At 42.8% G+C, this 57,671-nt stretch carries 50 protein-coding genes (1 of these 50 running past the window's edge); 13 read left to right on the top strand and 37 right to left on the bottom strand.

Annotation, left to right across the window (positions count from 1 at the left end; genetic code table 11):
• Together F7Y48_RS18470 and F7Y48_RS18465 are read left to right on the top strand one after the other, a co-directional pair.
• A protein-coding gene (locus F7Y48_RS18470) for an ABC transporter transmembrane domain-containing protein (RefSeq protein ID WP_258507287.1) crosses the window boundary here: on the top strand, positions 1 to 1,060 show its 3' portion. Its footprint begins 716 nt before the window's first position; only the last 1,060 of its 1,776 coding nucleotides appear in the window; its start codon lies beyond the left edge, outside the window; the stop codon is at positions 1,058 to 1,060.
• A 252-nt stretch (positions 1,061 to 1,312) separates the two neighbouring features.
• Positions 1,313 to 1,861, top strand: a complete 549-nt coding sequence (locus tag F7Y48_RS18465) for a hypothetical protein (protein ID WP_054867095.1) — start codon at positions 1,313 to 1,315, stop codon at positions 1,859 to 1,861.
• Positions 1,862 to 1,902: 41 nt separating this feature from the next.
• Here the strand turns inward: F7Y48_RS18465 and F7Y48_RS18460 are convergent, their stop codons facing one another.
• The 8 genes from F7Y48_RS18460 to F7Y48_RS18425 all read right to left on the bottom strand — a co-directional run bounded on the left by F7Y48_RS18460 (position 1,903) and on the right by F7Y48_RS18425 (position 12,555).
• The gene (locus tag F7Y48_RS18460) at positions 1,903 to 4,125 is read right to left on the bottom strand and encodes a TonB-dependent siderophore receptor (protein ID WP_316685228.1); all 2,223 of its coding nucleotides are present in this window, start codon (positions 4,123 to 4,125) and stop codon (positions 1,903 to 1,905) included.
• Positions 4,126 to 4,329: 204 nt separating this feature from the next.
• Positions 4,330 to 6,306 (bottom strand): Fe(3+)-hydroxamate ABC transporter permease FhuB, encoded by a 1,977-nt coding sequence (gene fhuB, locus F7Y48_RS18455; RefSeq protein ID WP_104974141.1) that lies wholly within the window; start codon positions 6,304 to 6,306, stop codon positions 4,330 to 4,332.
• Positions 6,303 to 7,187, bottom strand: coding sequence for an ABC transporter substrate-binding protein (locus F7Y48_RS18450; RefSeq protein WP_104974142.1), 885 nt, complete (start codon positions 7,185 to 7,187; stop codon positions 6,303 to 6,305). Before F7Y48_RS18450 ends, fhuB begins: the two co-directional genes overlap by 4 nt.
• Positions 7,188 to 7,198: 11 nt before the next feature.
• The gene (locus F7Y48_RS18445) at positions 7,199 to 7,963 is read right to left on the bottom strand and encodes an ABC transporter ATP-binding protein (protein ID WP_005394180.1); all 765 of its coding nucleotides are present in this window, start codon (positions 7,961 to 7,963) and stop codon (positions 7,199 to 7,201) included.
• A 325-nt stretch (positions 7,964 to 8,288) separates the two neighbouring features.
• Entirely contained in the window at positions 8,289 to 8,507 is a 219-nt protein-coding gene (locus F7Y48_RS18440; RefSeq protein WP_005377723.1) for a hypothetical protein, read from the bottom strand.
• Positions 8,508 to 8,594: 87 nt separating this feature from the next.
• Positions 8,595 to 9,719: an HD-GYP domain-containing protein gene (locus F7Y48_RS18435; RefSeq protein WP_104974143.1), complete on the bottom strand. Its 1,125-nt coding sequence runs from the start codon at positions 9,717 to 9,719 to the stop codon at positions 8,595 to 8,597.
• 275 nt (positions 9,720 to 9,994) lie between these two features.
• The gene (locus tag F7Y48_RS18430) at positions 9,995 to 11,200 is read right to left on the bottom strand and encodes an aromatic amino acid transport family protein (protein WP_065646762.1); all 1,206 of its coding nucleotides are present in this window, start codon (positions 11,198 to 11,200) and stop codon (positions 9,995 to 9,997) included.
• 161 nt (positions 11,201 to 11,361) lie between these two features.
• Positions 11,362 to 12,555: an iron-containing alcohol dehydrogenase gene (locus F7Y48_RS18425; RefSeq protein ID WP_316685226.1), complete on the bottom strand. Its 1,194-nt coding sequence runs from the start codon at positions 12,553 to 12,555 to the stop codon at positions 11,362 to 11,364.
• A gap of 625 nt (positions 12,556 to 13,180) precedes the next feature.
• Between F7Y48_RS18425 and F7Y48_RS18420 the strand changes: the two genes are divergently transcribed.
• Positions 13,181 to 14,446 (top strand): HD domain-containing phosphohydrolase, encoded by a 1,266-nt coding sequence (locus tag F7Y48_RS18420; RefSeq protein ID WP_085343870.1) that lies wholly within the window; start codon positions 13,181 to 13,183, stop codon positions 14,444 to 14,446.
• 61 nt (positions 14,447 to 14,507) lie between these two features.
• Here F7Y48_RS18420 and F7Y48_RS18415 read toward each other — a convergent pair whose 3' ends face one another.
• Positions 14,508 to 15,110, bottom strand: coding sequence for a 2OG-Fe(II) oxygenase (locus F7Y48_RS18415; RefSeq protein WP_316685225.1), 603 nt, complete (start codon positions 15,108 to 15,110; stop codon positions 14,508 to 14,510).
• 160 nt (positions 15,111 to 15,270) lie between these two features.
• Positions 15,271 to 16,041 carry a TerC family protein gene (locus F7Y48_RS18410; protein ID WP_316685224.1) on the bottom strand — a complete coding sequence of 257 codons (771 nt, stop codon included), beginning with the start codon at positions 16,039 to 16,041 and terminating at the stop codon, positions 15,271 to 15,273.
• 415 nt (positions 16,042 to 16,456) lie between these two features.
• On the opposite strand from F7Y48_RS18410, the gene F7Y48_RS18405 reads away from it, so the two are divergent.
• Positions 16,457 to 17,395 carry a LysR family transcriptional regulator gene (locus F7Y48_RS18405; RefSeq protein WP_253652148.1) on the top strand — a complete coding sequence of 313 codons (939 nt, stop codon included), beginning with the start codon at positions 16,457 to 16,459 and terminating at the stop codon, positions 17,393 to 17,395.
• A 24-nt stretch (positions 17,396 to 17,419) separates the two neighbouring features.
• Here the strand turns inward: F7Y48_RS18405 and F7Y48_RS18400 are convergent, their stop codons facing one another.
• From F7Y48_RS18400 to F7Y48_RS18385, 4 genes are all read right to left on the bottom strand, one after another.
• Positions 17,420 to 18,301, bottom strand: coding sequence for a YjjW family glycine radical enzyme activase (locus F7Y48_RS18400; RefSeq protein WP_316685223.1), 882 nt, complete (start codon positions 18,299 to 18,301; stop codon positions 17,420 to 17,422).
• A 23-nt stretch (positions 18,302 to 18,324) separates the two neighbouring features.
• Positions 18,325 to 19,869 (bottom strand): YjjI family glycine radical enzyme, encoded by a 1,545-nt coding sequence (locus F7Y48_RS18395; protein WP_316685222.1) that lies wholly within the window; start codon positions 19,867 to 19,869, stop codon positions 18,325 to 18,327.
• A 214-nt stretch (positions 19,870 to 20,083) separates the two neighbouring features.
• On the bottom strand, positions 20,084 to 20,707 hold the full coding sequence (locus tag F7Y48_RS18390; protein WP_053807364.1) for a LysE family translocator: 624 nt from the start codon (positions 20,705 to 20,707) through the stop codon (positions 20,084 to 20,086).
• A 192-nt stretch (positions 20,708 to 20,899) separates the two neighbouring features.
• Positions 20,900 to 22,117, bottom strand: coding sequence for an HD-GYP domain-containing protein (locus F7Y48_RS18385; protein WP_301657852.1), 1,218 nt, complete (start codon positions 22,115 to 22,117; stop codon positions 20,900 to 20,902).
• A 486-nt stretch (positions 22,118 to 22,603) separates the two neighbouring features.
• Between F7Y48_RS18385 and F7Y48_RS18380 the strand changes: the two genes are divergently transcribed.
• Complete coding sequence (locus F7Y48_RS18380) at positions 22,604 to 24,307, top strand: putative bifunctional diguanylate cyclase/phosphodiesterase (RefSeq protein ID WP_006741581.1); 1,704 nt, start codon at positions 22,604 to 22,606, stop codon at positions 24,305 to 24,307.
• A gap of 125 nt (positions 24,308 to 24,432) precedes the next feature.
• Here F7Y48_RS18380 and F7Y48_RS18375 read toward each other — a convergent pair whose 3' ends face one another.
• From F7Y48_RS18375 to F7Y48_RS18355, 5 genes are all read right to left on the bottom strand, one after another.
• Positions 24,433 to 24,906: a response regulator gene (locus F7Y48_RS18375; RefSeq protein WP_047008729.1), complete on the bottom strand. Its 474-nt coding sequence runs from the start codon at positions 24,904 to 24,906 to the stop codon at positions 24,433 to 24,435.
• On the bottom strand, positions 24,893 to 26,230 hold the full coding sequence (locus tag F7Y48_RS18370; RefSeq protein ID WP_316685220.1) for a sensor histidine kinase: 1,338 nt from the start codon (positions 26,228 to 26,230) through the stop codon (positions 24,893 to 24,895). Before F7Y48_RS18370 ends, F7Y48_RS18375 begins: the two co-directional genes overlap by 14 nt.
• A gap of 3 nt (positions 26,231 to 26,233) precedes the next feature.
• Positions 26,234 to 27,652 carry an SLC13 family permease gene (locus F7Y48_RS18365; protein WP_005394158.1) on the bottom strand — a complete coding sequence of 473 codons (1,419 nt, stop codon included), beginning with the start codon at positions 27,650 to 27,652 and terminating at the stop codon, positions 26,234 to 26,236.
• 240 nt (positions 27,653 to 27,892) lie between these two features.
• Positions 27,893 to 28,369 (bottom strand): GNAT family N-acetyltransferase, encoded by a 477-nt coding sequence (locus tag F7Y48_RS18360; protein WP_316685252.1) that lies wholly within the window; start codon positions 28,367 to 28,369, stop codon positions 27,893 to 27,895.
• 35 nt (positions 28,370 to 28,404) lie between these two features.
• Entirely contained in the window at positions 28,405 to 28,767 is a 363-nt protein-coding gene (locus tag F7Y48_RS18355; RefSeq protein ID WP_031780380.1) for a hypothetical protein, read from the bottom strand.
• A gap of 479 nt (positions 28,768 to 29,246) precedes the next feature.
• On the opposite strand from F7Y48_RS18355, the gene F7Y48_RS18350 reads away from it, so the two are divergent.
• Positions 29,247 to 29,804, top strand: coding sequence for a DUF3750 domain-containing protein (locus tag F7Y48_RS18350; RefSeq protein WP_012841873.1), 558 nt, complete (start codon positions 29,247 to 29,249; stop codon positions 29,802 to 29,804).
• Positions 29,805 to 29,855: 51 nt separating this feature from the next.
• On the opposite strand, the gene F7Y48_RS18345 is transcribed toward F7Y48_RS18350, so the two are convergent.
• The 7 genes from F7Y48_RS18345 to F7Y48_RS18315 form a co-directional block, all read right to left on the bottom strand.
• Positions 29,856 to 31,433, bottom strand: coding sequence for a sensor domain-containing diguanylate cyclase (locus F7Y48_RS18345; RefSeq protein WP_316685219.1), 1,578 nt, complete (start codon positions 31,431 to 31,433; stop codon positions 29,856 to 29,858).
• 189 nt (positions 31,434 to 31,622) lie between these two features.
• Positions 31,623 to 32,099 carry a heme-degrading domain-containing protein gene (locus F7Y48_RS18340; protein ID WP_316685218.1) on the bottom strand — a complete coding sequence of 159 codons (477 nt, stop codon included), beginning with the start codon at positions 32,097 to 32,099 and terminating at the stop codon, positions 31,623 to 31,625.
• Entirely contained in the window at positions 32,096 to 33,136 is a 1,041-nt protein-coding gene (locus F7Y48_RS18335; RefSeq protein ID WP_225461637.1) for an oxidoreductase, read from the bottom strand. Before F7Y48_RS18335 ends, F7Y48_RS18340 begins: the two co-directional genes overlap by 4 nt.
• Before the next feature lie 11 nt (positions 33,137 to 33,147).
• Positions 33,148 to 33,921 carry a DeoR/GlpR family DNA-binding transcription regulator gene (locus tag F7Y48_RS18330; RefSeq protein WP_170902067.1) on the bottom strand — a complete coding sequence of 258 codons (774 nt, stop codon included), beginning with the start codon at positions 33,919 to 33,921 and terminating at the stop codon, positions 33,148 to 33,150.
• 187 nt (positions 33,922 to 34,108) lie between these two features.
• On the bottom strand, positions 34,109 to 35,110 hold the full coding sequence (locus F7Y48_RS18325; protein ID WP_316685217.1) for an HAD family hydrolase: 1,002 nt from the start codon (positions 35,108 to 35,110) through the stop codon (positions 34,109 to 34,111).
• Between the two features lie 159 nt (positions 35,111 to 35,269).
• A complete protein-coding gene (locus F7Y48_RS18320) occupies positions 35,270 to 36,352 on the bottom strand; it encodes a hypothetical protein (RefSeq protein WP_316685216.1) in 1,083 nt (360 codons plus the stop codon).
• Between the two features lie 40 nt (positions 36,353 to 36,392).
• Positions 36,393 to 37,715, bottom strand: coding sequence for an anaerobic sulfatase maturase (locus F7Y48_RS18315; protein ID WP_316685215.1), 1,323 nt, complete (start codon positions 37,713 to 37,715; stop codon positions 36,393 to 36,395).
• A 177-nt stretch (positions 37,716 to 37,892) separates the two neighbouring features.
• Here F7Y48_RS18315 and F7Y48_RS18310 point away from each other — a divergent pair, with 177 nt between their 5' ends.
• Complete coding sequence (locus F7Y48_RS18310) at positions 37,893 to 38,681, top strand: formylglycine-generating enzyme family protein (RefSeq protein ID WP_258507260.1); 789 nt, start codon at positions 37,893 to 37,895, stop codon at positions 38,679 to 38,681.
• A gap of 58 nt (positions 38,682 to 38,739) precedes the next feature.
• On the opposite strand, the gene F7Y48_RS18305 is transcribed toward F7Y48_RS18310, so the two are convergent.
• Positions 38,740 to 41,061, bottom strand: a complete 2,322-nt coding sequence (locus F7Y48_RS18305; RefSeq protein ID WP_258507259.1) for a multiheme c-type cytochrome — start codon at positions 41,059 to 41,061, stop codon at positions 38,740 to 38,742.
• Positions 41,062 to 41,454: 393 nt separating this feature from the next.
• Here F7Y48_RS18305 and F7Y48_RS18300 point away from each other — a divergent pair, with 393 nt between their 5' ends.
• The 3 genes from F7Y48_RS18300 to F7Y48_RS18290 all read left to right on the top strand — a co-directional run bounded on the left by F7Y48_RS18300 (position 41,455) and on the right by F7Y48_RS18290 (position 45,434).
• Positions 41,455 to 43,020, top strand: a complete 1,566-nt coding sequence (locus F7Y48_RS18300; RefSeq protein ID WP_316685214.1) for an arylsulfatase — start codon at positions 41,455 to 41,457, stop codon at positions 43,018 to 43,020.
• A gap of 367 nt (positions 43,021 to 43,387) precedes the next feature.
• Positions 43,388 to 44,452 (top strand): HlyD family secretion protein, encoded by a 1,065-nt coding sequence (locus F7Y48_RS18295; RefSeq protein ID WP_046875202.1) that lies wholly within the window; start codon positions 43,388 to 43,390, stop codon positions 44,450 to 44,452.
• Entirely contained in the window at positions 44,442 to 45,434 is a 993-nt protein-coding gene (locus F7Y48_RS18290) for a DUF2955 domain-containing protein (protein ID WP_316685213.1), read from the top strand. The genes F7Y48_RS18295 and F7Y48_RS18290 overlap by 11 nt, the downstream gene beginning before the upstream one ends.
• Positions 45,435 to 45,652: 218 nt before the next feature.
• On the opposite strand, the gene F7Y48_RS18285 is transcribed toward F7Y48_RS18290, so the two are convergent.
• Entirely contained in the window at positions 45,653 to 46,570 is a 918-nt protein-coding gene (locus tag F7Y48_RS18285; RefSeq protein ID WP_104974041.1) for a LysR family transcriptional regulator, read from the bottom strand.
• Positions 46,571 to 46,871: 301 nt separating this feature from the next.
• On the opposite strand from F7Y48_RS18285, the gene F7Y48_RS18280 reads away from it, so the two are divergent.
• Genes F7Y48_RS18280 through F7Y48_RS18270 form a run of 3 tightly spaced genes read left to right on the top strand, consistent with a single transcriptional unit; the run spans position 46,872 to position 49,328 of the window.
• Positions 46,872 to 47,084, top strand: a complete 213-nt coding sequence (locus F7Y48_RS18280; protein WP_048626481.1) for a DUF1656 domain-containing protein — start codon at positions 46,872 to 46,874, stop codon at positions 47,082 to 47,084.
• Positions 47,085 to 47,094: 10 nt separating this feature from the next.
• On the top strand, positions 47,095 to 47,958 hold the full coding sequence (locus F7Y48_RS18275; protein ID WP_031780619.1) for an HlyD family secretion protein: 864 nt from the start codon (positions 47,095 to 47,097) through the stop codon (positions 47,956 to 47,958).
• A 14-nt stretch (positions 47,959 to 47,972) separates the two neighbouring features.
• A complete protein-coding gene (locus F7Y48_RS18270; RefSeq protein WP_316685212.1) occupies positions 47,973 to 49,328 on the top strand; it encodes an FUSC family protein in 1,356 nt (451 codons plus the stop codon).
• Positions 49,329 to 49,374: 46 nt separating this feature from the next.
• Here the strand turns inward: F7Y48_RS18270 and F7Y48_RS18265 are convergent, their stop codons facing one another.
• The 9 genes from F7Y48_RS18265 to F7Y48_RS18225 form a co-directional block, all read right to left on the bottom strand.
• On the bottom strand, positions 49,375 to 49,716 hold the full coding sequence (locus tag F7Y48_RS18265; protein ID WP_041852946.1) for a hypothetical protein: 342 nt from the start codon (positions 49,714 to 49,716) through the stop codon (positions 49,375 to 49,377).
• Positions 49,717 to 49,874: 158 nt separating this feature from the next.
• Positions 49,875 to 50,339 carry a DUF2846 domain-containing protein gene (locus F7Y48_RS18260; protein WP_005397344.1) on the bottom strand — a complete coding sequence of 155 codons (465 nt, stop codon included), beginning with the start codon at positions 50,337 to 50,339 and terminating at the stop codon, positions 49,875 to 49,877.
• Between the two features lie 169 nt (positions 50,340 to 50,508).
• Positions 50,509 to 51,135: a LysE family translocator gene (locus F7Y48_RS18255; RefSeq protein WP_301576108.1), complete on the bottom strand. Its 627-nt coding sequence runs from the start codon at positions 51,133 to 51,135 to the stop codon at positions 50,509 to 50,511.
• A 308-nt stretch (positions 51,136 to 51,443) separates the two neighbouring features.
• On the bottom strand, positions 51,444 to 51,797 hold the full coding sequence (locus F7Y48_RS18250) for a DUF1428 domain-containing protein (protein WP_012841750.1): 354 nt from the start codon (positions 51,795 to 51,797) through the stop codon (positions 51,444 to 51,446).
• A 97-nt stretch (positions 51,798 to 51,894) separates the two neighbouring features.
• Complete coding sequence (locus tag F7Y48_RS18245) at positions 51,895 to 52,500, bottom strand: SDR family oxidoreductase (RefSeq protein WP_170903380.1); 606 nt, start codon at positions 52,498 to 52,500, stop codon at positions 51,895 to 51,897.
• A 2,363-nt stretch (positions 52,501 to 54,863) separates the two neighbouring features.
• Complete coding sequence (locus tag F7Y48_RS18240; RefSeq protein ID WP_258507250.1) at positions 54,864 to 55,145, bottom strand: hypothetical protein; 282 nt, start codon at positions 55,143 to 55,145, stop codon at positions 54,864 to 54,866.
• 261 nt (positions 55,146 to 55,406) lie between these two features.
• The gene (locus tag F7Y48_RS18235) at positions 55,407 to 55,727 is read right to left on the bottom strand and encodes a DUF5675 family protein (protein ID WP_253652135.1); all 321 of its coding nucleotides are present in this window, start codon (positions 55,725 to 55,727) and stop codon (positions 55,407 to 55,409) included.
• Positions 55,728 to 56,507: 780 nt separating this feature from the next.
• Complete coding sequence (locus F7Y48_RS18230) at positions 56,508 to 56,873, bottom strand: T6SS amidase immunity protein Tai4 family protein (RefSeq protein ID WP_316685211.1); 366 nt, start codon at positions 56,871 to 56,873, stop codon at positions 56,508 to 56,510.
• Complete coding sequence (locus F7Y48_RS18225; protein ID WP_316685210.1) at positions 56,855 to 57,334, bottom strand: type VI secretion system amidase effector protein Tae4; 480 nt, start codon at positions 57,332 to 57,334, stop codon at positions 56,855 to 56,857. Before F7Y48_RS18225 ends, F7Y48_RS18230 begins: the two co-directional genes overlap by 19 nt.
• Between the last annotated feature and the right edge of the window lie 337 nt (positions 57,335 to 57,671).

Here is a 57,671-nt window from a genome sequence, read left to right as displayed (position 1 = left end):
AGTGATTCGGCTAAACGGCTATCTGCTAAGACCATTGATGGACTTGCTCGCTGGCCTCGCGTTACTTTGCTTGGTTGCGATCTTTGGCTTTAACGGTATTGAGTTGATTGGTGTGGGGGTACTGTATGCGTTTATCAGTTATCTTGCGCGCGTTACTGAGCCATTAATTGAAATGACTCAGCAGCTTGCTCTACTTCAGCAAGCGTTAGTATCAAGCGAACGTGTGTTTGAATTGATTGATGCGAAAGAACAAACTTATGGGGACGACCATCAGCCATTAAGGTCAGGTGCTATCGAACTTAAAGACCTCACATTTAGCTACGATGGTAAACAGGACGTCCTAAAAGACATTTCGTTGAAGGCCAACCACCAAGACTTTATCGCGCTTGTCGGGCATACAGGAAGCGGTAAAAGCACATTAGCGTCACTGTTAATGGGCTTTTATCCAACGCAATGTGGTGAACTGCTCATCGATAATCGTCCACTTAAAACACTAGGGAAAGACGTCCTTCGTAAAGATGTGGCAATGGTTCAGCAAGATCCGCACATTCTCCCTGCTTCAGTCAGAGAAAACATCTCTCTTAGTCGAGCGGTTGACGATACTCAAATATGGGATGCGTTAGACAAGGTAGGTTTGGCAGAGCAAATTCACCGTTATCCTAATGGGCTAGACACGCAGTTAGGTCAAGGTGAAACCAATCTATCTGCTGGACAAAAACAGCTCTTAGCGTTAGCACGTGTGCTTGTGGTAAAACCTAAAATATTGATATTAGATGAAGCAACGGCCAATATTGACTCAGGAACAGAAGCTTTAATACAAAAGAGCTTGGCAGTACTCAGACAAGACATGACACTAGTCGTTATCGCTCATCGACTTTCAACTATTTTGGATGCGGACCAAATAATTGTTCTTCATCATGGGGAGTTAGTAGAGAAAGGCACACACAAAGCACTGTTGAAACAAAATGGTCGTTATGCCCAAATGTATCAGTTACAGCAAGCAAACCGACATTTACAGCAGATTGAAGAAGAAACCAAGCAACTCGAAGAAGCGGTGTGATTTTTATACCCATGCCTTCATTTTATTTGGTAGGCATGGGCATAATCAGCCCAACTTCAAAAGTTAGCCTGATTAGCTTCCAATTTCTTCATAATGTGAACTAATTTTCTATTTCTTACCTATTATTGACATAACCCCTCGCTATATCACGCAAGGTCGTTGTAAAATCGTACGGTACTTCAGTCTGGCGCCCTTTGCACTAGACTGTTTTTCACTTTCTAATAATGCATATTAATCTCATGACACAAGTCCATGGACAAAGATAAGTTTACTAACATCTATCGCTTGCCTGGTTCGATTCAAATTCGTATCGGTAAATGGCAAAAAACGTTCCGCGGCACCTCTGATTTAGTTTTACATCAGGCGCTAATGGAGCGTAATAAGCAATTTAAGAAGCCAGACTTTTTACCTAAAGGCTGGTGCGTCACTCCTGTTGACGAAAAAGATATTACTGTCACGCACCACGGTAAATATATCCAAACCGTCATGCGCACAATGTTGGACAGAAAGGTCTCGTACAAGCGATTATTCCTATCTCGAATGAGTGCGGAAGAAGGTGAAAAAGTGCTCCACAATTACAAACTGGAGTGGGTAAGAAAACATAACCAGATCGCCAAAAAGTACAATCAAATTAAGAAGAAACAGTACATGAACTTTGCAAGAGAAGAAGAGGAAACCCTCTACCCTTCGATTCCAAAGGGTGAGTTTGACAAAACGTTATGGAACAAGCTCGTAGTATCATCGTTTGGTCCGCAGAAAAAGTACAAAAACCCACATTTTGTCCGCAAAGCCGATTTCTAAATAAACACCCCTACACTAGGGGTGTTTATTTATCCGTTAAATCACCAATCGTAAGTTAAACTGGCAATAATATTTTGTCGGTCGCCATACCAACAAAAACCATCACATGTCGCTATGTACTCTTTATCAGTGATATTTTTGGCTGCGACTTGTAGCTTGTAATCTCCAATGCGATAGCTGACCGTCGCATCCATTAAAAAGTAACTTGGTACTTTTAGTCTCTCTTCATTATCTCCGTATGACTCACCTGTATAGCGCGCACCTAAGCCAACAGCAAAGCCATCAAGAGGTCCATCAAAGAAACGATAATGTGCCCAAGCTGATGATACGGTATTCGCCACTTGGGAAGGTGTTTTGCCAACCCATACCTTATTGATGTCTTCTTTTATATCTGCATCAACGTACGCAATGTTCCCGATCAATGTTAAGGATGGTGTCACATTAGCTACAGCTTCAAACTCAACGCCGTTATTTTCTATTTTTCCTATTTGCGTTAATTCACTCAGGTAGATACGAGCCAAGTTTTCTTTTGTTGCCCGATACGTTGCAATATTGAAATAGCTATCAAATGAATCCGGTTGGAATTTCATACCGATTTCAAATTGATCACCGCTTTCAGGCTTCGCTGGCTTACCATTGCTGTCTTCTTGAATAATTGGATCAAAGTACTGAGAGTAACTAAAATATGGCGTGAAGCCAGAATCAGAAATATAAGCCGTTCCCACGCTAAACGTCCACTCTCCATTATCGACTTTCGTGCGAGCACCCGTGGTAACATTATGTACTTCATTACTTGTATCGTCGTAACGTGCCCCCAATAACATCGCCCATTTATCGTTGATCAGCATATGATCTTGAAAGTAGACGCCGAGTTGCTGATTATCGATTTTCGTTCTTTGCTTATCGGTTTCGCTCAATGGTTGTAGCGTATTCGGATCGAGTAACATTATGTTATCCGAATAAGTAGGATTAAATACATTAAACCTAGGATCGGGCAAAGCTCCCATTGGTGTGTTTAAGAGTGCATTACCATCAGCAACGATAGGATCATTAGCAAAGTCCTTACCATCGATACTGAACATTTGAAAATCTAAGCCCAACATCAAGTTATGCTCAACGCTTCCCCAATTTACTTGGTGCATCAAACGATTATCAATATTAAAAGCATCGGATGACCCATCTTCTGTTGAAGCGCCCCGAAGTATGGTCTTGCGTTCATTTGATGGATCTAAAATCGGCCCCAACCCAGGTACATCAGCCGAGTAAACGTACGAATACATTTGTCTCAACTTAACATCCATTTCACTGTAACGAGCAGCTTGAACAAATGAAGTGGTATCATTAAACGCATGATAAAACTCATAGCCTAAAGACACCTGCTCACGCTCAAACGTCTCCCAGTTGGGATTGCCTATCGCTAAACTATCACTGATCTTTCCATTTTTGTTTGGCGTTAACGTTCCTTCAACTGGCAAAAATTGCAGATAAGGATCTGAGTCGTCTTTTTGATAGCTCGTTAGAAAGGTAATTTCAGACGTCTCATTAAATTTGTACGTCATTGATGGAGAGAGAAGAATGCGCTCTGCTTCTACCCCACTAATTCTCGTCCCATTTTTTCTCGCTAACCCTTGAAAGCGGAAAGCTAACTGCTCACTCACCTCAGAGTTTACGTCAAGAGAAAGTTGTTTACGGTCTTCAGAACCGTACTCCAAAGATACAAGCCCTGAGCCTCCATCAAATTGAGGTCGCTTACTGACGACATTGATAACCCCACCAGGAGGGTTTTGCCCATAAAGAACAGACGCTGCACCACGTAACACTTCAACCCTTTCTAACGCAAACGGATCTATTTGCCAACTATAGAAACCAGAAGAATATAAACGGGTACCATCTTGATACAGCCCGCTGTTCGCCTGTTTAAAACCACGAATAATAAACCAATCTTGCTTGTTATCTTCGCCGAAATAATTAGTTTGAATACTTGGTGTGTACTGTAGCGCGTCAGAAATGCTAATAGAGGCACGATCATCCATTTGTTCTCGCGTAACAACAGATACCGCTCTTGGGGTTTCATTGATGGCAATATCAGTTTTCGTCGCTGCCCGACTCTTCACTCCAAGATAACTAAAATCAGGGCCAACTGCACTGTCTTGCTTCTGTCCAATCACAACTATATTTTCATTTTCCTGAGCTAAGACATTTGGCGTTGATAACGCTAATACAACCGCCATTGACGTTGGTGTCAGCATAAACTGCCGAGTCATATTATTCTCCTTTTTTGTCGGCAGCCAAACTAACCCTTCATAACTTCAGCGATCGCTGAAAGAAAAGCGAGTTACAGTATCGCCAATTGTTTCCATAAAAGACAAACCAGAGGTTTTGCATAAAGCACTCGCATAGGTTACGAATGCCACTGCGAGTGCTTGTTTGTTGTATAAGTACTTTCTTCGTTGAGGCTTAGCTGGTATCTATAAACGGCGTAATCCCCACATCAGATACAAACCGCCAATGAGAGATGCCATCAGCCCTGTTGGTATTTCTTGTGGGTAAAGAACTTGTCGTCCCAACCAATCGGCCAACAACATCACGCCGGAACCCAATATCGCGGCGCATAACATGTGTTGTGACGCTTTGTTAAAGCCAAATAAGCGAGCTAAATGCGGAGCCAGTAACCCAACAAAGCTAATAGGACCAACAACCAATGTCGCACTGACCGTGAGACAAGCAACTAAAAGCAGCAGTATCGCGCGCGAACGATCAACGCGAATCCCAAGTGCTTTAGAGGAAGCGGCGCCAACAGGAAGAATATCTAGCCATCTTACGCAGAGAAAACTCAACCCTATAAAGACAAGCGCAGATAAAGACAATGGGAGTAACGTTTCAACCGAAACATAGTAGGTAGACCCAGACAACCAAGCCAATGCTTGATAACTTCTTGGGTCACCAGTGGCTAGAATAAAGCTCTGTATTGCATTCATCAGTGCGGTAATAGCAATACCAGTCAACAAAATGCGCTCCGGCTGAAAACCTGATTTACGGTTTAGCAGCACAATGACCAATACCGTCGCTAATGCGCCTACGAGCCCGCCTAAAGAAAGAGTGAAAATTGACGAACCAAACCCAGTAAACATCGCGATGATAAATCCCATCGCTGTCCCTGAACTGATACCGATCACTTCAGGACTGGCCATTGGGTTTCCACTTAGGCGTTGAATCATGGTGCCAGCAATCGCTAACATTGCCCCCGCAATTGCTGCTGCAAATAATCTAGGTGCGCGCCATTCCAAAAAAATCCAATTTTGGCTAGCAAACAAGTTTGTCCACCCTTCATTTTGCACAGCAACCGTGGCAAAAAGAACAACGGAAATTAATGTGCCGATCAACGCCAATGAGATCGCTTTAGGGTTTAGCTTGTAAACATGTTGACGGTGTCGAGTTAACACCGTTTGAGTATGACCCTGCGTCTTTTGTGATAAGCGAGGTAGCAGCCATAACAGTAGCGGAGCGCCCAGTGCAGCGGTTGCTGCTCCCGTTGGTATAAAACTCGCCATTAGCCCTGGCAGTTGCTGAATAACCAAATCGGTTAAAGTCAATAACATGGCACCAATCAGCATTGATACCCAAAGCTTATGCTGGATTTTATTGATACCTATCAATCGAGTAATCGCTGGCGCTGCTAACCCGATGAAACCGATGATTCCTACTGCAGAAACGACCCAAGAAGTGATTAGTACCGCAAGCCCAAGACAGACAAAGCGCAGTTTGGCTAGCGAGACACCTAAACTCTTGGCACCTTGCTCGGAGAGTTCTAACAGACTTAACGGCTTTGCAAACACAAATGCGATAACCGTAGCAAGTGCGATTCGAGGTGCAAGATACGAGAAATCACCCCATCCGCTCTGAACAAGCGAGCCCGCTCCCCATATCATTAATCCATTCAGCTTTTCGGTATTCATCATCAGAATAACCGTACTTAATGATGCAAAGTACAGGTTTATCACTAACCCAGAAACGACGACGACCGTTGGAGATAACGCTCGTCGCCATGACAACAGCATCACCAACCCCATCGATGTCACACCGCCGATGAGAGCAACCAAATTAGGTGCTATATCCAACATCCAAGGGGCAAATAGCGTAGCTAACATCAAAGCAAAACTTGAACCGCTCGCCACACCTAATGTTGTTGGCGAAGCAAGAGGATTGCGCAGAACTTGTTGCATTAATACCCCAGCAACCGCTAATCCGGCACCAGAAATAATCGTGGTGAAGACTCGAGGCCACCAGCTAAAGTGAAGTAAGACGGAATCGATAGATTGAAAGTTAGGTTTCCATAAACTGCTAAGAGCCAGTGAGAATGAACTTGCTTGATACAATTGGAAAGCACCAATAGAAAAGGTAAATGCCGAAAGTAACACCACAAGGCTTAAAGGCATGGTTTTCATTGTTCTAACTCCTCGACCTTACTCGCCGTAACTAACTCCGCGAACCGAAGCGCTGAAGGCATAGAACCAAAACTCCAAACAGGCGCGACTTGCATGACCTTCTCACCAGACTGTTGAACAACGTATTGCCAAAACGGATCTTGAGAGAGCCGCTTTTCGCCACCGTGAGGCAATGGCTCAACGATAACAATTTGGGCCCTTATACCTGCTAACTTATCGATGCCGACTAAGCTGAAGCCCCAGCTATTTGTCTCTTCGTTCCACGCATTACTCAGCCCAATCTTTTCGATAGCCTGAGAGTAAAGGCTATTCTGACCAAAAACACGAACGTGCTTCGTATCCATAAACTGAATCATTAAAAGCGGCGGCTGGCCTTTGTTTATGCGCTGTTTTAGTAAATAGAAACGTTCTTCATATTGTTGGATAAGTGCCTCAGCCTCCGCTTCTCTTCCTAGCTCTTCACCAAACCTCCGAGTGAAACGAGTAAGTACCGACCAATCTGTAATCCCGCTTTCATATAAGTCAATCGTGGTAACGGGGGCAATATCGACTAAGCGATGCTTCATTGAAGAGAAGTACGGGGCAATAAAAATACGGTCAGGTCTGAGCTCGTAAATACGCTCTATATTGGGTTGAGTTCTTAACCCTACATCCTTAGTTTGAGGTGGTAACGGTGGCGATTTTACCCAAGCATCGTAATCTTGCCCTTGAGCGACGCCTACGGGCACAACCCCTAACGCCAACATCGTTTCAGTTTGTGTCCAATCAACCGACATCACCCGAGGTGACGCCTCAGCTACTGCTTGAAAGGAACTGACCAAAAGCGCACTAAGTGAGAGAGCGAAAGAGAAATGTTTAAGTCGAGTGTTTGTACTGCTCATTATTCCAACCTCTAGCTTGGCATCGCCACCGGATAACCCGCAGGGTGGTCAGAGATCTTCATCTCTATCCCGTATATGTCCCTTAGCTTAGGTTCAGTAAACACCTGTTCAACATTGCCTTGTGCAATCAAATCACCTTGATGCAATGCAACGATATGATCGCAAAAGCGCGCCGCTAAGTTGATATCGTGCAGTACGATAATAACGCCCAAGCCCAACTCTTTACTGAGTTTAGAGATGAGCTTCAACATATCGACTTGATGGCTAATATCTAACGCAGACAAAGGCTCATCAAGAAGCAAATACTCGGTTTTTTGCGCTAATAGCATGGCTAGCCACACTCGTTGGCGCTCCCCTCCAGATAGCGTATCAACTAAGCGATCTGCGTATTTTAGTGTTCCTGTCATCGCCATTGATTCTTCAACAATGTCATGATCTTTCTTGCTCAAACGACCAAGTAAACCATGCCATGGGTAACGACCAAAACCGACTAAATCTCGACCTAAAATACTGTCGGTCACCGGAAGATGCTGAGGCAAGTAGGCAATGTGTTGGGCGAATTTTTTCGCTGAGAGATCGTTAATGCTCGTTCCATGTAGAACCACGTCACCAGCGGTGTATGGCTGTTGCTGTGCCAGCAACTTTAACAATGTAGATTTTCCTGAACCATTGTGCCCAACAAGAGCGTATGTTTTTCCGGGTTCAAATGTCACATCAAACGCTTTTAGCAATGACTTGCCTTCAATCTCAAACTGGAGTGCTTTAGCTTCCAACATCCCTACTTCACCTAATAGCCATTCACAAATGAAAGCTAATCAACCGCTTTCATTCGTTCATCACGTTTGCCGTTCTTATTCAACAGAACGATTAATAAGGGAGGTTTTATATAACAACAAAGATACAAATGCAAACCGTTGTCATTATCATTACATCAACAAGATCATTGAGAGAATTACTAAGCGTTAATGATTATTCGTTGCGGAAGACTTCATTAGCGGATTGTCGGCAGGTCAACGAGAGCAGCGATCTACCACTGCCCTCGCATAAATTTGAATGAATACTGCGGCGCATGAAGAAATGAGAAATGCCGCAGTGAATAAATTAATGACGAGCGTCAGCGCCAAACTCTACTTCTTTATAGATATCGGCCAGCGACTTTTTACCTTGTTTGTCTTTGGCTGAACGCTTTTTCTTCGTTTGATAATGGTATTCTTGCTCCTGAAGTGCTTGTTCGTGCTCTTTTGCTGACTCAACAAACTCAGGATTTGCAAGTGCTTGTTGGCGTAAGCGGTTTACTCTTTCAAGGGTTTCCCACAACATACTTCACCTCCAAACTTATCACTGTATATAAAAACAGTATTGTTTAAATATTCCTCCTCGTCAACATTTCAACTTTGTTACTGCTCTTCACATTAACCCCAAGCCTGTATAGTGCTCCGGATATTTGTGGATGATTTTCTTTATATAACCTTGATGCTCTCGCAGAGCATTAACACATTCTCGAGATAACCATCCCTGATATACCCATTTTTCAAGTTCTAACAATGCGTATGGGATGGACCACGCTTGTCTGTACGGATGGTGCGTCGTCATAAAATCAAAGGCATTCGCGACAGCCGTAATTTGCGCGGCGATTGGTATATCGTCACTGGTTAAACCATACGGATAACCAGTACCATTTAAGTTTTCGTATTGATACGTAACCATCTGCAAAAACAAAGTCACACTCGGGTGAACCGGATTTCCGATACGAGCCACTATGTCATCGGCCGAGTCGATGCAACGCTCAATATGTTGCATCAATATCGCCTCTTGTTCTTGAGTATAATTTGTTCGGCGACTAGCAATTTCAACTGGCAACTGAATATCACTGAGCGCATGGAATTGAGCAAAAATACCAATATCTTCGACCATTTCATCATTCAGGTGATAACGATCCGCTAACTGCGTTGCGATGACTTGGCTGTAGTACTTCATTCGTTTGGTATGCGCGTAAAACTCAGGGGAGTAGCCTGGCATCATACATTGCATTCGGTTCGCCAACGTTTCTATCGCGCTAACGACGTGGTCTTCTGATTCAACCGCAAATTGAATCATTTCGAAATAAGGTTTGAGACTATTCAACGCTTCTAAGCTAAACGCATTGGGCTGAGTAGAATTTAAAAACAAAAAGCCAGTAAATGCTTTATTGTCGTAACAAGGAATCGCAACCGATGACTGGTATCCGTGTTTGAGTAAGGTTTGAACCCGAGGACAGTGATTAATATCGTGAAGGTCTTCGACGATACGAGGAATCGCGTTTTTGGAGGCAATATTGAGGTGGTGGAGCTTACGGAATGCTGACTCATGGTGGGCTAAACACCAAGTGTCGAACTCACTTTCTGCAAATGATTTGAGCACATCTTGGTCTGGGTGATATTTAGCAAATGACACCCTATCAATACACGGCAAGTGCGCCTGCATCCTGCCCTTTAGCGTTTGCAGTTGCTCATTAAGCGGTTTTGCAAACGGGTAAAAACTCCGGTGCGCCATACTTCACCTCCACACCCAAGCAGAGAAACAAGAGAAGCTCATTGTGTTGTAAATTCAATGGTATTTTTGAGCGGTTTTCTCCACTTAAATTATCGATATACCACAACTTAAGTGTACGAAATAAAAGCACATTTCTACCAATTCTTTCACCGAATATCTTACGGTAATTTGATCCAGATTAAAAAAGCCAACGAGCGAAACTCGTTGGCTTAACAATACTGATTGATTACGATGGATTCAGTAACTAGAGGTTATTCAGAGAACGTTCTAAACAACTAGCCCAGAGCAGGAAGCACACCCAGCGTAATTAACAGCTGAGCTAATACGATACCTGTGCCAGCGATACCCGTTATCACTAATGCGCCTTGGCCACCAGCAACTCGGTACTCCCCCGTAAAATCATCCGATTTACGAACCTTGATCACCATAACCAGAGGCAAAAAGATGGCTAAAATCGCTAATGCAATCGCTGCATAACCCAAAGCCATAATAAAGCCTTGAGGGTAAAAAAGTGCGAAGCCCAGCGGTGGGGTAAACGTCACGAGTGCCGCAACCAAGCGATTAGGCTTATCGTTGCTCCCTTTGATGGTATCACCCAAAAATTCGAATAGACCCAAACTCACACCAAGAAATGACGTTAACAGTGCCAAATCAGCAAATACACCGACAATGTTGCCTAAGTTTGATTGGTGCACCGTCTGCGATAGTTGACCAATAAGGGCGCTCAACCCGCCGTTTTCAATAAGCGTACTTTGGCTAACCACACCCAATGTCACGATCTGCCAAAAGATGTAAATCACGAGCGGGATCGTCGAGCCAATAATAACGGCTTTGCGCAAAGAAGAAGTATCGCCATCTAAGTAATTCACAATTGCCGGAATACTTCCGTGGAAACCAAATGAAGTAAAGATAACAGGAATCGCCGCTACAATAAGACCTTGCTCAATCGGCATACTCAATAAGTAAGATTCCGTAACGTTTGGAGCAAGAAAAGAAAGCACAGCAACCATCGCAACAAGTTTCATCGCGAACAACACTCGGTTAACTTTATCGACCGTACCTGTACCAACTGTCACAACTAAAGTCACAATCAAGGTAAAGATTATCGTTGATGTAGGCCCTGAAATATCAAGGTCAAACCATTGTGCAAGGCGGTCTCCGAACTGAGCACCACCGCCAGCGATGTACGCTGCACACAATGAGTAGAACAGAAACAACATCGCAAAACTTGCCACCCACTTGCCTTTTTGGCCCAGGATCTGTTTCGCTAAAGTATGAAGAGTTGCACTACTTTCTGCATGCTGATGAAGCTCTAGCATGAGTAAGGCAGTGAAAGCCATCAGAGCCCATAAACTGAGCATGATGATGATTGAAGTTGAAAAACCAATGCCGGCAGAGGCAAGTGGAAGGGCTAGCATGCCAGCACCTATTGTAGTGCCCGCAATAATTAGCGTACTACCGAATACTTTAGAACGACTCATTGTATATTTATCTTTACACTTTGTTAGGAATTATCGGTATTAGATCGGGCAACGGCGTACCGAAACCAACACCATATTTGTAATGCTGTCGATATTGTAGGATCTTCAGCAGAAGATCAAGCAAAGTGTAAGGATAAAAAACCACAAGTGTAAATTAAAACTTACACAATACTAATATCCAACAATAGCTGAGTACATTCTTCCCTGCTCATGAACTTAGGGACAGGGTAATTCCAGTGCGCCTCTTTCAGAATTAAATCTACAAGCGCATCAGCATCTTCGCGCTTAATGAGTGCACTTTTCTGCTTAATATCAATGCTTGCAAACAAAGACTCCACGTGCGTCAAAAAGTGTTGAGCACTCGCCTCACCTGACTGCCCTTCGGCCGTCAACGCATCGAGTTTTCTTAGTTGAGGCTCTATCTCTGATAATGAAAAGCGCAGCACAGGTAATAAGGCTAGTCCGTTTGCCATGCCATGAGGTATTCCATATTTCGCACCGAATGTGTGAGCAAACGCATGAACATAACCCAAACTCGCTTTCGTAAATGCTAAACCTGCGTAATAGGATGCCATGGCCATTTTATGTCGAGCTTCAACATCATCCCCTTGTGCTACGACCCGAGGAAGATGCTTAAAAATTAACTTAATGGCGGCAACAGAATAAGCCCTAGTTTCTTGAGTAGCATTTCTCGACACATACGCCTCAATAGCGTGAGTTAATGCATCAACGCCAGTATCAGCCGTGATCTTAGGAGGTAAACCAATCATTAAGTTCGCATCTAAAGCTGCCATTAGTGGCACCAACTTTGGATCCATCAAAGGGGTTTTAATGTGTGAGGAGGGATCTGATACGACCGCGGCGATAGTGACCTCACTTCCTGTTCCTGCGGTCGTTGGAATAGCAAACAGAGGCGCTGGCATTCGCCATACTTTCAATAGTCCAGCTAACTTTTTTATTGGCCGTTTATTGGTAACTTTCGCAGCAATGACCTTTGCGCAGTCCATTGCCGAGCCACCACCCAAAGCTAATATGCCCTCACAATGAAAACGATGGTAAGCCTCTAGACCGCTTTCTACCTGATCATAGGTAGGATCGGGCTGCACTTTCGAGAAAACATCTAACTGTAAATCGAGTTGTGCTGCCGCCTTGAGTACCTTATCGACAATACCGACTTGGACTAACCCTTCGTCGGTAACTAATAAGACGCGTTTAAATCCCAGTTCGGTCATCGATTCTAATAGCTCATTCATCGAACCAGGGCCGGAAAACAAGGTTGGTCTCGGCATAGGAAGGATAAGAGCTGCTATTTTTAGCCCTGCGGTGTAAGTCCGATATAAGCGATGCTTCAACATACGAAATCCTTTTCATTTAGAGCTATCATTCTAGCTACTTTTATCACCTATGCTTACTTTGCAATCACACATTTTTTAATTAAGTCATTCCATCAACACATAAATGCTGCTGAGGGAGCAATACCGTTATCTTGATCTCCCCACACCACATGAGCTGTAGAGAAAATTATTTTTTATGATTTTACATTAGCGTTACCTTAATAACTCACCCCTCTTCGGCTTTGCCGATCATAAAGTGGTTATTGAAGGTGCCTTATCATTCATACAAACTCAAAAATATGGATTCTACTTAATCACATAACGGTACGGTATATCAGTAATCTAATCCGAACATCACTTATAAAAATACAAATAAGAATGCGTTACATCATGATTTATTGTCGTTTTCAAATAAGTCAATAAAAGCAACAATAATCTTTCAAAACTAATACTTAGTTCAAATAACTGACTCTTAATCATGAGCTTCAGGTGATATTGTTATGCAACTAGGATTATTATCCGCCCCATAATTAAAACTACGTCTAAACGCCCACCTTTTTGGGGTCTATTCGCTGTCGTACCCAATTTTCCTATCACCTTCTGATTTGGGTTTCGCGTGGGCTAATTAGCAATGTCGGTATAAACCATGAATCATTCTTGCCATTCCCATACGGACACGGGCTTTGAAGTCGATCTAAAACAAGCACTTATCTGGGTTGCTCGAGCACTCGATTATGTCGGTGTTGACGATACTCACCACAGCCATCGTGTCGCTTATATCGCTTACCAATGTGCTCGCGTCATGGGTTGGGAGCCAGAAAAAGCGGAGTTTTGTTACTTCGCAGGTATGATCCACGACTGTGGAGTCTCCGAAACACAAGAACATAAAATGTTACTTGAAGAGCTCGTGCCACAAGATGTAAAAACACACTGCTTAAGAGGGTACCGAAGCCTCAAGCAGTGTCGTTTGTTGCGCCAATTTGCGACACCAGTTCTTTACCACCATACACATTGGAGCGAACTAAAAGAGCTCGATTTACCGCCTTTTGAAAAAGAGGTGGCCGCCCTGCTCTACTTATCAGACCGCCTTGATTTTATGCGCTCAAAATACGTCATGAACTGCCACTGTGACATTGTCACGCTTCATGAGGAATTGATTGCTGAGTGCATCATGGCAAACGTTGGAACCTTGTTTAATCCAAGCATGGCCGAAGCAATGGTTAAACTCGTCATGACCGACGCGTTTTGGTTCGCGATGGAGTCGGAAAATATTGAAACCATAGGCCTAAATTTTAAAAGCATTGATTGGCTTCAAAAACAATTAACCATCCAAGATATGAACAGTTTGGGAATGTTTATCGCTCAAATTGTCGATGCAAAGAGCCCGTTCACTTATCAACATTCACAAAAAGTAGCGGAATTATCTCGTTATCTAGCAATTAAGCTTGGGCTAAACGAGCACGACCAAGAAATGTTATATATTGCAGGGCTGGTGCATGATATTGGAAAGTTAAAAACACCAGATGAAATCCTTCACAAAGAAGGCTCTCTGAACAAACAAGAGTACACACGCATTAAACGCCATACCATTGATACTCAGCTCGCATTGCACAAGGTCTTTCCTAACGCGAAAATAGCGGAGTGGGCTTCCAATCATCATGAACGTTTAGACGGGTCGGGCTATCCCTATCACAAAACAGGCGACGAGCTCGATGTACCATCGCGTATTATTGCTGTCGCGGATGTCTTCCAAGCCCTGTCTCAAGATCGCCCTTATCGAGGACGAATGACTCAAACACAGATCGCCGACATTATGGGTGAGCAAATAGCCAAAGAGGAGCTTTGCTCTGACGTTTATGCGGTATTAGAACGAAACATGACAGAATGTTACGAACTCTCAACCGACGTTTAATCAAAACAGGGGCGAACACACGCCCCCTTTTTTAGGATGATAAAACTAGGCAGATAAATAGCTACCTAGCAATATCAAGTAAATTATCTCGCACACCATTGATTCTGAACCAACCAGCGATACTAAAACGCTCGGCATTAGTTGGTAACACCTCATGTGGGAACTGCTCTGATAAGAATACGAACAAACGCCCTGAGCGTGGGGGAATGGTTGCAATTTTATTGTCATTCAAATCGTATACTACTAATTCACCCGCGTCTTCTTCCGTCCAGGATTCGTTCATATAAAAAACGGTCGTCAATCGACGGTTTTCGTTACCTTTGAAGCAATCTAAATGTTTTTGGTAGAAGTCCCCTTTCTCGTACTTGGCAAAATGAGCTTCGTACTCAAAAAGTCCAAGAAACAAGTGACGGTTCACTTCTTGGCGGATCTCTTCCATTTTATCCAAGTAAGAAGCAACAGCATGCCCCATATTTGGCGATAACCATTGAATCTTGTCACTTCGAATAGATTCAATACGAGTCACATCATCGTTACGACCAATACGTGCTTTTTTCCAATTGCTTGGAATGCAATCTCGCAGTTGAGCCACCTCTTGTTCAGAAAGAAAATCATCCCAGATGCAGTAGCCATTGGTTGCTAACGCATCGATCATTTTATTCATTATTTTCGTTCACTCGTGTTAGTTGGGCGCTCTATATAAAAAATCTGCGACACAACAACAAATGCGATTTTTTATCGAGACGACAATGAAGCAAAACGAGAATTAAAATAGACGATACAAGATACAAAAATGCCGCTCATGTGAGCGGCAATGTCGTTTGTTATTGACGAGCTTCTAATCTCGTTGCTCGAATTCGCAACGGACGAAGACTCTTAATGCTAGGACGCTGTTTGTTTTTTAGCTGGATATGACAAAGTTCCAGAATCAAACCAAATGCCATCGCAAAGTACACATAACCTTTATTGATATGAATTGCGAAGCCTTCTGCCATCAATAAGCCACCCAATAAAACCAGGAACAGCAATGCCAACGTTTTAAAGCCGGGATAGCGCGTCACCAGATTATTGATTTTTTCAGCAGTCATTACCATCACGATTGCAGACGAGACAATCGCCGCGACCATAAGCGGGACATCACTTGTCAAACCGACGGCGGTTATCACCGAGTCCATTGAGAATACCGCATCCACAGCAACAATCTGCAGCAGCACTACCGCTAATCCAGTACGAGCATGAGTCGAGTGGCCAGATTCATTGTGATTTAGCCAGCTCCACAACTCTTTCAGGCTTTTTGCCAATAAGAATGCACCACCCGCGATCATGATCACGTCTCTTCCGGTAAACGCCTGGTTTACGATAGAAAACAGTGGTTGAGTCAACTGCATAATCCAAGAGATGGAAAAAACCAATGCAATACGAGCAATAACGGCAAGGCCGATGCCAAGGTTTCTTGCCAGTTTACGTTGGTGCTGTGGCAATCTTTCACATAGGACGGAGATAAAAACGACGTTATCAACGCCTAAGACAACTTCAAGCGCAAACAAAGTGGCGAAAATCGCCCAAGCCTCTGGTTGCATGAAAAGTTCTAACATGAGTACGCCTCCAGTGATGGGAAGACATACGGTGAAGGGTTCTGTCGACTAAAGGGGTCGTCCATTAATTATTTATACCTCTGTTACTTAAGAATCTTGAGTAAATCACCAAACAATTAACAACACAATGGCTATTTTTAATAGGTAATGACGCCTTTTCATTCGTACACAAACTATTCTGCCATCGCACTAGAAAGATAAATTAAATAGAAATTCTAAAATTGAGGAAAGGAAAACGCCAAAGATCTAACAAATCCAAGAGAATTCTTTAATCTTACAAAGCGCAAGTTATTTTTAAGCAACACGTTAAATACATTGAGCTCAAAGCGAAAGATGCTCATTTACGAGATAAACAATAGTAAAAATTTGTTTCATCCTGATATACTGCCAAAAATCATAAGAAACCATGCTATTTATGGACTACATTGCTCTTTCACGCATTAGCCTAAAACATCTCACTGTATTGCATATGTTGTTAACCACTCACAGTGTTACGCTTGCCGCAGAGCGCCTGTGTGTGACACCTTCGAGCGTCAGTAAAACACTTGGGCAATTACGTGAAACGCTGAAAGATGACCTTTTCTATCGCGATGGTACTCGCTTGGTACCAACGGCATTTGCGCTGCACATTGGCCCCTCGATCCATGGCATACTCTCTAGCATGAATGGATTATTACATCAGGGCTCATTTAATCCAGCTTACTATCAGGGCAGTTTCTCATTAGCTATGCGTGAAAGTTCGTTTGAGCTTTTTGCGCCAGTCCTACAACATTTATCTCAGCAACTCGGTAATCACGCACATTTGAATGTGCATGCAAAAGAGGAAATGAGTTTCGATGCGTTGGTAAGAGGCCAAGTGGACTTTTTGCTGCTTCCACACGATCTTAGTCAGCCGCCCACGCAAAACAAAGACTTGGTATGGCAAACCATTCTGAAAGACGAAATGGTTTGTTTAATGGGACCATCAAATCCACTCTCTAAACAGCCTTTGTCTATTGAAAGCTACCTCTGTGCAAGACACATTGGGATTCATGATAAAGATCTCTCACAACCTTATTTCGAGCAAAACCTCACACAAAGGCACTCGAAGCGAAATATGGCTATGCGTGTAGCGGATTTTGGTTCAGCTGCGGTGATGTGTCAGCACTCAGATTACTTGTTCACCTGTTCCAAGCTTTGGGCAAGGGCGGCCATGCAAGCAAAAGGCTTGGTTGAACAATCCCTTCCATTCGATTATGGACAGGTAGCCTACAGCCTCGTTTGGAACAAAGCGAGCTTGAACGATCCGGCTTTAAAATGGCTACAAAAACAATTGCTCGATGCCTGTGCCATGCTCGACGCGTGCGATGCGTGAGTAAGATAACGAATCAAAACTGCATTACGTGAGTACAGTCGGCACTGCGATGGGGTTACTCACGTAACGTAAAAGTTCTGATTTTAAGCGTTCGAGATCATGGCGCGAGCAGACATCCCAAGTTAGCGCCTCCCCCATGACTCCGTGATGTTGAAATGCATTCAAACGGATAAGCACCGATTCAGGCAAAGTACTCAAATAGCGCCCAATCGCTACGATTTCTATATCCAAATCACTTTTCCCTGGAATATGCAGTAACCGAACTTCATACAATTTTTCATGCTTTGCAAGATACTGAAGCGTTTTGAATACACGATGATTATCACGCCCAGTTAGCCACTGGTGCGTCTCTGTCTGCCACGATTTCAAATCGATCATCGCACCGTCCAGAAAAGGAAGCACACGCTGCCAACCTGTCACTGATAAAGAGCCATTGCTGTCGATGAAACAAGAAAGGTGCTGTAGCTCAGGATCTTGCTTCATCCCTTTAAACAGCTCAATAATGAAAGGAAGTTGTAAGGTAGATTCCCCACCGGATACTGTAACACCACTGATGAAAAAGCGATGCTTGCGTATCAAATCGAGCATTGTTACCACAGAGTAGTCAGTAATTTTTGGATTAGATTGGTTCTGACATATCTCTATACAATGATCGCAGTGGGTGCACTCCTCTTTAAGCCAAACAACGTTGTTGTTTTCGTCGAACTTCAGTGCGTCTGCCGGACATTCACTCACACAATCACCACAGTGATTACAATGGTTTATTGTATGAGGGTTATGACAGTTCAAACACTGATAGTTACAACCCTGTAGAAAGATGACTAGACGATTTCCTGGCCCATCAACACAAGAGAAAGGAAGGATACGAGTGACTTTTGCCAAAAGGCTTCCACTTCGTCTAGACATCTTGTTCTTTCCTAAACCGACCTTTACGCCTGCGTGTAGGTCGGTGTCATTTCATGACTCACCACACGTGGTGAGCGATCTAAAATCCCAGTATTTTTTGCCGCCTCTGCTCCCAGAAACGTCGTATTGGTTCTCGAACCTTCTGCATCATATTTTGCGATATCAGAAAGTTTAACCATGTATCCCGTAACGCGAATCAAATCATTTGAGGCCACATTCGCGGTAAACTCACGATAACCAGCATTTAACGCCCCTTTGCACAAATTGAACATCGCTTCTGGGTTTGATTTCACCGTTTCATCAATCGTCAAAATATCGCTGATACCTGCACGATAATACTGGTGATGCTCAGCTGTTGCTTGTACATAAGTGACAGGGTCTGGCTCCGTGCCATAAGGAAGACGCACACCTGGCGTAACGCCAAGATCTAAGCTAATACCACCTTGAGCATGTAAGAGCGCTTTGCCATCCAAACCATATTTCACTGGGGTTGACTCCACTAGTTTCTCCAGTGTGGCTGAAACATCATGAGCAAAGGCATTCGCACGTTCATCTTTTCCGTACTGCCCCGTTTGGCCTTCTTTTTCGAACAGAAGATTCACCGCTTCTGCCATACCATAAATGCCATACATTGGTGCGAAACGGGACTCTTCAATCAACCCTTCTTGCGTCAAAAATCCTTGAAAGAAATTGGACTTTTCATGCAAGTGCGTACTTCTAGCGTCTATCAACTCAACCATTAATTGATGGTATAGAGGTAAAACACTGTTTAAGAAGTCGTTACAATCCGATGCTCGTTCTGCGACTTCTTTTAGGTTCATTCGCACCAGCGTGTTTGAACCACCAGCCAGTGGCAGTGAATTGTAGCAACTTACAATACCAAAACGTGAACCGCTGTAGGCTTTCGAGTGCACAGGGTAATTGGCAATATGAGGCTTACTACACTCGCAAATATTCTGCGTCGCTTGACGAAGTAAATCATCAGGCGTGACCGACTCGTCGTACATGAACGTAAGATTTGGCGCAATCTGCTTGAGCTCGGCGTCCACTTTTAAAATAGTGCGACAAATAATGTTGTCTGTCGGTCCGACATTCACGTGCATAAACGCATCTGGCAATGTGCGATCCAACATGATCCAAAAATGTTTTAACTTTTTGTAAATTTGATTCTCTGTTAGGTCGCCTATGTAAGGCAGCAAGACATCATCCAACTGACCTAAATACACCGGAATATTCGTTACCGATGGAACATGATGGTAAATGATGGTGAGCATATTCAGCGCATCATCGAAATCGTCAGCTGGAAGCAACTCTAGATACTCAGAGCCTTGCGATAGGAACTTAGCGTAATCAGGCAGCACATAGCGTGGTTTGAAAGGTGCATGGCCTTCAAACATATCACAGATGATTCCTTCATCCATTGCTTGTCTTAGCGATGGGGAAATCGACATGTAAGGAATACATGCTTCCGCCTCCAAGGCCAAAAAGTTCGACTTTTGTTTTGGAGAAAGACGAACATCAGTCGCAATGTCTAGAAAACGTTGTTGTAGTTCAGAAAGGCTTTTCATCTGAGATGTCCCTGAAAAAGTAACCACAAACCCACAAGATAAAACATGGATTCTACCCCTAAAGAGTAACGTGATTTTACTCCGGCTTACCTGTTGCCACTAATGAAAATAAACAAAACGTCTATTTCCATAATGGAAATAAGCTAACGCTAAATTAGGTTATTGCAACTTACGCTATTGAAATAACCCAACCATGCACCAAACACGTGCTTTCTCATCGATTTGCCGTCGACAACATGACGCCCGCGCTAATAAATACTCCGCCAGTCAGGCGATTGAACAACTTGGCTCTTCCAGCGACAAACAGCCAGTCTGAAGCTTTTACACCTAATAATGCATAAAATGTTAGCCAACTTAGCTCAAACACCACAAATGTAGATGCAAAAATCGCGTATTGAGCCAACAAAGGCGCAGAGGGATCAATGAACTGAGGAAACAAAGCGGTAAAAAAGACAATCGCTTTCGGGTTACTAGCGCCAACAATAAAACCACTGGTGAACGCGCTGAGCGCATTCGAGGAGCTTTGGACGGCTGCCGTTTTGTCAAAATCCGTTTGAGAAGAGCGCAGCGCTTGAATGCCTAACCAGATTAAATAAGCGGCACCACACCATTTGATGATATTGAAGACCAGCTCAGATGAGGCAATCACAACCCCTAACCCGGTAAAAGAAAGCGTTAGTATAATAGTGATCGCTGATAAACTGCCTAGCGCAGTCATGAGGGCAATACGAAACCCACTGCTCACACCTTTACTTAAACACAGCAACGAGCTTGGCCCAGGCGATGCAGTAAGCACCAAAACGGCCAGAGTGTAAAAAATCCATGTATCAATTTGCATTGGCATCCCTTCCCGCAAAAAGTAGAGGGCTATACCTCAATCTTTATTGAGATATTCCTAGCTCAGTTTCCATCCATGAAACTCGATTCTTTAATAACCACCTAGTCGCTACATAATTTAGAAACCATTAATAGATAGTTATGCAATCAAAATACGCTCTGCATGCAAGGTTGTAAAGCATGTTTATTTTTCTTAATCATAAAAAGGCTTGGGATCGATTTCTAACGATGACGGAGCGACTGCTCTTTCTATTTTGTGTAGGCTATTTTTCAAATCGACCATCGCCACATCGATATAACGCTGATATTTGCGTGAGTAAAAACACTTCACTTCTGGCTTTAAAGCTTGAGAGTCATTTGAGGACCAAACAATACCAACACGCCCATCACTCAACTCAACAATAGAGCCCACTGGGTACATCCCAACGCAATTAATGAACTTGTAGACTAGGTCTGCATCTAAATGAAATGGCGTTAAACTCAACAAGATTTTAAACGCTTCTGCTGAGCTCATGCCTTTTTTGTAGCAACGATCGGCCGTCAATGCATCGTAAATATCAACAATACAACTCATGCGGCCGTGAATCGGAATCTCATCGCCCTTCAAGCCTCTAGGGTAGCCATTGCCATCTAACTTCTCATGATGCATCAAACAGACATCGCGACTCACATCACTAAGGCCCTTTACATGGAGAATAATCTCACCAGCGAACACTTGATGTAGCTTCATGTGTTCAAACTCTTCAGGTGTTAGCTTTGCTGGTTTATGCAAAATCTTGTCATCAACTTTAATTTTACCTACATCATGAATGATGCCACCAATAGCGAGCTGCTTTAATGTCTGCTTATCTAACCCCAAGTACTTACCAAATGATACTAAAAGGCAAGCCACATTGACGGAGTGTTCCAACAAGTAGGAGTCTTTTTTTCGGAGTGCAGAAACACATTGCAACGCATCTGAGTCGATAAAAACGCTTTCAATGACATCATCTGCCCAAGCTTCTACCTCATCAACTTCAATGATTTTGCCTTCAAAAGTTTGATTCAATAGTTTCTGCGCCAGATCTTTTGCTTCCGCAATTAGCTTTTTGGCTCGTTTATGTTGAACATCTCTCGAGCGATAAGCGCGTTGAACCTTCGAAAACTCAGAGGACTTGGGCTCTCGCTCCTCTTCTACGGCAACAATGGATTCATCCACAGGCTTAAAGACACACTTCTGAGAAGATAATGTTTGATCTACCCAAACATACTTCACGCCGCTCGCGGTAAGCTTCTTAATGCCCTCTGGGCTAGATATCCGCCCTGCATTGGCTAAATTTACGCGCTTGTTGTGCTCTATCGCGGTAACAAACATACCAACGCCGACATCAGCGAGCGCAATTTTGATTGAATTTTTTGGATCGTACTGCATAAAAAGAAAGCTTACTCGATATTAACGGCAGTATTATAAGAGATTTGATTAATTGGCGTGATAATAAATTAGAATTGATTACTATTAATGAGCATCCTGTCAATTAATAACCCATCGCGATCACTAAGCCCTTTTTGTTATTATGGTCTTTAGCCTAGCAAATATACAGATATGACACTCAAGAACAGAACCTCTAACCGACACGTCTTAAAATAACTTGAGGATAATTATTCATAAATATTTATAGATTGCGGACAGCATCAATAACTGTATTTTATAAATGATTTTTACTGTTGACTATTTTTTATAAATGTCGATGATTAGCCGCCTAATCTTAGTATGTTATTAACCTAGTAGCGCATAAAATGATAGCCAAACAATTTGAACTGATACTTTTGTGATTGTAATGTACGCCAACAGATCAACTCTATGTTATCAACTCCCCACACTCATATCTGATGCTAACACGCTCGAGGAGGAAATATCTTGACCACCATATTTGACCAACAAGCCTCAGATAGTGACCGAGAGTTCCTGAAAATCGTTGAAGAACGATTCATTCATATCTTCGACGTATTTAACGAAGGCCTCTTCTACATGGATGAGTTTGGTACCATGGTATTTTACAACAAAGGCTTCTATGAACAGCTCGGTATTAACGCTGGCCGAATCAGTTTAGAGCAGTGGTTAGAGCTTGTTCATCCTCTTGATCGAGAAAGGCTGTCCACAAGGGTCGATGCGCACATCACGACCAACAATACGAGGGTTACGACCACTTACCGAGTGCGTAAACCCAATGGACAATACGTCTGGATAGAAGGCGTAGCCATGACCAAAGAAACAGAACATGGCCATTACATGGTTGGCAGCCATCGCGATATTTCTGAGCGTAAGCTGATGGAAAGTTACATCCATCAAGTTGCATTTCATGACAACGCGTCAGGCATGGCTAACCGCGCCCATCTCTTGCTGGATATCGAAGACAGTGTACGTACCACCGATTCTTGCGCGTCTATTTGTTATATTCAGATCGAAGACATCAAATCTTACTTGAATCAATATGGCAGCGAACTGGTCGATGGGTTAGTAGAGAAGTTGCTACAAACTCTCAGTCACTTGCCCTCTCCAAACAGCTCGGTGTATCGAGTGCATGATGATGACTTTGCGATTTTGATTCACGATGAGTGCTCAATAGAAGCGCTACAGAGTTACGCTGAAAGTTTAAAACAAACCTACCATGAAGCGGTGATTGAAGAAGGCCAATACCTAGGTAGCAACATTAGCATTGGTTTGTATCCTTGTATTGACCCTAGTCACTCCGCAGAGGAAATTTTACGTAAAGCGGCAAGAACTTGTCAGTACGCGAGCGAACAAAATAGAGACCGCGTCGCGGTCTACAGTGAGAAGACGCAGCATGCCGTTGATCGCTACTTCTTTATTGAGCAAGGTCTTAAAAGTGCGCTAGAAAAACAGACATTAAGTGTTAAGTTCCAGCCAATTATTGACGCCAAAAGCTCAAAAGTGGTGAGCTTCGAATCACTAGTGCGCTGGCGTAGCAAAGAGTTTGGCGAAATTTATCCCGACGAGTTTATCCCTGTAGCAGAGAACAAAGGATTGATCGTCGAACTGGGATATCAAGTATTTGCCAAAGCGTGTGAATTCATCAAAAACTACCGTGAACGTTACCAAAACCAAGTTCGTGTTAACGTGAACGTTTCTGTACTTCAGTTGATGAACAGCGAATTCCCTACGCGAATTAAAGCCATGGCGGATGAAGCAGGCGTTGACCCCGAGTCTATTGTTTTGGAACTGACAGAAACGTTTATTTTGGATAATAACCAGACGGCTATTGCCCCCCTAAGCACGCTCAGGGAATTAGGTTTTGCACTCTCGCTCGATGACTTTGGCTCTGGTTACAGTTCATTAAATAGCTTCTTCGACTTGCCAATGACACAAATCAAAATTGATAAGTCGATGGCATGGAAGACACTGACCAATCGCTCCTCTCAAGAGTATTTGAAGTTTCTTATCACTATGTGTCAGGAAAACAATATTGAAGTGGTGATAGAAGGCATCGAAGACGCAAAAATGTGTGACTTCTTTTCCGAGATGGGCGTCGATTATTTGCAAGGTTATTGGTTCTCTAAACCACTCTCTGTTGCCAGTGCCAGTCGCTATTCATTGAGCTAAACCGTTCTTCGGCGAAATAATAGAATTAACGCTATTCCGCACGGCCACGTTAAGCATGCTGAACTACTCACAGTAAATTTCAGACACTAACTGGCCGTGACGAAAACAACCTTAGAGAGCCTTGATTAACGTAGGCGCTCAAAAACAACACTCTGATCTAAGTGTTCGTGATATTGAGTGTAATCTAAGCCCATATCAAAGATATATTGAGTCACCAAGTTTCTAACGCACTCAATCAATTGGCTCGCTTGCCATGGCTTCTCAAAGTAGCGATCAATACCTGCGGAGTTAATCGCATTAATGGTATCCGTGTGCGTCGCCTGCCCCGTCAGAAGCACTTTACGTGTGCGAACAAAACGACTGTCTTGTGATACCTCTGTCAGTAGTTCCACTCCTGTTTTACCTGGCATGACATGATCGGAAATTATTAATGCGATCATCTCGCCTTCTGCATCAAGCTCATCCATCAGCTCTAGAACCTCACCTGCGGATTCGCAGTCTTCGATATTCAACCACTGATGTAACGGCTCTAAATCTTGTAGAACCGCGCTTAATACCTCTCGTTGGTCATCAACGCAAATTACATTAAGCTTCTCCATGTTCACCCTCTACTGGTAACTTGATTCTAAAAATTGTTTTTTCACTGTCGCTCTTTACCACAATAGAGCCGTTATATCCGGCGATAATGCGTTTCACAATCGACAGCCCTAATCCTAAACCAAACGACAACCCACCCTTTTTAGTGGTGAAGTTTGGCCGGAAAATTTTTCTGCGTGTCGCTTCATCGATTTCTGGTCCGTTGTTAGCAATCGTGACCAAAATTTTCCCCTTACTCTCTCGAGTATGTATTTCGATCCCCGGGTCTTCGGTTTGACCAAGTGCATCACACGCATTCTTTAAAATATTGACCCAAACTTGGACGAGTTCGGTTTGAGAGCCGACAAAGTCCGGCAACTCCGCTGGGCTAAAACGTACGCTCATGCGTCTTAAGTCACTTTGCAATAGGGCTAGCGCTCGATTGATTGAGTCATTAATATTAAACGCTTCATCCAAGTCGATATCCGTACGCCCCAATTGTTTCACTGAACGTACAATGCCAACAGTATGTTTAGAGGCAATACGCAAATCATGAAGGTCTCGCCCCATTTGCCAGAAACGTATCGCTTCTTCGGGTCTTTTTAACCAATGCTCCGACAGGAAATTATTTGGAACGGCACGTGCGAGATCACGCGCGAGATCCTTGGGTAAGCCGTAATATTTTTCGAAGTGACGCCCCCGCTTTCTCGCTTCGCTGGAAGAGACTTTCTGTCCTTGCATCAAACCAAAATCAAAAAACTGACTCGCTTCCGGATGAACTTCTTCAAGCAATTCCATGATGACCGACTCGAGTCGCTCAGATTTACTGCTTACCACACCAATAGCATTGTTCAACTCATGAGCAATACCCGCGGCAAGCTGCCCTAACGTTGTCATTTGCTCTGCGGTATGCAGCTTTTGTAACGCTTTTTCTTTAGCCAAGGCCTCTTGCATTGCACGCCGTTGACGCCGAGATAACTCGTTCACCATCACAGGCATAAATTGTGTCGTCAATGGTCCGTATGTCGCCTCTTCCACCGCGGGCGTATCACGCTGTATCCAAGCCAGTTCAACATCAGTTTGAGCAATAACTGTCGAAGAGGCCGTCCATGTACCAGAAAAGAAACTATGTACGCCAATAAACGCACCTTGAGACGCAGAAAATACCTGAATTGGCTTCTTATCATCTTCCGCATAATAGCCAGCCAACTCTCCTGACAGCACGTAGTACAACCGGTCGTTGTAGCCAGCTTGCTCGATCAGTACCGATCCGGATAAGACCGTTAATCGGCGTTCAAGATGGTTAAAATAGCGTTGTACTAACGCATCTAGTTTCGTTTCGTACATGGGTTACCCAATATGCCCAACGGTATGTAAAATCCAAACCATAACAAAACTAAGTAATACACCAATCACGCCCAGCACTGCACCGATACGAGCCATTTGGCTGCTTTCGACATGCCCAGTAGCATGAGCCAACGCGTTTGGTGGCGTACTGATTGGTAACGACATACCGAGTGAAGCGGCAAATGTCACGACTAAGATCAGCGTCACTTCTCCACCCAATGGCGTTAACGAAGTCATCGAGGTACCTAGCGCAGCCATAATCGGCATAAGTAAGTTTGCAGTAGCCGTATGCGACATAAAGTTTGCCATTAACAAGCACAAGAAAGCCGCACCAAACAAGACCACATATGGCGAGAACTGATCAAACGGAATACTGTGTACCACTAGCTTCGCAAGCCCTGTTTTATCCAGAGCAAGACCCAGAGCGATACCACCTGACACCAACCAAAGCACGTCCCAAGAAATTTTCTTCAAATCTTCCTTGTTGATAATGCCCGTCAATGAGAATACCGCGACCGGAATTAATGCCACTGTGTAAGAGTTCATCCCATGTGCTGACCCCATCAACCAAAGAATAATCGTACCTGCGAAGGTGACATAGACAATCATCGCTTTTGGTGTTTTCAAAAACTTGCTCTTAATGTTCAGATCGATGGTGGTTTGCTCGGCTTTATACAAAAAGCCAATCAGAAACCACGCTAGTGCCATCATTACAATGACGAATGGCACGCCAAATACCATCCATTCACCAAAGGTAATTAAGTTGTCACCAACCAAATATTTCAGCGCGATAGCATTCGGGGGCGTGCCGATTGGTGTACCAATACCACCAATGTTGGCGGCAACAGGAATACACAAGGCAAACGCAATTCGACCGGGATCTTTAGGCCCAAATACCGCAATCACAGGGGTTAGAATCGACAACATCATCGCTGTTGTTGCGGTGTTTGACATAAACATGGAAAAGACAGCGGTGATCAACATCAAACCCAACATAACGAACTTTGGGTTTTGCCCAAATGGTTTTAGCAACACGCGCGCTAAGTTGACATCCAGCCTGTACTTTGTCGCCGCCATAGCTAAGAAGAACCCACCGAGGAACAGCATAATAATCGGGCTAGCGAAAGTCGCCATTATCTCGTTATATTGCAACAGCTCACCAAAATGTGGCTGCCCTTCTTGCAAGCGAAAAAGCACGATGCTTTTATTCGAAACAAGCAATAATTCGAGCACAATGATAACGACCGAAGTGGCGTAGATTGGAATGGGTTCAAACACCCAACAGAGTGCAGCAAGCAAGAAGATTGCGATCACTCTCTGCTGGACGATAGTAATGCCATCAAATGGGAATGCAGAGAGGGGCATTAACCAAATAAGCAATGGTATCAATGTTGGAATAATGTATTTGAGATAAGGGCGCATAGTACTACTTCTCTTCCTGAGATGGTTAGCCAGACACGTTTGGCGTTTGGAACGCCATTACCCACCGCAATACCGAAGCTTTTAGGCTCTGACTAAGCCTTCAGAGACGAAAAATGCAGTAATGGCTTGCTCCAGAGAAGATTATGCACACTGTTTTCAAACAAAACTTTGGTGCGAGATCAATGAACTTGTTTTCACATTGGAAAACATTTTATATCTGTGTTCAAGCTCACTAAATGCTCACGATTTCAATGAAATATACTTTTCCATCATAAAGTTAGTTAAGGTTTCTCCCCTAACTTCAGCACGTTGCTGAACCTTAACTGTGAACCCCATTTTCTCGTAACAAGGCCGGGCAGTGATACTCACTTCAGAGTACAGTCGCTCTATCCCCTTTACTTTCGCCTGTGAAAATAGAAAAGACATCAAATCACGACCAATACCTTGGCCTTGATATTCATGGTGACAAAAGAAATGGTCAATCAAGCCGTCACTTTGCAAATCACAATAGCCAACGATCTGCCCTTCTATTTCCGCGATATAGGGTTGAATAGCATCCATTGTGCGTTGCCATGAATTGAGATCAAAATCTGATGGGGCCCAAGCTGAAACTTGTGATTCAGTATAATCGCGACGATTAATGACTCGTACAGTGTGGTAAAAAAGCGTCCACAATATTGGAGCATCCTCTGTGCGATAGCGGCGTATTGAGAGCATCGGTTTAATCATTCCTATTCGATAAATACCAAGTATTAACGCAAAGTAATACTGGTGAATTCATCATTTTCAATACCAACCACTAAAGGCTTTTCAAGCTGATCGCTGCTCATCAATACGGTGGTATTTAGCTCTCGACTTGATCTGCGTATTTTGCTTTTTCTGATGATATGTATATTCACAATGTAATCGGAATATTCCTTCGTGACTCCTCCAGAAAACTCCACATGTTCACTTTCATTATCTTGGACCACATGAAATTTTCGATTTGCTTGAATATCAGCGCTGAGTGAAGAGTCACCATAGTTAAGTACAACGGACGTTGGTTCACTATCTTGATTGGCAAAACAGCCAAATGCGAAGGTGCATAATGCAAGTATACTTTTTGATTTAAACATTGGTTATTCAATTTCTAGTTATTTTTCTGCCATTTGCATTACCAAACAGCACTCTCAATAATCGCCCATTGTGCCACAGGTGTACGCAAGTCTCTAAATACAGTAAAAGGATGTACGATGAAATTCCGCTAAAAATGGGGGAATCACAATGCAGTTGAGGATAAACCAGCCTATTTAATCGCCCCCAATAACACCCAAGCAATTGTTTTTATTTAATTTTAAATTACTAAATAGTGTAAGCAATATACGTACAAGCTCTTACTTTTTCATACGCAACTAAGCAAGTTAATAGAGAGAGACAATATTGTCTATGCCACATGTTACAAATCTGCTTACCTCATTATTACGTATGATCCGATATTGTGGCGCTAGCCTTCCCTTCTTTTTAACGAAGGGAAGATTTAACAATAAGGCTTGCACCTATTTTATAGCTAAAATCAATAAAGCATTTCCAACATCGGTTGGTCTAGGAGCGATCAATGAAAAACTCTCTCAGTTTTACTCATCTATTAAAAGTTGGCTTGATATCAATCGCAGCTTTGATGGGTGGATGCACTCAAGGAGATTGGCGTACCGCAAGCAGAGAACCTGCCGGTATCGCGCCTGACCCTTCCAATGTGAAACATGCCGTAATTGAGTTTTATGCCGCAGATGCATTTGGTTGGCGAGGCTGGTTTGCGGTGCACACTTGGTTTGCGATAAAGCCTGAAAATGCGAACGAATATACCGTGTATGAAGTGGTCGGGTGGCGCGTGAATCGTGGACAACCCGCTCTGTATCAATACCAAACGGGCACACCAGATCGCTACTGGTACGGTGCGAAGCCAGAAAAAATACTCTCAATACAAGGTGAAAAAGCCGATAAACTTATCCCAAAAATACAAAGCGTTATCAACCAATACCCTTGGGCTGAAGAATACACGTTGTTTCCAGGACCAAATAGCAATACATTCCCGGCTTGGGTGGGCAAGCAAATTCCGGAGTTAGAACTCGACTTGCCATTTAGAGCAATTGGTAGCGGCTACGCCAACGAGTAAAACAAAAGCTTGGTAACTGGCGCGTTTTACGTTCAGCGCATAGCACTATACCTATTGTGCGTCTTCACCTAACTCGGTTCTGTTTCTTCCGTTGCGCTTTGCTTTATACAGAGCGTTGTCAGCGTCTTTCATTACCGCTTCAATTGGCATATCGTTGCCTTTCCAGTGAGAAACTCCAAGTGATACCGTTACCTTACCAACGACCAGGAAATCGTGTTTTTCTACGTTATGCCTAATCCGCTCTGCGACATCAACCGCGTGATGAACATCCGTCGCTTCAAGGAACATCATGAACTCTTCCCCACCGGAACGGCAAAGATGATCATTCGCTCGGGCTTGCTCTTTCATCAACTGAGCGAATTCTTTGAGTAGATTGTCACCCACATCATGACCATAGTTATCATTGACGCTCTTAAAGTGATCAATATCCAAAGCTAAAATAGAAAAAGCGGTGCTTTCCTGCTTAAACAAGCCTAGAACTTTGTCTAAGCCGCGTCGATTTAACAACCCAGTCATCGCGTCTGTTAGCGTATCCAATTGCAGCTTATCAATGGTTTTTGAAACGATACCAAACGCTTTGAGAAAACTGAGCTTCAAATGTGAAGCCTCAAAATACCAAGACTTAACCAGCTTCAAATCATCGATGGATGAGGAGTGCTCTTCTACTCCTCGAACAGCGCCAGCCAATTGCCATAATGGTCTTGAAATAAGTAGAGAGAAGAACCAGATCAACAGCAGAGTTAATAAACCAATTGGAATCGATTTGAAAAATACACTCCACATCTGCTCATCTAGCACCATTAACGTCATTGATTTCGGGCGCTGAGCGACAATTCCCCACCCTGATGATTCAACTGGTGCATACCCTGCTAGCATTTCAACACCACGAGAGTTCACAATTTCTTTGTTACCACGCTGACCCATTGTCACGGCGTTAATTGCAATATTATCGTTGATCACTTCACCAACCCGCGATTTATCTGGGTGGTAGATCAGCGTATTGCTTTCGTCCACAACGTAAAGGAAAGAGCCATCTTTGTAAGCATGCTGGCTAAGTAATTCCGCAAGAATATTATCCTTCTCTAAATAGATAGTACCGCCGATATAGCCTAAATATTCATTGGACTGAGAAAATATAGGGTATGAGATCGTTAACAGATAATTTCCTGCGGGTGAGATGAATGGCTCAGTGACAACGGGCGCTTGAGCATTTAAAGATTGACGTTTTCTTTCACCAACGAGCTTTACACCTTTAACCTGAAGTGTCTCTGGTGATACAGAAATAATGACGCCTTTCGCATTAACGACAACCACAGAGTTGAATGATTTGGTTTGCTTTCTCAGCCTCTCCGCCTCTTCGTCAAGAAACTGAGCATCGTGCATCTTATCTTTTAGCAAGTTCGCACTGTATTTTAACTGCGACATTGAGCTTTCTATGAAAGAGTCCGTCATTTCTGACATTTTTTGCGCATAAACGCGGTTGGACTCTAACGTGTTATTGATGATGAGATCTCGTTGCACTCGATAGATCGAATAAAACGCATTGATCAAAGTGACAAGCACGCTGAAAACACACAGGATTACAATAAGGTTTCTAAGATTAAGTTTTTCTTTTCTTCTAAAGGACATTTGCCAACTGCCAGCTTCGATGGCTTTTTGTATGAATGAGCGTATAGGTTATATGAAATTGATTTAATTTTCAGGTAGGAAGTTGGGAGCAGTGTTAAATATTTTCTCACATAATAGAACGCAAAATGAGCTAATAAGAGAATTCAGTGACACGAAATAAATGCCGTGCCACTGTAATATCGCACAACTTTAAGCAAGCTCTGTGCTCGTCATTACCATTGTCTTTAATACATCGACAACAAGCTGATGATCATCTAACTGCGGTAAACCCGATACCGTGACAACACCAATTAAACCAGAACCCAAGATTCGAATTGGGAACGCGCCGCCATGAGCACAATACTCACGCGCATCGAGATGTGGCTGATTTTCAAAATCACGCTGCTTTTGCTTATTGTACAGCGAGAGGTAGTAAGAGCTGTGACCATATCTCAATACTGAATTTCGCTTTCTACGAACCCAATCCAAATGGTCAGCGCACGTTCCTATCATCGCGTATTGAAATAGCGTTTGTCCAAAACCGTAGACCTCAATAGCCACAGCCGCGTCACAGGCTTCCGCCGCTTCTTTTAAAGCTAAACCAATAGACCACGCTACTTGGTGGTTAAACTCTTTCAATTGAAGCTCATGCTCTTGTTGAGCGACGAGCTCAAGCGTTAAGCTCATGATTTCACCTGAATCGTTTTACCCGTTTTACTGCTTTCCAATGCCATCTCAATCAGAGCGATATTCTGTACTGCTTGAACGGCAGGAACCGGGTTATCAGTACCCAAACGAATGGCATCTGCTACACCAACAAAATAAGCTTGATACGCACCTCTCTCCGTTTTGATGGTTTGCGCACCGTCTTCGTCGTAGCGGACACCGTATAACGCCTCGTCCTCTTCTGACCAAGCATCGTTCTCCGGTAATCGGCCTTCTTTTAAGTAACCTTCTTGAGGATCTAATCCGTATTTTTCATATTTAGCCTCAGTACCCAATACTTTATAACGCAGGTTTGGTTCTGGGCTGTATAAGTTTGAATGTAAATGCACAATATGGTCTGTGTAATGAAGCACTAAGTTGTAGTAATCAATCGTCATCGCGCCCGGACGCATCATTCGACACTGTGCGTCTATCGCATCTGGCAAACCAAATAATACCAAGGCCTGATCGAGAAGATGGGGAGCAAGATCGAATAAAATACCACCGCCATCTTGAGCCTGCTCTCGCCAGCGTTGACGAACTTCAGGACGGTAGCGATCAAAGTGCGACTCAAACAGCCTCACATCACCTAACTTACCTTGTTCGATAAGCGATTTAACGGTGAGAAAATCGCCATCCCAACGCCTATTATGAAAAACGCTCAGAACCAATCCTTTTTCTTCTGCTAAGGCGATCAACTCATTCCCATCTTCTATGCGCGTTACAAACGGTTTTTCAACAATGACATGTTTCCCATTGTTCAACGCGCGCTTTGCGAGCTCGTAGTGCACGTCATTTGGCGCAGTGATGATCACAAGCTCAGCGTCACTGTCATCGAGTAAAGTATTGGCATCAGCAAACCACTGAGCATCTGGCCAATCATTTTGGACCGCTTCCTGTTGACGAGAACTTATTGCGCTCAACGTCAAGTTTGGCAGTGCTTTAATGAAGGGTAAGTGGAAAGTTTTTGCTGAATATCCGTAACCAATCACGGCGGTCTTTACGGGATCGTAAGCCATACTAAGATTCCTTATTTCGGTGAAACAACAATACATTCAATATCATTGTGGTCGAGAAGTTGTTGAAAATCTGATTGAGGAGCATGATCGGTAATAACGATGTCGATCTTTGACAAATCACATACATGGTGAAAATTGTCGCTTCCAATTTTGCGGGATTCACAAACGACAATGACTTGTTGAGCTTGCTCTATCATGGTTTGTTTCATGGTTGCTTCTAGCTCATTATTTGTCGTCAACCCTCGGGATGACAACGCGCACACACCAATAAACGCCTTATTCACATGATATTGCTTCATTTGCTGTTCTGCTTGTGCACCCAAGATCGCTCTGGCGTAGGGGTCAAAGTGTCCACCTAAGAAATGGACGTCCATTGATTCACTTTTTTCAGCAGCGAGCAGTACGTCAATACTGTTGGTGACCACGTTGAGCTTATCTTCTTCACAGCGTGCTTTTTCTACGTAAAGTGGGAGCAGAGATAAGATAGTACTGGTATCAATAACAAGGTGGTCACGCTCATCCACAAGCTTAGCGGCCGCTTGAGCGAGGCGATGTTTAGTGTCACTAATTGGTCGATTAGAGTACGCCTCTGTAGAGGAAGATATCGGGGCAAGCATGACGCCACCTCGGATTCTTTGTAATCCCGGTAGTTGGCTCAACTTGACTAAGTCTCGACGCGCTGAATCTCGCGAGATGCCAAAATACTCGCAAACTTCCGATAACGTTATTTTGTTTTGTAGCTCTAGCTTGGCTCTGAGTTCTATCAATCGCTCTTCTTGCGTCATTACTTAAATTCACTTAAGTGGTTTTAAGCAATAATGCCACACAGCAATCAAATAACCAATACGGACGCACGCAATATTTGCTTATGCTGATACCAAACAGAATTGTTAAGTTGAGGAGATGAAGAGCGTTTTTCTCATCACCCCCTATCACAAAATGTTTGGTGTAGTGTTTACGTTGGCTGGGTCGCTACTTTTTCATCGCTTCTTTAAAAACTTGATTCCAATCTTGTTTCATATCGACAAACAACCAACCTTGCTCTTCACCCACTTTAAATGATTTGTCTAATTTCCCCACGTGAGAGTCTTTATCATACGCCCATTCACGCTTGTCATCCGTGTGATGGATAACCGCTGAAAATCGTGGGCCAGACCCCGCTTTAGTCCACTCTAACATTTGTAAGTCACCGTCAGAATTACCAAATGCCATCACCGGGCGCTTACCAATGAAGTTCTGAATCGTGACAGGCTTCACCGCTTTATCATTCACAAAATCAATTTCTGGCAAGCGTTGAATAGTCGGCTGTCCATCAACGACCTGATACTCTGCTTTTAATGTCGTCCCAACGATATTTTGCGTTGGGATCCCGTACACTTCTGGTGCCCAAACACGCATGAAATCAATACCACCTCCAGAAATTATATAGGTCTGGTAGTCATTTGCTCTCAAGTAGTCGAGTAACTCAAGCATCGGTTGATAAACCATTTCAGTGTATGGCTTTCCCGTCGTAGGATGCACGGCCGTTTTCATCCACTCCTTCACTTCTTGATGGAACTGATCAGTCGACATTCCGGAGTGAGTCGCCATAACAAGCTGCATCACACCTTCAAGGCCTTGCTTGCCAACCCCCTCCAAGTCACCTTTTATTGCCGAAGCAAAAGGTTCTGTTGTTTTCCAATCAGGATGCTCAGAGGCCATCCCTTTCACTTTATCGATCGCAAAAAACAGCTGTAGATAAACGGGTTTTTCTGCCCACAGCGTCCCGTCATTATCAAACGTAGCGATCCTTTGGCTTTCAGGAATATAAGCGTCCGAGCCTTGAGTCGTCGTTTTAGTAACAAACGCCATAATAGCTTGCTTCGCACCGGTGTTGTTCCATGATGGCAGAGGATCTTGCACATCAGCAGCAATGCTATAGCTAGACAGAGCAAAACTTGTCGCAAGGACAATCACCTTTAACTTTATAGCCATTTTAATTCCTTATATTGAGGTACGGGATGCAAATCCAAATGAAAGTATAGTTCACGATTAACAAGCGCAATTCAGAGCAACATATGTAACGATACCAGAAAGTGACCTTGTAACTAGAAACACGCTTTAATTAAAGAAGCTTACTGATAAAGTGTTGAGTTAGCTGGCGTCAAACTGCTCTGAAGTACTTTGACGTCCCTTTTTCTGATTAAGCTCATCAATCACGTAATCCGGAGCCACTTTCTTAAGTTCCGCTAAACACTGTTCAGACTTGGGGTTATCGTACCGAATGTAGATATCACACACTGCGTAAAGCTGCTCCGGCGCGCCAGAGATCAAATAAGCTTTTTCAAAAGCGTGCACAGATTTTTTAAGATCTAACTCTTCTTGCAGAACACCATTTAAGTACCAAAAATAACTGTTGTTCTTCGCCATATTAGCGGCCTTTTCAATTTCGCTAGCGGCATCATGCTTCTCACCAAGTCTTACTAGCGCCAATGACTTCGAGTAATGCAAAGCAGCGTTATCAGGAAAAAGTGTGATTGCTTCATCAAGTACTTGGATAGCTTGTCGATCTTTTTGTTGCGCTCGAAAATTGTCCGCATAGCTTAACCAGACTTGCGGGTTACTTGGCATCAGCTTGGTTAGCTCTGGATAAATCAATGCCGCTTTGTCCCACTCTCGATGCCAACGATATACATCGGCAAGGAGTAATCTAGAAACGTTGTCAGTTTTCTGCGACAAGTAGGATGTTAAATCAGTCACCGCGCCTTCTAGTGACTGTTGCTGCTCCGAACTTAAACTGGCGTAATCTCGAACCAAGTTTATCGCTGCGGTAATTCGAACCATTGCATCGTCATCACTTAGCAACGGGGAAACCAGACGCCAGCGGTGCTCTATCATATAGGGTTGAGCTCCTACAATTGCCGCTTCACGAATTCCAGCATCTGCATCTTTCAAACCACGAGCGACGGCAACCAAAGCGTTTTGGCTGGGATAGTTGGCCAGTTCACGTAAAGCATCAATACGCTTTTCTGAAAACAACTTTTTGTTTTGTGCATCATAAGACAACTTTTCGACTTGCTGTGCTGGCGTCATAGGTTCTTCTTGAGATGCTATCTCAACGGGTGAAACTTTATCTGAATTGAGCAGAGGTTTATCTTGAGCCCAAACGCCTTGGCTTAACGCTACACTCATCGTGAAAGTTAAAAGTGACTTCGTAAAACGCGTTATCTTTTGCATTGATGAGACCTTACTTTTATAAAACTGGACTAGTTGAATCTTAGAACTTAGTGTCAAAAACAGGTCGATTAGACGCTTTCAGATGCAAAGCCATATCACTGTATTTGCCGTGTACCACAGGGTTGCCCATCGCTCGTAAAATGTACGCCATTGATTTATCGGCATGCGCAAAAAACTTCTTCCAACCTGCACATAGATAGTTAAGGCCGGGCTCACCTTCTCTGGTGCGAATAAAGCGGTTTTTAGGGCATTCTCCAAAGCATGCAAACTGATAATCGCAATTAACACACTGCTGAGGCAGTGTACGACTTTTAGCAAACCCGAATTTCTGCTGGTCAGGGCTATAAGCGAGAGTATCGAGTTTTTCGCGGTGAATATTTCCGATCTTGTATTCCGGGTAAACATAGTGGTCACACGCAAAGACATCACCGTTTGGTTCCATTGCTAAACCTTTGCCACAGATTTCACCTAGCGTGCATAGTGGGTTTTTGCTTCCCATCCATGTTTCCAAACTTGCTTCAAAATACTGTACAAAAACGTTACCAATATCATGCACGACCCACTCATTGAATATCGCGATAAGGAAGTTACCCCATGCTTCATCCGCCACACAAAATGGCTCGACAACTGAATCCTTGTGGCCGGGAATCAGACGTTTATCACCTTGCATTAGTTGCTCATTGGGCTTCCAAGTTTGTGGCGCTGTTGTTCTGAAAGTTTTCTGCTCAACAATCGGAATAAACTGCATTTGAGGGGAACGTACTTCATCTCGTAAGAAGCGATACACTTCCAATGGGTTTCGGCTGGTCAAGTTGTTCACGCACGTAAGCGTTGCAAACTTCACTTCATGCTTATGTAATAGATCAACGGCGTTCATCACTTGTTTAAATGTGCCTCTTCCCGCTCGATTTGTTCGGTAAGCGTTGTGCATCATCTCAGGGCCATCGATGCTTAAACCGACAAGAAAGTGGTTCGCTTTTAGAAACTCGCACCACTCATCATTAAGAAGCGTGCCATTAGTCTGAAGATCATTAGAGATCGTAATACCATGAGGGCGGTATTGATCTTGTAGTTCAACAATTCTTTTGAAGTAATCCAACCCCAGCATGGTCGGCTCTCCACCTTGCCAAGAGAAGATAATTTCAGGTGTGTTCTGCCCTTCTATGTATTCGCGGATATAGCTCTCTAAGGTTTCGTCATCCATTATTGGCGAGCACCCTTGCTTATATTCCAACAAATCTTGTTTGCTTAAGTAATAACAATAAGTGCAATCGATGTTGCAGGCAGCACCAATGGGCTTTGCCATCACATGTAAACGCTTAGATGCTTTTCCGTTGAACTGCGACCCTTGAGTTATGTGCATTCATCACCTTCTTAGTTGCTAACCTGTCCCCAATGATGTCAAACCTAATCATCGAGTTAATCGCCTAGGGTTATGATAATGTTCAATTATTCTCGGCGCTTGTTATAGTGTGTATAACCGTTTGTTATGGTTTTGCTTGCTAGACTTTCTGACCAAAGTCGTTGACGGAGTCGCCGAATGAAGCATCCCAAAAGTAAGATTATTTCCTTTGTCTCAACCATGTCGGTCACGCTGATAATTAATGGGTGTGCAACAACCCCACCACACTCTCTCGCTCAGAAAATCGATCAAGATATGGTTCTTGTCGAAGGTGGGCAGTTTACGATGGGCGCAGATAATCCATCAGCCAAAAAGTCAGAGCGCCCAGCTCGCACTGTTAAGGTTGATGGATTCTATTTGTCAAAATTCGAGGTAACTCAATCGGTCTTTGAAGCTGTCACTGGCTCCTCTCTGAGCTACTTTCGAGATCCAAATACACCCGTCAATAATATTAGTTGGCAACAAGCCAATTATTTCATTAAGAAATTAAATGAAAAAACGGGAGAGCATTACCGTCTACCAACAGAAGCTGAATGGGAGTTTGCCGCTAAAGGCGGAATTTTAAGCAAAGGCTTCACTTTTTCTGGATCAAACAATATTGACGATGTGGCTTGGTATGCGAATAACTCGCACAATAAGGCTCATAAGGTAGGTCAAAAGCAACCAAACGAGCTCGGGTTGTACGACATGACAGGTAACGTAGGCGAGTTTGTGATTGATGCTTTTGACGAAGGTTATTACAAAACAGCGCCCAGTGATAATCCGGTAAACGCAAAAGAGGAAAAAGAAAGCCTTGCACACAAGTCTGTACGTGGCGGCAGCTTTGCTTATGACGCAGACGAATCTGAAAACTATCGCCGCGATTTTGCCAGCCAATCCGTCACTATGTCTGACATGGGCCTTAGACTAGCGAAAGACGTAGACTAAACTAAGTAGAGAAAGTGGCGCGATAAAGGCTCCACTTTTTACTATTGGTGTTTAATCTCTACAGATTCGCAATAGATGCTTTCAGCTGATCAATAGCCTGCTTAGGTGCATAATTACTCAGCTCTTCTAGACACCTATCGAAAGCAAAAGCGACAGCACCTTTTTTATGATTTCTCGCTAGAACTTCGCATTGAGCATATAAATGTTGAGGGTTCCCACCGACTTTAAACGCAGTCTGCAATGCCTTACTGGCTTCCAGAACGTCACTTTTTTCCAAAGCCAGACCATAAACATACCAGTAGTGAGCGTTAGTCTTTCCTAGTTCTGCGGCATGTTTAAGTAGAGCTTTGGCCTCATCTTCCTTGCCTTGGCGTAACAAAGAAAGACCGGCACTGTAAGGTAATGAGCTGGATTTAGGCTGAGCTTTCATCCCTTGTTGTAACACCGAGAGCGCAGCTTTTTCTTTCCCAAGGCGTCTATACAGGTCCGATAAATTCACGTAACTATTTTCGAAATAAGGCTCGATACTTATCGCTTCTTGGTATAACGCAATTGCCTTATCGATTTCGCCTAAGCTGCGGTATACATTTGCCAAATTGGTTCTGCCGAAACCACGATCGGCGTTAAACTTTTGAATGTCCATGTACTCTTCAAGCGGTGGTTGAATCCTATCTTTTTGTAACGGCGTCATTTGCGCATAGCTGGTCACTAATACCGAAGCCGCCTCCGCCCTCACTGAAAGTACGGGATCATCCAGCAGTGGTTCTAAAATTCGCCATCGATCATGAAACTCATAACCAGACGAGCCCGCGACTGCGCCGAGTCTAATCATTTCATTCTCATTTTTAACGGCCCTTGCGAGCGAAACAGTCGTATTTTGGTCAGTATTACCGCCCATTCGCTCTAATGCAGAAGCTCGTATGATGTCTTTTAATGATGAATCCTGAGCAGAGTAAGCCAGAGCATTCGCCGCCCCTTTGTGCCCAATTGCATCGGCATAAAACGCGACAGCAAAGTGTTGTTGATTGCGGTATTGAGAGTGAGGAAACCATTCGGCTATCTGCGCATCCGCCCACTGATTATTCTTATCCTCATGACAAGACGTACATACATTAGGCGTGTCGATGTGTTTACTCAAGTCAGGTCTAGGTACGTGCCAACTGTGGTCTCTACGAGGATCGACTTGCATATATGTGGTCTCTGGCATGTGACAAGTCGTACATTGTGACGCTTTGGATCCCGCTTCATGGAAGGTGTGGTTTTCTGGGGTATATTCTGACGCAATATGACATTGTGAACATACCGCCTCTTCTGGGATGTTTAGCTTTGCCGAATGAGGATCGTGGCAATTGGTGCATGTTACGCCTTTTTCAGCCATTTCAGACTGAAGAAATGAACCGTAAACATAGTCTTCATCGTAAATTTGGCCATCGTGGTAGTAGAGTTCTGGAGTGATCAGGCTTAACCGATATTTATCTAAAAATGAGCCTTGAATGTGCTCACCAGTCTCATTTAACTGCGTTCGACGGCTGTGACATTGTGCGCACGTCTGAACTTGATTTGTTTCTGCGATTGCTTTTGGTTGTAACGTTCTGTGGCCCTTCTCAAATACCCACTCGGTTACCGCTTTAGATAAATTTCGGTCAAAACCATAGTGACTATCTGTATCGAAAGAGCCTCCTGTAGATGCGGATTTTTTCGCCAACTCGATGTGTCCACTTGCAGGGCCATGACACGCTTCACAACCAACATTGATCTCGGACCAAGACGTATTGTAGGTATTTTTGATTGCGTCATAGTTCTTCTTTACATTGGTCGAATGACAGTCTGCACACATGAAATTCCAATTTTGCCCAGTGTTAGTCCAGTAAAACTCATCTGTCGTTGTTGTCTCTGGATAGAGGTGAAACCAGCGCTGACCACTTTCCGATTTCGTCCTTGAATCCCACGCAAAAGGAATGAGCTGTACACGACCGTCTTCAAACTCCACCATATATTGCTGTAACGGTTCCCAGCCAAATGTGTAGCTAATTTTATAATCATGCCATTGACCATCAGGGCCTTGAATATTGACCCAATACTCCTCGCCTTGTCTAAAAAAACGGTTGGGTTGCCCATCATGCGTCACTGTGCGGTTATCAAAATCACCTTGAACAGATTCTGAGTTTGCATGTTTCATTGCCATATCGTGATGAGAGCCCTTCCAAGCCTCCACCTCTTGTTGGTGACATTCCGCGCACGTTTGCGTGCCGACATATTCCAACCCAAGATTCGTGGTATTTTGGGGGCTCTCTATCACTGATGCCTGGGAAAAAAACGAACCACTCACCATGACGATACCCAAAAATAGACACCGAAACCGACCTGCCCACTGACTCATAACTATCCTTAGTATTTAGATGGTGCAACTTGAATCAATATAGTCGCTAACCCCTTGGTTATACAAATAATTAGAAGTGAAAGGCCTTCAAAATGAGTGCTCCATTCTTCGTCCCCCGATTAGGGAGTATCTCGGTGTTTTTGCTGAAACTTTATTCGTCTCACCAGCAACCTGCTCTGGTGTTCATTAGTGACCCATCTCTATTTTTAAAACCTCCCCAAATCATCAGAATGACAAGTATTTTTATTTGGAAACAAATAGTTAAATACCCCCAATAACTTATGGTTATAAAGAGTATAAGAGGATTTTTCTATACACATCATTAACTTATGCAGCACCTAAGCACAAGGTTTACTTGTGCTTCTCGTTACTCTCAACCACCTGGAGTTTTTTATGGCAAACCAATTGAGAAAAATCGCAGTAGGCGTCGGACTGTTAGCAACGTCCAGCGCAGCGATGGCGGCAGACAAACCCAACATACTTGCAATTTTCGGTGACGATGTCGGTTACTGGAACATCAGCGCATATAACCAAGGTATGATGCGTTACAAAACCCCTAACATCGATCGTATCGCGAACGAAGGGGCTTTGTTTACAGACCATTACGGCCAACAATCTTGTACTGCCGGTCGAGCAGCATTCATTACTGACGAAGAACCATTTCGCACTGGCTTGCTGACGATTGGTATGCCGGGTTCCGACCATGGGATTCCAGATTGGGCACCAACTATTGCTGACTTACTAAAAGACCAAGGTTATATGACAGCTCAGTTCGGTAAAAACCACTTGGGCGATCAAGATAAGCACCTACCTACCAATCATGGTTTTGATGAATTCTTTGGTAACTTGTACCACCTTAATGCAGAAGAAGAGCCCGAAACCTACTATTACCCTAAAGACCCAGAGTTCCGTAAAAACTATGGTCCTCGTGGTGTAATTAAATCTTATGCCGACGGTAAGATTGAAGATACTGGCCCAATGACGCGTAAACGCATGGAACACGCGGACGAAGAGTTCCTCGAAAGCACTTTGTCGTTTATGGAGAAAGCTGTTAAAGCAGATAAGCCTTTCTTCATCTGGCATAACTCTACGCGCATGCACGTGTGGACCCGATTGCAAGAGAAGTACCGAGGCAAATCCGGTGTTAGCATTTACGCTGATGGCATGTTAGAGCATGACGATCAAGTCGGCGTATTGCTCGACAAACTCGATGAGTTAGGCGTTGCTGATAATACTATCGTTATTTATACAACTGATAACGGCGCAGAAACCATGACTTGGCCTGATGGGGGCGCGACCCCATTCCAAGGTGAGAAAGGCACGACTTGGGAAGGCGGTATGCGTGTGCCTCAACTTGTGCGTTGGCCTGGTGTCATTAAGCCAGGAACGAAAATCAACGAAATGATGGCTCATCAAGACTGGTTGCCAACATTGTTGGCGGCAGCTGGCGTTCCTGACGTGAAAGAAAAGCTTGCTGAAGGTTACAAAGCAAATGGTAAAGACTGGCGTGTCCATATAGACGGCTACAACTTCATGCCATACTTCGAGGGAAAAGAAGAGAAAGGACCACGTGAGTCTCTGCTCTACTTCACCTCAAATGGTGAACTAAACGCAGTACGCTGGAATGACTGGAAACTTCACTTTGCAACTCTGGAAGGAAACCTAAGCGACGCCGTGCGATCTGTACCAAACTGGCCTAAGATCATTCACTTACGCGCTGATCCATTTGAAAAAGGTCCTAGCGAGTCACAAATGTATCTACGTTGGATGGCAGACAACATGTGGTTGTTTGTACCAATTCAAGACGTTGTTGGCGACTTCTTTAAAACGTTACCTGAATACCCAATGCAACGCGGTACAACTATGAACCCTGCTTCTTTAAATTACGACTCTTTGCAGATGCAAGAAAAGATGCAGCAGTTAGAAATGCTTAAACAGGAAGTGAATAAAGTTAAGTAATTTAATTAATCACTCTAGATTGCGTTACTGAGCCAGCAGAGCTCTGCTGGCTTATATTTGCTGAAGTAAGAACTATTCGTTCAGTTTACTATCGCAAAGAACAAGCATTCTGCCGTAGAGTCCTTTCTTACGAAACCACCTTTATCAAAGACCTGAGCACTTACCACCAGCTTCATCTGAAGTTCATTTAGACTCATGACTTTCATATTTCAAATAGTTCGTAATCCCTATAGAAATCCTTTTCTCTAGGTGGAATAACCAAATAACCCTATGCGCTCGATAACAAATAGTTGATTTTTTGGAAGCATTGTTTATGTCACATGTTGTAACATTGCTTACCTAACGTATTGTAACAAGAGAGAATTGGATGTCTAAAGCGGAATCATCTTCCAGAAAGTTAAGCTTTATTATTATTGGCCTCGTTTTTGTGGTTTGGCTATATAGCTTGTGGGCTGATCGAGTAACACCAATCACTGGCACCGCTCGGATTCATTCTTATCTTGTCCGTATTACTCCAGAGGTTTCGGGGAACCTAACTGAAATCCATGTTCGTAATAATCAAGTCGTTAATGCTGGTGATGTGCTTTTCGAAATTGATCCAAGAGATTATCAAATTAATCTGCGTTCAGCCGAAGCAAACTTAGCCATTGCTGGCCAAAACATTGGAGCCAACACCGCGGCTGTTGAAGTGGCACAAGCTAAGGTCATTGAATCACTCGCAGCTCGTGACAACGCAAGAGAACAAGCAGCTCGCGTAACCGAGCTCGCCGCAAAAGGGGTATTGAGTAAATCTGAGCTAGACAACGCCATCGAAGCCAAAGCACGAGCTCAAGCCACATTAGAGGCAGCAGAAGCGTCCTTAGCTCAAGCCAAGCATAATCTTGGTCCCGAAGGGCAAGATAATCCCCAGATTCTCGCAGCTATAGCAAATCTAGAAAAAGCGCAACTCGACTTACAACGAACGAAAGTGATTGCTCCATCAAAGGGGATCGTTTCTAACTTACAACTCACTGTTGGGCAAAAAGCGACGACTGGCTCACCTCTTGTCACTTTCATTGATCCGAGAGGCGTGTGGGTATCAGCGCTTGTTCGCGAAAACTCACTCGAGCATGTTCGTGCGGGACAAAAAACAAAGATTGTGTTGGATGCTTTACCTGGCAGAGTGTTTGAAGGGCGAGTAGAAAGCATTGGTTGGGGTACTGGTGGCAGTAACGACGTCGATCCGACAACTGGCTTTTTGGTTGCAGACAATAATTCCTTAAACGCACAGCGCTATCCTGTAAATATTGTTTTTGAAGGCGGAGATATTCCCGAAAACGTACGTTATGGTTCGAAAGCAACGGTCGCTTTTTTAACTGAGCAAAGCACCTTTGGAGAGTGGCTGGCCTCTTTCTGGATGAGAGTGTTGAGTATCTGGACTTATGTTTCATAGTTCAGCAAACCCAATCATTAGATTGGTTTTCACTCCGATTCTTTTACTGTTTTACTTACAGTATTCAGGTGCACCTACTCCCTTTATCGCGCCAATATTCGTTGTGATTTTTCTAACACTGATGCCATCTAAACCCCCGTTCAACATGATGTTGAAATTGCTGGTAATACTCTCACTTCTCAGCTTTGGCATCGTAACTTTAGCAGGAGCGCTCATGAGCTCTCCTAGTGGCTTCTTACTGTTTACTTGGTCACTTCTCTGTTGGAGTTATTACCGAAGTCATCGCGATCCCAAAGACATCGTTTCGACACTCACTTTGATTGTTGTATTGATTATCGTGGTCACAAGCCAACAAGTGGGGTTGTCGCTTGAGGGGTTGCCATGGGTCTTATTTAATAGTTTCATTGTTGCGTTGGTTGCCACATATATTAGCTTTTGGCTATTCCCTGGGGACGAAAAAGATATACAACCAGACCAAACCACTCTTGATGGTGCAGACGAACATATCGGGCTTATCGCCTTTAAAGCAACCGCATTGTGTGTTGTTTTGTACGCGCTAATATCATCTGGAAGCTCTCAAACGCTATTAATCGCAATAACATTTGGCAGCATGATTAAGCACCCAGTTAATCAAGACAGTCATTCCTTTGGGCGGTATCGAATTATCACTACAAGCCTAGGGATCTTGTTTACTATTCCATGCATGCTTGCAGTAGCCACAGGTGCACCTACTTACGTTGTACTTGGCGTTACCATCTTTTGTGGCCTGCAACTAGCGTGTTTTGCAATACGTCGACAGACACACTTAACCATCTATCAATTGCTTTTTACTAACTTCACTGTGCTGACTTACCAGATTATTAACAATACGGGCATCGAATCATTTTCTGCTCAAATGACTCGATTCGTCTCTATTTCTATCGCTATAGTTCTAGGGGTACTGGTTCTCAATTTATTTAGATCAGAGCAAGAGGTGAAATAACTGCAGCCTCTCTTTCTTAAACTAAAGCGGCTGAGCGATATGAGCTTTCTCATTGAACGAAGCTTGAATAAGTAAAAAAGCATCGATTTTATAATCACATACAGAAGATTACTCCCTCCCAATAAACATTAACGTCCAATCAGAAGAGAAGAATTTTTCAAGTAAAAAACAAGACTCGAATTGAGTCTTGTTTATAAATGTGGTCTGGATGAATACGGTTATGGCGTCGCTTTAAAATCGCGGATTAGCTTCTCCCGATACGCCGTAACAACCCTCATGATAGAGTCTTTTACATCCCCAATTTGCTTAGAGGGTTGACACCAAAGGCCAAAACCAAACTTAACGCCTTCTAGTAATTCACAGACTTCAACGGGCTCTATATCATTATTAGAAAATTCCGAATGAGCCAGCGTTCTAGGAAGAACCGCCCACCCTAGCCCTGCTTCAACCATTTTTACAACAAGAGCCAACTGATCGACTTCTTCATGATTCGAACTGACGATAACTTTTTCACCCATTCCTTCTTCAATGAAAGATCGCAACACAAATTGCTTGCTATTCCTCAACGCAGTTAACACTCGGTCGGGTGCCATAGAAGCCAGTTCACCACCTTTCTGGACAAAGGGAACAAATTCAAAGTGACCTAAAAACGTCGAGTCTAGACTGTGTATTGCACGGCTATCATGCACATTGACAATACCGAACTGGTACTTACCAGTCGCTAAACCTTCTTTGATCTCGTTACGGTTACGAACAAAAAAGTTAACTCGCATCATCGGAAAATCTGCCGCTAATTGAACACGAAGTAACACCAGTAAACGATGTGGGATGGCACTAGAATAGGCAATGCTGACACTCTCTAAGCCACCATGAGCAAGGCTCAATGCGACTTTGTCGAACGTACGGGCTTGTTCAATTGTTTGCTTTGCATAGTGGTAAAGAAGGCGAGCATCTTCAGTGGGTTCTACGGAACGGCCAACCCGATTAAACAAGCTCACAGCAAGTAAATCTTCTAAATTCGTAATAACCTGCCCGATGGTTGTTCTGTGCTTATTCAATTTTACAGCAGCCTTGCTAAACGAAAGCTCCTCGTAAACAGCAACGAATGCCAATAGTTGTTCAAGACTAAAATTCATAGGTTTTCTTATATCTTAGGGCTACATGACTAAACTATCACAAGTTATTGAGAATGCTAGCTCGGAAGAGCGACGGTTGACCCGAGGCTTTTATCTTCATCATTAGATACGTAGTTATTCCGCACGTAAATGCGAAAACTTATCGCACTCACACTCCCCTTAAAGCACGTTCGACATTAGATGTAACTCATTACGAACTCTCTAAAAAATACATTGATGGATTTGATCCTACAAAAGCGATTATTACATTTGTAGGATTTCTCTTATCTTTGCATTCATCAAATAAATAGAGAAAAGCACCATGAACTCAATGCCACATGAGCTTGTGTGGGGTGAAGTTTACTTCCCACCCTTGCTGCTGGTTATTGCATTGGCTTACATGCTCACCATTTTGGTTGGAACCGTTGCGACAAAATTAGGGGTACACAAATACGTTGCGTTTCCAGCACTTGCAGAGCTGAGCCTAATTGTGATTTTTACTGGCGTTATTGGTCGATTCATAACCATCTTTTGAGGCAAATTCCGTGATAAAACGTTATCTAATCACATTTTTATTACTGTGTTCCGCTGGCACTGTGATTTTCAGTTACTACCAATCATACTCAAACAATCCTTGGACTAGAGATGGTCATGTCAGCGCGTACATTGTGTCTATAACGCCCCGTGTAACCGGGCAAGTCATCAAGGTGTATGTTGAAGACAACTCCCAAGTTAATGCGGGCGACTTACTGTTTGAGATTGACCCAAGCATTTATAAAGCGTCTTACCACAAAGCCCAGGCGGCTCAAAAGCAAGCCATTGCGTTGTTAGCGAAAGCCAAAAATGAAGAACAACGTGCACTGGAACTAGAAAAGCGTACACCTGGCGCGGTATCGGTGCTGACGTTGAACAATTTGAACAACGCCGTAGAGACAGCAATCGCAAACGTGGAGCTGGCGAAAGCAAACGTCGAAGAAGCAAAACTGAACCTTGATTACACCAAGGTGTACGCTCCAACAAATGGTTACATCACCAATTTTAATCTGCGCACCGGCTCCCAAGTTGTCGCAAACTCACCAGTTGTAGCATTAATTGATGAAGACAGCTTTTGGATCGAAGGCTATTTCAAAGAAACGGATTTAGTTGGTGTTGATCCACAAGATAAAGCATACGTAACCTTAATGATGCACGACGAAATGGTGCTAGAAGGCAAAATCAAGAGCATTGGTTACGGCATCGCGAAGCAAGACGGTAGTACAGGTAACGACCTTCTGCCTAATGTGAACCCTAACTTTCAGTGGATACGCTTAGCTCAACGCATTCCAATTAAAGTGAAATTAGACAACTTACCAAAAGATTTTCAACTACGCGTCGGTATGACGGCATCCATCAAAATCATCAAACAATAAATGCGGTGAAATGTATGTTTAATGCCTCAACCAAAGAAGCAATAAAAGCTGCACTGTCTATCGTTATCGCAATCTGCCTCGCCTTATGGTTTCAATGGGAGAAACCCTATTGGGCAGCGATCGCCGTCGCGGTAATGGCATTAAATGAAAGCTTCGCTCACTCGATAAACAAAGGTCATAATCGCCTAGTGGGAACCCTACTGGGCATTGGCTATGCCTTTTTCCTAATCACAGCATTTTCTCAAGATCGCTTTTTGTTCCTGACTTTTTTTACCCTATTTTTAGGTGTATGCATTTTCATGTCGAGCGACGAAAAGTACGGTGATGTGTTCTCCATAGGCTTTGCTGTGTGCTCTATCATCGCTTGTATGGGAGGGTTTGATAGTCAAGTGACGTTCCATTTCGCAGTACTTCGAATGCAGGAAACTATCCTTGGCATCATTACCTTCTCCGTTGTTTATCGTTTGGTTTGGCCAGTGAATACTGAAGAGAATTTCATTCAACGCTTTGAGAACAGCCGTGAGGTGTTGCTTAAAGCTATGGACAAACCAAATGACATTGATATTGATGCGCTTGAAACCAACACAGCAAACATTGAGAAGATGTGCCAACTACTGGGATTACCGCTCACGGGCAGTTACCACCTCAAAGAACATCGAAAGCTGTGGCATCAGCGCCTCGAAGAGATGAAACGTATTCAAGAACGATTACTTGAACAAGTGGAAAAGCCCCACTGTGATGATATTGACTGGAAACCTGTGGCTCAAAACCTGACGCTATTTAATATCGCTCAGCCAACCACGCATCTAATTGGTCGTACCTTATTGACAGAACAAGTGAAACAGAAAACATCTTGGCATCGTGAACACCGGACTTTCATACAGCACTTGAAAGAAGACCGCAGAAAGGTTTTGCAAGGCCTATCGATGTTTATCACCTCGTTATTGGTTTGGATTTATCTCCCTGTACCAGGTGGGTTTATCTTCCCTATGTTGGCCGGTGTCTTTTCATCAATAGTACCTACAATGCCTCCTAGCGTTGTTAAAGATGCCTTCTTTGGCGTTTTGGGAACAGGTTCAGTGATACTGCTGCAATACATCTTCTTGATGCCCATGATGACTGAGCTATGGCAACTAGGGTTATTTTATTTCATCAATATTATTTTGATTTGGGAGGTATTTTCTACACCACAGCTGATGACCCATAGAGTCTTAGGCGTCAATTTATTGGTGGTATTAACCTCAGGCGCACTTAACTTGACCCCGGAGTATCGTATCGAAACACCTTTACTCATGCTGGTAAACATCATGCTCATTTTGATGATCGCCAAGTTATTTAATGACCTGTTTCATCCCCGCGTAACCGCTTAAACAAGTAATTAAACTTAATAAGGAAATGCTTTGAACAATGGTTAGATCAAATTACATAATGGCAAATAACACCGCCCGAAAAGGTAAAAATTAAAGACCAAACCAACACACTTTGAACAGGAAACATATGAAATATCAGCGGTGGGAATACTTTAATATCACGAAATGAGAATAATATTTGAGGTTGAAGATCCCAACATGTAGCTAAAGATGCGCCTCTTTTGAGCCGAGGATGCTTGATCAAATACTCAGCATAGGATGAATAAACCGTCCACAACCCTAACAGCCCAAATAACTCGATGATAGAAATAACTTCCAGACTAAATGGCAATAGTGAAGGCCCACCAATGAGTAAGATAATTGCGAAGATCCACATCTTATTTTTCATTACACATCCTTGTTGCTGATTTACGCTTATGTATTACCAATAACAACACCAAGTAAAAGCTGTTGGCCATAAAAACGCAACCCAACGTTGAACTTTTCGTGTCAAGCGCTGGGTTGTGTTTTTTTAAGTACTTTTAAATGTAAAATCAGTCAGTTAAACTAGATCGAAGGACAGTTTCCTTTTTCTGCCATGTCTACTTTTAGTACTTCTGCTTTACCTTTGCTTTCGTCCACGAGTTCTACGCCCGCACCACCAACAAATACACCCATTTTAATGTATTGATTAACGAAATAATTACGGCCCTCTTCCGTTAAGATAGTTAAGTGATTTTCAGAAAACTCAGACTCTGTACTTACTTGATGTTCTTTATTGCCTTCGACCTCATGGTAGAAGAATACACCAGGAGCTGTTTCACCAATACATTCCCCATCGACGTAAACATACTTTTTAAGCGCTGCTCCGACAAAAGCATCTTCTCGATAAATGTAAATCCCTGCGTTCCCCTTTTGAGGTGCTTCAAATGATTTCATTTGATTTGATACTGTCGAATCAACAGTAGGAACAGAAGCACAACCTGACAAACCCAAAAGGAATGCGGAACACAGAATTACTTTATTTTTCATGTTATTAACCTAGCTACGATAAAATCGCGCCAACCATACTATAAATAAATACGTTCACTTATTGGTATTTATGAAATTTGTGATTCAACCTATGCAATAGCACTCATTTTACGTATAGATTGAGCAAACATTAGCCATATAAAAATCACGAGAATAAAATGCCCTGTATCTAACGATCACTAAATGCCACTTTACTCGCTAGACTGATAAGCAGAATACCCGAAACACCTTCAAGAGTTCTAGAGTAACGCTGAGAGTGTGAACGACTAAATACCCAATTACCCACAGATGCGTACAAAACGTTACATGTCGTCGCAAGTGCGCTGAACAGCAAGCCAAGTACTAATAATTGCATTGATGTTGAGCTTGCAGACGTATCAATAAATTGAGGTAGAAATGACAGGAAGAATAACGCTACTTTTGGATTCAAGACGCTGACGATAACACCCTGAACAAATACATTTTTATTATTATCAACGTTTTTGTTTTCAACGATTTTACTTTCTCCACGCCACATGGACAGTAACGACTGAACACCTAAATAAACTAGGTAAGCGGCTCCTAACCATTTAACAACGCTAAAAGCCAAAGCTGAACTCAGAATTATTGCTGACAAACCTAAACATGCCGCTAATGTATGAAAAAAGTAACCAACACCAAGCCCCAAAGCCGCTTTCAGCCCAGCAGATAACTTACCTTTCATTGTATTGGAAACAATATAAATTACATCAGGTCCAGGAATCATGTTGATAGCGAGACAAGCGACAACAAATAATAATAGTGAGTTTGAATCCATTCTTTTCTCCAAATTAACGTCTTGCGGGATAACATCTCATCGAACTATAAGTAATGCAACGTCTAGGTTTCCGTTGGTTATCAAGGCGTTGACCGTAGTTCATTAACGTGCCTGCCATCGCAGGCCCGGGGCTAGCTATAGCTGATACGACAATCAGTGAATAATTTATCCCTTCCATTTTTACTCTAAGCCTCCACATGAAGTTTTATCAACCCTTATCGCGGAATACTTTATTGAATGTACATCAGAAGCGTAATCCTGATTAAAGCACCAAGTGTCACGAATCAAGCTGGGGATTCTCTGATATTTTACTGCTCCAAAATAACATCAAATCCACCATAAATGAGACGCTTTCCATCAAAGGGCATTGGGTTATTCTCAGGACTCATTCGAGGATCACCCATGATCCGCTGCCACCCTGAGTCTCGCACTTCTTTTGAAGGCCAGACTACCCATGAAAACACAACGGTTTCGTTGCTTTCAGCTTTAACTGCCATGGGAAACGATGTGATCTCACCATCTGGAACTTCACTTCCCCACGTCTCAATAACCTTTAAGGCCCCAAACTCCCTGAACATTTCTGCTGCTATTTTTGCGTGTGCGATATACTTTTCTTTATTCGCTGTCGGTACTGCAGCGACAAACCCATCAATGTATGACATAAGTAAACTCCTTTCATTGGAGTTATAACCATAGCTCAATAAAAAGAATGCACATGATGCCAAATCATAGAAGCAGGTACGTAATACAGCTTGAGAGCTACATTCCTAGCTTGGACTTTATATGCATATTTGAAAGGTATGTGTTTGGATCTAGCTTAGTTAGCGTATTTATAATTTCCAAAACGCTCGAATACTCAATACGTTCCTCTTCTGCATGCCCGATCCCACCTATTGTAAAGTGAGTAAAGCGGTAATCACGATAAACGTTTTGAAGCTGGCTAGAAATATCTTTGAGTAATCTTTTACTGAGGCTGAATGCAGGGTACTCACTATTTTCTGAAAGCTCTGCTGTAGATCCAATAGATACAATATTGCATTTATCGTTAAGTGAACCTAAAGCGTTAAGTTCATTGACTAAATTAAGATACCCAATCGGGCCAACATTCATAAACTCAATCAGTTCGTTTGTTGTCAATTTTGAAGACTCTCCCCACATCGACGCCAAATAAACTATGATGTCAAACTTTACACCTTTGAAGCACGTGTAATCTGGTTTTTTCTCCGGACTAACATCAATACGAACAGAAGCTACTCCATCCTCAACTAGCTTTGATCTAGAAATAGTATAAGTTTCTATACCCTGTAAGTTCGTAGCCAAGAACCTTCCTAGACCCTTACTACCTCCAACAATTAAAATCTGCATAACCCTGTTCCTTGGTTAAGATTGTCTTTCATATTATCCGCCAAACTGTGCATTAGGCATCACTTTAAAGTTTCTATTGCCCTACTTAGTTCTATCTTCAATTTCATCGAATGGTTCGACTGAAATACGCTCTGCAATTTCACTCATCTTCTTCATTTTTTCTGGGTTACTAGTTCCCCAAAACCGCTCCCAGTCTTCACGTGTTCGCCACTTGGCAATAGTTAAAACCTTTTGGTACCTTATAAGAATGGAGCATAAAATAAACCTTGAGCAAAAAATACTTAAGGGTTGAGGTTCAGGTTTAAAAAATTTATTATTTACGCGCTTACACTATACACCATGATATCTACCAGCTTAAACTCAGTAACCTCCTCACAAAACTCTGGGTCGCCCCAAAGCTCACTGAGATTGTAGTTTAGGTCGACGTGGGCCAAAGTATCTAAGCAGGTGTAAGAAAACGCTTTCACCTAACCTATGCACTGAAAACGCTAAGCGTTGGGAATCGCTCTTAAATGCTTTGTTGGCTTAACATAGGCTTAGGATTACTTTTTACTTTCTAAGCTTTTTAGCCTTGATCTGTACGCAGAATGAAAACCAACGAAGAAGAATGCATTCGTAGCCACTAGAGCCAGTCCAGCAATCTCGGGCAAATTGTAGCCAGTTATCATTGAAAGAATATAGTACTGAGCACATGCAGCCATAACACACACAGATAATGGACGAAGAAAAGTAACGCTCGGCGATAACTTTTCTTCAGATAACCTATAGAGCATCAATAATACATGTGAAAAATGAACCGTCGATAATAATAATATTATTATTAGCATTAAAACTAGCATCACAAATCTTCCGCTTGAAGTAGACATCTGCGAAGAAATTCCTTCTACGCACCTTTTGCATTTAAAAGAGACTGTTTGTTATAACTCTGATTTTGCCTTTGAGTATAGCTTATGCACGACTTCCAAATTAGAGAAATCTATACAATAAGCTATCTCTATCACGCAACCATTCTTGGACTTCGGACTCCTAATATTTGGTTGCAATACGAGAAGAAAGAGCAAAATTTTTGAACAATTACTCATCACTTGGGAAGACTAAAGGGCTTGCGCTGAGCCCAAAACTAAAAACAGCAACAGAAATAACGCTGACTAGTTTTCATAGGTTCGTCCCCCTTTGCTTCTAAGAAATCATGATTCAGCTGACAAAAAAGTTATAACACTCGCTAGAGTGGTGAGTAACACTAGCACACAACTTAATTCGACCACAGTAAACACAAAAGCAGAAGAAACCCAAAAACGCTAAGTATTGCGAATCACTCTTAAATGCTTTGTTATGTGAATTCTAATTTACTGTATTTAAAGCTAATGTAGATTAAACTCCGTTCAGTAACTATTATGAGGCGCAGACTATGGAAAGTTTTCACAGCGATTACAGAAAAGAGTTATGACTTAGGGCAAGACGCATGACTACTGTACGATTTGTCGAGAGCACGGAAAACTGACCAGAGAAAATATTGTACCTCAAGGTTGCGGTAATGTTGAAGACAAAGTAATCGTTAAAGTTACCAGAGTACCTAGGAACTTCTGAGAAACCCAAAGGAAACCCCTCTCAAGGCGGTATTCACTTTAGAACTGTTTGTGGAAAATGTAATAGCCTACTTGGAAGCAAATACGGCGGAGAGCTAATTGATTTCCGCAATGACATTGCTGAGCATCTTAGCAACCTAACTTTTGAGTACTCATTTAATAGAACGACCTACCGTCCGTATAAAACCTTAAAGTTAGCCAAAGCTTTCGTTGATCATTTGTTGGCAGCCACTAGCGTATTCAGACAGGCCACACGATCCTCTGTACACTGAGTTAGCCGAGTTTTTACTTAATGAAGCAGCCCCACTACCTGAAGATGCCGATATTTATTATTGGCTGTATCCATACAAACCGATAAAGATGCTTCGCTCTATTAGATCAATGAACATTCACAACCCGAGCTTTCGAGTTGCAGGAGATATATTAAAATTCTATCCGATAGCTGTTGGTGTTGAAGTATCATATATAAGTGCATAAGTGCGCTTAGACTAGATTTCTCAGAAAACCTGGAGAAAATGAGGTACTACTAATGAATAATGAAATTTGCACCATGGCTATTTAGCTGCAATAGTACATAACGCCGCGTTAAGGGGTGAGCAACGCTATCACCAAGCCTAAGCCATTGCACCGTAAACAAAAAAACCAACCTTGAACTGAAATGCCAAGCGTTGGGAATCACTCTTAAATGCTTTGTTAGCTGACTGCTAGCACTAGCTCAATATATCACTCTCACTCTTATGACTTCCAACCTTTCAATGAGTGCGTCAGCCATCGACTTCAATTTATCTGGTTTTTTCTAGAGTAAGATTTCATTGTTGCTAATACATCAACTCTTAGCTTTTCTAACTGATTGCTCTCATCACCTGTATGGTCTGTGAGCACCATCCCTTCTAACTCATTTAACCATTTGTTAAAGGACTCAGGGTTTTCAGGTAGTAAAAGTAAAGTATTCTGGGGCTCTATTTTTAACGCAACCAGCAATAAGGGCGAAACTTCTCCAGAAATAGCTCCGTCTCTACGCTTCCAAATTTCTACCAAAGAAAAAAGTGCAGGAACCATTTCCAAAGCTTCTTTTTTTCAAGGTTTGATTCTATAGATTGGTAGTTTTCTATCATCCAGTTATGTAAGAGATTCACCTCTTGGTTTTTAGCATACATTGGCAGTGAGAAAAAAACAGACATCATAAGCATTATTATATTCCTTATCATTGTTGCTGCTCCAACTGGTTAGATATATCTATGGTGATTTTTATAGTTCGCAATTTCAGAAATATTTCTTTCAAAGCCAATTTGCTACTACCTACATAGTAATGTGACTTGGCTACTTTCCCCATGTTTTACCAGGCATCAAACAGCCGAGAGTGTCTTGATGATAATTTCCGGCATGGATTAGAATGAATGACCTACCCGGAACATTTTGTAGTTCATATACATTAGGATACCTAGATGAACTATAAGACAATAATTTGTATGTGCCTGCTTTGATTCTTTTGTCAGAGCCCTCCGTCATAGAGTCTGGTCCTGCGGACTCAAGCACAAACCAACTTTTACTTACTCCTTCGATAGTCAACTTACCTAAAGTTGTCTCTCGCATTTGCTTTGTACAGTTTAGATTTAATTTAGCTTCATCTAACTTTTTCATTGTTCTGTACCTTACTATCTCATCAATGAAATTAACAGAACAGTGTTATTACAACAGGTGTGTTTCATTATTAATGGAGGCATCGCTAACTTACATGAAATTGAGTGTTACGTTTTTTACACCAACTTTAGTGTAGACAGATAACACCCGCTTAAGTGGTGAGCAACGTTACCACAGCACTCAACCATTACACCGTAAACACTAAAACCAACGCATAGTAAAAATACCACGCGTGCCGAACCACTATTGAACAATTTGTTATGTTTATTATCACCCGCCAGTACATTACCGTAAATGAGCCGAACCATTTCGCGGGCCACAAATTTAGCTTTTACCTGCTGCAAAAAAAGCAGAAAACCCCATAAACACAAAGGATATGAAGAGTGAAAACATAGAATATCGAATGACAGTAAACAACCAAGAACTACTTTTAGGATACTTCGAGATATTTTCGCTACTTCTTACGTAATTAAAGAGGAGCACACTAGAAAAAGAAACAAACAAAAGTAGATCGTTTTATATCTACTCGGGTCTAGTATTTCCATCTGTAACCCGAGGGAAATACTACTCCCAAGGAGCATTATCATTGAAGATATGAGCACTAGAAAAGCCGCAAATGCTAGTAACTAATACACATCCATGAACTCTCCTTTTCCACAATAAGCATTTAAATATTAACTATAGTTTTCTATACTCGACTAAGAAACATAACGCCGCGGTAAGGGGTGAGCAACGCATAGTAAAAATGCCATGCGTTGCGAATCACTCTTAAACAGTTTGTTATAACTCTGATTTTGCCTTAGTCAATAGCTTATGAACGTCTTCTGAGCTCGCGAAGTCTAAACAATATGCCAATTCTATTGCACTACCACTTTTTGATTTATAAGAGTCAATATTCTTATTGCTCAATAATTCACTGAGCTCAAAAAATGCATCTAAAGGCAAATTAGAAAACTCTCTGTAGCCTTGCATTGCCTTTACCGCATCTTTGGCCACATCGGAGCCCTTGTAATAAGTCGCAATACAAGAAGAAAGCGCATATTTTTTAAATAACTGCTCATCACTTTGAGTGCTCAATGGACTTGCGCTTAATCCCACGCTAAAAGTTGCAACAAATATAGTGCTGACTAATCTTCTAGTTTCCATAAGTACGCCTTCTTTGCTTGTGGGAAGTAACAACTATCCGTACACCTTGAGCCAGTCCAAATTCTTGCATGCCCTGATGCATCTAGCCAAGTATCCACATCAACGACCAATATACCTTTGTAGTCAGCCAACTTATTCGCGTTAGGATTTTCAATTACAACCTCAGGTTCACCAAACTTTTGATGCAAGAAGCTGATCAAATCCCTGACTCTGTAGATATACCAATTTCCCTGTCCACCAGATACAGTTTTATTTTTAATGTAAGGAACCTTAAAACCAGCATAATTAAGTGCATATGACATCCGAATTGCACATGCATTTTCAAAACGGCCCTGCTCTGGTGTTAGCACATTGATATTGTGATTCACTTTACCACCAATTATTGTACCAACGTCCGATACATCTCGGTTAACCTTTGCAAAAGCCACTTTCATTTTTAGTAAGCTAGGACGTGCAGCCACTTAAAAACCTCCCCATCAATTGTTTGAACGAAAAGGTCTCACAAAATAAGCAACCATACTAACAACAAGTTAATTGTTCTTGAGGCTCTTCAAGATCAAAGGTGTAACAATAAAACTGACAAAAGAGTTATAACGCCTTGTTAAGGTGTGAGGCACGCAATACCGAAGCCTCCGCATAACACCTTAATCACTAAAAACAACGCATAGTAGAAATGCCACGCGTTGCGAATCCCTCTTGAACAGTTTGTTATGCGATAACTGTTGAGTGCGCAGAGATAACCTGCCAGTTACCCTTTTGCTTTGTCCAAACACGAGAAAATGCAAACTCACCGTTTGC

The sequence above is a fragment of the Vibrio sp. 2-1-2a genome (assembly GCF_032648565.1).
Classification (GTDB): Bacteria; Pseudomonadota; Gammaproteobacteria; order Enterobacterales; family Vibrionaceae; genus Vibrio; species Vibrio diabolicus.
The sequence above is the reverse complement of the archived record's forward strand: the minus strand, read 5'-3'. Positions and strand labels throughout refer to the sequence as shown.

Bases quoted from the DNA above. Each gene is read 5' to 3' on its own strand.
- F7Y48_RS18465 (WP_054867095.1), top strand. From the start codon at position 1,313: ATGGACAAAGATAAGTTTACTAACATCTATCGCTTGCCTGGTTCGATT.
- F7Y48_RS18460 (WP_316685228.1), bottom strand. From the start codon at position 4,125: ATGACTCGGCAGTTTATGCTGACACCAACGTCAATGGCGGTTGTATTA.
- fhuB (WP_104974141.1), bottom strand. From the start codon at position 6,306: ATGAAAACCATGCCTTTAAGCCTTGTGGTGTTACTTTCGGCATTTACC.
- F7Y48_RS18450 (WP_104974142.1), bottom strand. From the start codon at position 7,187: ATGAGCAGTACAAACACTCGACTTAAACATTTCTCTTTCGCTCTCTCA.
- F7Y48_RS18445 (WP_005394180.1), bottom strand. From the start codon at position 7,963: ATGTTGGAAGCTAAAGCACTCCAGTTTGAGATTGAAGGCAAGTCATTG.
- F7Y48_RS18440 (WP_005377723.1), bottom strand. From the start codon at position 8,507: ATGTTGTGGGAAACCCTTGAAAGAGTAAACCGCTTACGCCAACAAGCA.
- F7Y48_RS18435 (WP_104974143.1), bottom strand. From the start codon at position 9,719: ATGGCGCACCGGAGTTTTTACCCGTTTGCAAAACCGCTTAATGAGCAA.
- F7Y48_RS18430 (WP_065646762.1), bottom strand. From the start codon at position 11,200: ATGAGTCGTTCTAAAGTATTCGGTAGTACGCTAATTATTGCGGGCACT.
- F7Y48_RS18425 (WP_316685226.1), bottom strand. From the start codon at position 12,555: ATGTTGAAGCATCGCTTATATCGGACTTACACCGCAGGGCTAAAAATA.
- F7Y48_RS18420 (WP_085343870.1), top strand. From the start codon at position 13,181: ATGAATCATTCTTGCCATTCCCATACGGACACGGGCTTTGAAGTCGAT.
- F7Y48_RS18415 (WP_316685225.1), bottom strand. From the start codon at position 15,110: ATGAATAAAATGATCGATGCGTTAGCAACCAATGGCTACTGCATCTGG.
- F7Y48_RS18410 (WP_316685224.1), bottom strand. From the start codon at position 16,041: ATGTTAGAACTTTTCATGCAACCAGAGGCTTGGGCGATTTTCGCCACT.
- F7Y48_RS18405 (WP_253652148.1), top strand. From the start codon at position 16,457: ATGGACTACATTGCTCTTTCACGCATTAGCCTAAAACATCTCACTGTA.
- F7Y48_RS18400 (WP_316685223.1), bottom strand. From the start codon at position 18,301: ATGTCTAGACGAAGTGGAAGCCTTTTGGCAAAAGTCACTCGTATCCTT.
- F7Y48_RS18395 (WP_316685222.1), bottom strand. From the start codon at position 19,869: ATGAAAAGCCTTTCTGAACTACAACAACGTTTTCTAGACATTGCGACT.
- F7Y48_RS18390 (WP_053807364.1), bottom strand. From the start codon at position 20,707: ATGCAAATTGATACATGGATTTTTTACACTCTGGCCGTTTTGGTGCTT.
- F7Y48_RS18385 (WP_301657852.1), bottom strand. From the start codon at position 22,117: ATGCAGTACGATCCAAAAAATTCAATCAAAATTGCGCTCGCTGATGTC.
- F7Y48_RS18375 (WP_047008729.1), bottom strand. From the start codon at position 24,906: ATGGAGAAGCTTAATGTAATTTGCGTTGATGACCAACGAGAGGTATTA.
- F7Y48_RS18370 (WP_316685220.1), bottom strand. From the start codon at position 26,230: ATGTACGAAACGAAACTAGATGCGTTAGTACAACGCTATTTTAACCAT.
- F7Y48_RS18365 (WP_005394158.1), bottom strand. From the start codon at position 27,652: ATGCGCCCTTATCTCAAATACATTATTCCAACATTGATACCATTGCTT.
- F7Y48_RS18360 (WP_316685252.1), bottom strand. From the start codon at position 28,369: ATGCTCTCAATACGCCGCTATCGCACAGAGGATGCTCCAATATTGTGG.
- F7Y48_RS18355 (WP_031780380.1), bottom strand. From the start codon at position 28,767: ATGTTTAAATCAAAAAGTATACTTGCATTATGCACCTTCGCATTTGGC.
- F7Y48_RS18350 (WP_012841873.1), top strand. From the start codon at position 29,247: ATGAAAAACTCTCTCAGTTTTACTCATCTATTAAAAGTTGGCTTGATA.
- F7Y48_RS18345 (WP_316685219.1), bottom strand. From the start codon at position 31,433: ATGTCCTTTAGAAGAAAAGAAAAACTTAATCTTAGAAACCTTATTGTA.
- F7Y48_RS18340 (WP_316685218.1), bottom strand. From the start codon at position 32,099: ATGAGCTTAACGCTTGAGCTCGTCGCTCAACAAGAGCATGAGCTTCAA.
- F7Y48_RS18335 (WP_225461637.1), bottom strand. From the start codon at position 33,136: ATGGCTTACGATCCCGTAAAGACCGCCGTGATTGGTTACGGATATTCA.
- F7Y48_RS18330 (WP_170902067.1), bottom strand. From the start codon at position 33,921: ATGACGCAAGAAGAGCGATTGATAGAACTCAGAGCCAAGCTAGAGCTA.
- F7Y48_RS18325 (WP_316685217.1), bottom strand. From the start codon at position 35,110: ATGGCTATAAAGTTAAAGGTGATTGTCCTTGCGACAAGTTTTGCTCTG.
- F7Y48_RS18320 (WP_316685216.1), bottom strand. From the start codon at position 36,352: ATGCAAAAGATAACGCGTTTTACGAAGTCACTTTTAACTTTCACGATG.
- F7Y48_RS18315 (WP_316685215.1), bottom strand. From the start codon at position 37,715: ATGCACATAACTCAAGGGTCGCAGTTCAACGGAAAAGCATCTAAGCGT.
- F7Y48_RS18310 (WP_258507260.1), top strand. From the start codon at position 37,893: ATGAAGCATCCCAAAAGTAAGATTATTTCCTTTGTCTCAACCATGTCG.
- F7Y48_RS18305 (WP_258507259.1), bottom strand. From the start codon at position 41,061: ATGAGTCAGTGGGCAGGTCGGTTTCGGTGTCTATTTTTGGGTATCGTC.
- F7Y48_RS18300 (WP_316685214.1), top strand. From the start codon at position 41,455: ATGGCAAACCAATTGAGAAAAATCGCAGTAGGCGTCGGACTGTTAGCA.
- F7Y48_RS18295 (WP_046875202.1), top strand. From the start codon at position 43,388: ATGTCTAAAGCGGAATCATCTTCCAGAAAGTTAAGCTTTATTATTATT.
- F7Y48_RS18290 (WP_316685213.1), top strand. From the start codon at position 44,442: ATGTTTCATAGTTCAGCAAACCCAATCATTAGATTGGTTTTCACTCCG.
- F7Y48_RS18285 (WP_104974041.1), bottom strand. From the start codon at position 46,570: ATGAATTTTAGTCTTGAACAACTATTGGCATTCGTTGCTGTTTACGAG.
- F7Y48_RS18280 (WP_048626481.1), top strand. From the start codon at position 46,872: ATGAACTCAATGCCACATGAGCTTGTGTGGGGTGAAGTTTACTTCCCA.
- F7Y48_RS18270 (WP_316685212.1), top strand. From the start codon at position 47,973: ATGTTTAATGCCTCAACCAAAGAAGCAATAAAAGCTGCACTGTCTATC.
- F7Y48_RS18265 (WP_041852946.1), bottom strand. From the start codon at position 49,716: ATGAAAAATAAGATGTGGATCTTCGCAATTATCTTACTCATTGGTGGG.
- F7Y48_RS18260 (WP_005397344.1), bottom strand. From the start codon at position 50,339: ATGAAAAATAAAGTAATTCTGTGTTCCGCATTCCTTTTGGGTTTGTCA.
- F7Y48_RS18255 (WP_301576108.1), bottom strand. From the start codon at position 51,135: ATGGATTCAAACTCACTATTATTATTTGTTGTCGCTTGTCTCGCTATC.
- F7Y48_RS18250 (WP_012841750.1), bottom strand. From the start codon at position 51,797: ATGTCATACATTGATGGGTTTGTCGCTGCAGTACCGACAGCGAATAAA.
- F7Y48_RS18245 (WP_170903380.1), bottom strand. From the start codon at position 52,500: ATGCAGATTTTAATTGTTGGAGGTAGTAAGGGTCTAGGAAGGTTCTTG.
- F7Y48_RS18240 (WP_258507250.1), bottom strand. From the start codon at position 55,145: ATGGTTCCTGCACTTTTTTCTTTGGTAGAAATTTGGAAGCGTAGAGAC.
- F7Y48_RS18235 (WP_253652135.1), bottom strand. From the start codon at position 55,727: ATGAAAAAGTTAGATGAAGCTAAATTAAATCTAAACTGTACAAAGCAA.
- F7Y48_RS18230 (WP_316685211.1), bottom strand. From the start codon at position 56,873: ATGGAAACTAGAAGATTAGTCAGCACTATATTTGTTGCAACTTTTAGC.